Here is a 53,843-nt window from a genome sequence, read left to right as displayed (position 1 = left end):
TTTACGAATGTGTAGCTTGATTGATGACCGCCATCCTCCTAACGGCGGCGGCTCATCAATTCAAGTTACACATTTTTGCTTTCTCTATGTATAGGCCGATTGCCTCAGCACAAACTTAAAGGGTCGCGCCGGAATCAGTCCTTTCACCGGCAACGAATTAACTTGCTGCACGAGATTAAGTCTTCGTCCTCTACGCCTTTGCCAGCGTAATCCCGAAGGTACTGCCCAGCCCCGGCGAACTGCGCACGTTGATCGTCTGTTGGTGCGCCTCCATGATGTGCTTTACGATAGCGAGGCCCAGCCCCGAGCCACCTTTCTGACGGCTGCGGCTTTTATCGACCCGGTAAAAGCGGTCGAAAACGTGCGGCAGGTGCTTTTCGGGGATACCGATGCCGTTGTCTGCAACCTCGCAGAGGATGTACGATTCCATGTCGTAGAAGCCAATGCGGGTGGAGCCACCCACATCACCGTACTTAAGACTGTTGGTAACCAGATTAACCAGTACCTGCCGGATACTCTCCCGGTCGGCCATAACCATGAAGCCCGTATCTGCTCCGGATTTGTAGCCAAGTTCTATCTTGGCCTCCTTGCTCTTCATCTCGAGTTCCTCGAAAACTTCGGTCGCGAGCGCTTTGATGTCGAAAGGTTCGGTGTCAAGAATTAGTTCTCCACTTTCCAGGCGGCTGATTGCACTGAGATCTTCCACGATCGTTTGCAGCCGTTCAACATTTTTAGCCGCCTTTTTGAGGAAGCTCATCGAGATCTTCTCGTCGTGGTACCCACCCTCCAGCAGGGTGTGCAGGTAGCCCTGAATATTGAAGATGGGCGTTTTGAGTTCGTGACTAATATCGCCTACGTACCGCCGGCGGTATTCAGCAAAGCGTTCGTACTGATCGATCTGCTGCTGCTGCTTCTTAGCCCACTCTTCCACCTCCTGCTCAACATCGTCGATGATGGGCTGGTCGAGGTCTACCCCTTCCCGCTTGAGGTCTGAGGAGACCTTTTGCTGGTGAATGGTTTTGTAGATCAGCTTAATCTTTCGGTAAATGTAACGGTCGATATAAGTAAGCACCACGAAGTGGGCAATGGCCACACTGCACGGCGGCACCAATACAATGACCAACCAGGGTACTTCCGGCACAAAAGCCTTAAGTACAAGTAATATCCCCAAAAGGGCACCGCCGATGGTTGCAGCGGCGCGGAGAGCAATTTGACGTGGAGTACTGTTTTTCAGCAATTAAAAGACGAATTTGTAACCAATCCCCTTGATTGTTTTGATGTAATGGTCCCCGAGCTTTTCACGCAATTTGCGGATGTGAACGTCAATCGTTCGGTTACCTACGATAACATCAGCACCCCAGACACGGTTGAATATCTCATCACGGCTGAAGACTTTGCCCGGCTTAGACGCCAGCAGAGTAAGAAGATCGAATTCTTTCTTAGCGAGTTCGATACGCTCGCTGCCGCGGCGCACAACTATCTGTTCCAGATCAATCTCAATGTCTCCGATCGTGATCAGGGTTGGCGCTTCCTCTACCTTACGGACACCGCGGCGAAGCAGTGCCTTGACCCGACTCAGGAATACACGGGGGCGTATGGGCTTGGTGATGTAGTCGTCCCCTCCGGTATCCAAAGCTGCGATCTGACTGTAGTCCTCCTCTCTCGCGGTAAGGAAAGTAATGATGGTACTATCGAAGTCGTTTTCAGCCCGGAGTTGGCGGCAAACCTCCACACCATCCATGATCGGCATCATGATGTCGAGGATGATAAGGTCTGGTTTAAACTCTTTGGCCCGCTTAAGTCCTTGTTCGCCGTTGTCGGCAGTAGCTACTTCGTAGCCTTCTTTCTTCAGATTGTACTCGAGAATTTCAAGGATATCAGGTTCGTCGTCAACAAGGAGTATCTTAGCCTGGTTCATACAATGCAGGTTTTGAGAACAGACCGGTACTTTTTTGTATTCGGCGTGTTTGATTTTTAACAGCAGCCGCAAAATTAAGTTAACTGACCCTCTCGACTGTTAACTCAAGATTAAAACAACGTGAAGCAGAATTAATGAGAACCCTATACTTTATCCGCCACGCGAAATCCAGTTGGGATGACCCCACACTTGACGATCACAGCCGGCCACTCAATAAACGCGGCCGACGCGACGGCCCCGTAATGGCCCGACGCCTGCTTGGCATTGATGTTGCCCCGGATGGACTCTTGTCTTCCACGGCAAAACGCACCCGCCAGACAGCGGCCTATTTTAAGGATATATTGTCTGTGGAAAACACCATTTACCTCCGGGAACTCTACCACGCATCGCCTCAAACTATCGAAGCACAAATTAAAAAACTTCCCGATGAATGGGAAACTGTTCTGATTTTCGGCCATAATCCCGGGTATACCGACCTGGCCAACCGGCTTAAAAACGACGTATACCTCGAAAACGTGCCTACCTGTGGCATCGTTGGCGCCCGTTCAGACGTTGATGAATGGAAAGACTTTACCCTAGAAGGTGCTAAACGCATCGCCTACCTTTACCCCAAACAAACGGAATGATCCGCCCTACTCTTCTCTTTGTCCTGACGCTTATTCTTACTGCATGCACCAGCCCCGATGTAGGAGATTGCCCGGTTGACCTCGACGTCATTACCCCCGTAATGACCGATCTTCACCTCGCCGAAGCCCTTTCAACGGAAATCCCGGTACTTGTTCGTGATTCCATGCAGGAGGTATACTATAATAAGGTACTCGAGGATCACGGGTTCTCCCGCACCAGCTTCGACAGCCTGATGTGGATCGTCCGGAAGGAGCCCGCATGGGTAGATTCCTTATATACAAGGATAGGAGTTTCACTCGCCAGAATGGAGACTGAGCCGGAAGAATAATAGTTAGGCCAGAATCATAAACAAGGGGCACAAACCAGATTGTCGCGGTTGCTCCTCCCCAGTGTAGCGATGTGGGGAGGCTGGGAAGGGGGTAAGCGACAATATGGTTTGTGCCCTAAGCAAGAGTTCAACTATTTCTCGTCAGGCATGGACCCCGACACGCCTACCCAAAGATCGGCCCGGTACTCCGAAGGAGTACGCCCAACGAACTTACGAAAAGCCCGGTTGAACTGGCTCTGAGAATTGAAGCCACTGTCGTAAGCCACTTCGGTAATAGCAGAGTGATCATCACCCAGCAACTTACATGCGTAAACGATGCGGAAGTTGGTGAGGTAGTTAATGAAGGTATTGCCCGTTACTTTTTTGAAGTAACGACAAAAAGAGGGTACCGTCATCCCAGCAACCTGGGCAACCTCGGTAAGAGGAATGTCCCTGCGGAAATTCTCACTGAGAAACTGCTGGATATCGTTGAAGCGATCGTAGCCGTGCGTAGCGATCTGAAGGTGAAAACCATCGGCGTTCAAAGATTCAAACTCCTCGCTTACCGCCAGCTTTTGCAGAATATCGACCAGGGTCAGAATCCTCTGAAGCGGCGGCTGATCGATGAGCCCTTCCATTCGTGCTCCCATTACCCGGCGGGTATAACCATTAAAGGACAGACCATTCCTCGCCCGATCAAAGAGATAGCTCACGTTGCGCATCTCAGGAAGGTTCAGAAAATCTGCCGAAGGAAACTCCGGAGAGAACTGAACAACCGTCTCAGCCTTATTTCCCGTAAACCGATCCGTGAAACCCCAATGCGGAAGATTGGAACCAATGAGAATCAGTTCTCCATCAGTATAGTGAGATACATGACTACCGACATGCCGGCGGCCGTGCCCCCCGTGGACGTACACCAATTCCAGTTCCGGATGGTAGTGCCAGTTCGGAGTCTTGTTTACGCGCGCCTTGGGATCAGCGTAATGCTTAACCAAAAACGAGTTACCAGGAATTGGGGTGACCTGCTCACGTATGGGATGTTGTGTAATTTCCATATTGTCTTAACTGGAAGGAAAAAAGGAGTTTGCTTTATTCTAAGACGAAGGTAGATGTTTAAGTAACGTTTCGAAGTCAGAATTGATGTTAACGTTCGCGAAAATTCGCGAAAATTGACACTCAAATGTGCATGAATTAACCGACTGTCCGCATGAATTAACCCGATGTTAAAAATTGCTTGCAATCTGACAATATGTGCAAGGGATGATTTCAAAAGCCGCTCCATATTTGCATTATCAAAGGGAGTCGGACATGCAATACTGACCAACGAAATACCCTGCAACATGAAAGTATTCACCACATTTCTCATCCTGATTTTAGCAACGGCTTCTGCTTTTGCTTCTATCGATCCGCAAGACCTCACGGTCCAGCGTGACGTGACAAGTGGTACAATCGTAATGCGCAGTACCGTAGCCCTTTCTCAGGCAGCATCCTTCGAAATTACGGATGCATTCGGCAACGTCGTTTACGTAGACTCTGTCGCCAAAGGCGATTTTGTAAATAAGCGTTTCAAAGAAGTTCTCTTCTCTGGTAACACTTACAACATCATCGTTACCGATAAAATGGGCAAAACCACCCTTCCGCTTAAGATGAACGCTAAGTACTCTATTGCGAAGGTAGATAAAGCCACCCACTTGGTCTACCCGACCATGAACTTCAAGTCTGACCGCACAATGGTTGTTGCTTACACCAACAAAACAGGAAAGCGGGTAGACATTAAGATTGCCAACGATAAAGGTGAAACTGTATTCACCGATCAGGTTTCCGGCCCCGAGGACATTCGTCGTGCCTACCAGCTCGACCAACTCCAATCCGGAGCCTACCAACTCATCGTCTCCTCCGGAGACGTAAAGAACCATACCACAGCCTTCGCGCTACAGTAACAAGATTTTTGCATGATCGACTTTAAGTTTGTTCGCCCCTTCCGATATGTTCGGAAGGGGCTTTTTTTTGACCTGTCACAGGCACAAGGCCCGGCTTAGAACCCCGAAGCGGCAGCGCATCCACCTCTTCTGCGGGCCTGAGCATACAAGTACGCCTTTGCGCCCCCCCCCCCCCAGGGCTGACGCATAGGCTAGTTAAGCCGTATTCCCCCCCCCCCCCAACCCGTGAGCTTCGCTGCTGCCTTCGGCGGTCCCATGGGGGATGGGCTAGTAAAAACGCTACGCGTTTTGGGTTGCAAGCTCTTAGGCTGTGACTATGATCTCGAGCCAAAAGCTTAAAATCGAATCCTATGCGTCAGCCCTGCGCGCGCGCCCTGAAAGTACAACCAATGCAGTAGTTGCTGTTTCCCTATTTAAGGATTACTGGAATTTCGACCGCCCGCAACCCGCCAGCTTCCTTATCCACGGCGCTGTTGGGGGCGAGGATAATTTTGGCTTTGGTGCCCGGCCCCGCAATCCAGGCTAATTTAGACTGGTAGGGAACCCAGCCGCCCGGCGTGGAATTCCCCGTAGCCATACCTGGCGACGAAGCGATCATCAGCCCGTCTTCTCCTACGATGGAGACCGAAAAACGCCCGTTGTGAAACCAATTTCTTACGGCTTGGCCCTTCAACGTATAGGGTGAGACCAGGTGTGCGCCCGGACCAATTCCGTTAAAAGTTACCAATTCCGACAGGGGAGCAGGGTCATTAAGAGGATTTACGTCAGTAATACCGGCCATGGCCGGCTCAGCCGCTGAGCTTCCTGCCGTAGCGGCCTGCTCTCCGCATGCGGACAGGAATACAACCAGAACAAATATCGAAAGGTAACGCATGGGTAGATTCGGTTTAGACCGCGCCAATATACCACGATCCTTTTGCTGTAACTATCTTTGTACTATATGCCAACGATCATTAACGATACAATTCGTCATCTCCTCATGGAGGAAGAGCAGGTCTGCCTTCCTGGTCTCGGTACGCTGCGGCTGCTGCCGCAGCCGGCTCTGATCAGTCCTTTAGAGGGCAAGGCCGCTCCGCCCTCGGAGCAAGTAAGCTTTAACGCCAACCTGGTACTGGACGACGGCCGTATCCTCCGGGCTCTGGAGGAACGGGAAGGCCTCTCGCACGAAGAAGCCCTGCTGCAACTCGGAGAATTCCTGCGCAATATGCAGGAGAGCCTCGACGCCGGACGCTCCGTCACCGTAGATGGCCTTGGGCGCTTTTTCAAGCACTTCGATGGTCAGATCAGTTTCACTTCCGGAGGAGACAATTACAGCAAAGAAAATTTCGGCCTGCCTTCCATCGAACTGAGACCTATCGTCAGAACCGAAAAACAACGGCGATTAGCTGCAGATCCTATGCTCGCTAACCCTGCCACTGCACCTGCGGCCGCGCCCGTAAAAAAACGCCTGAAGTGGACCAAACGCTTGGGGGCTTCCACTACTACCGACGAGGAAAAATCCGGACTGCTTTACAACCCGGAACTCCGCAAAATACTGTGGTGGGTTGCTGCCGGGATCGGGATGCTGCTGGCGATTTTCATCATCCTGAAATTAGGTCAGCTCATCCTCAGCCGCACGGCTGATCCTACCCCGGTAGTGCGTACCGAGAGCAACCGCATCGAAGTCCCCTCCGATCGTGTGAACGTCGCTCCTGGCCCGAAACCGGTCGATGCCGATCAGGTAGCCCCCGAGGAGCCCCCCCGCCTCAGCGATCCTGTGGTTGAAAGCCAGCCTTATGAACAACCCGCCGATTCGCCGATTCGCGAACGGGAAGGGAATACGACCATCAATATTCCGCCTCCGGCGGATGCAACAACTCCGGAACCGACAACCTCACCCGCAACGGCCGGTAAAACCGCCTACATCGCCACCGGTATGTACGGTTCACAACGCAACGTCGAGAAAAACATCGATCGAATCCGGCGCGCTGGTTTCGAGACCTTCGCCCGGCCGGAAGGAAGACTCACACGCATAGGCGCGCAGGTGGAGTATACCACCGAAGACGAACTCAACACCATTTTAGAGCGGCTGCGGAGGATTTACTCAGACGCTTTCGTAATGGACAACTAAAATGAAACAACCCGATTAAAGATCGCGGACAGAATTGCGGTCGGTAACCACATCGCGAAGTTCGCGGAGGAATTCAACCTGTCCGGCTGAAAGGCGCTGCTTAAGCGCGTCTTTGATGGAGACAAAAGCGCCCTGTTCGATTTCCTTGAGTCGGTCTTTCAGTTCGCCAGACTCTTCGTAAAGCATTTGCTTCAGCGAAGGAATTTCGTGCCAGTCGCCCTCAACGGCAACTGCTTCTTCGCGGTCTTCGCTCGGTTCCAGTTCAATATATTCCTGGTCGGCGTCCATGTTGACTTCACCTCCCGGCAGGCCCCAATCGTCAGATTGTTGGGTCATAAAAACCTCGAGACCGCGCTCGCGGAATCGGTAGATGATGAGGGAAGCAGTTTTGCGTAGGCCCATATGTGGGGTATTCTTTGATGACGTCGGCCCGCAAAAAATGCTGCCGGCTGGTCGTTCTAACGACTTTATTGCTAAATCGTTCAGGCAAATATACGGATTGCTGGTATAGTTTGGTTTCCCCCGCTCCGATTCACCGGCAAAGGCCCCAACATTATTAACTGAAATTCCGGGCGAGGACGCAGGTACAAACCCCGTTTCTCAGCAAGCTTTTTCCCGGCAGGCGCGTTATGTGTCCGAAACAACTTCTCTATGCGTTTATTCTTACTATCCCTCAGCTTCGCCTTCGGCGCAGCGCTTTTTGCTCAATCTCCCGCTACTAAGCTCCTTGGTGCATGGGAATCGACCTTCACCGACGCCCAGGGGCGCTCCTCGGCGCTCACCATGACCATCGCCGACGGTTTCATGGTGATGACCGCCTACAACAAAGAATCAGGCGAATTCATCGCCACCCTCGGCGGCCGCTGGCGCGCCGACTGGGACAACTTCAGCATCACCTACGAATTCGACTCGTCTGATTCTACCCAGGTGGGTGGCGTTTCCACCATGCCGTATTCCCTCGTGGGCAGTGTCCTTGTTTTTAACGGAGACAAAGTCTGGACGCGTACCGACGACATGAGCCCCGGTGCACTTCCGGGCGCATGGGAAATCATCGGCCGTAAGCGCAACGGTAAGATGCAGGACCTGAGTGAAAGACGGACATCGCCCCGGAAAACCATGAAAATTCTCTCCGGCTCCCGCTTCCAGTGGATTGCCTTCGACATCGCCAAGAAGAAGTTCACCGCCACCGGCGGTGGATCGTACACGACCGACGAGAACGGGATGTACATCGAGAAAATCGAGTTCTTCAGCCGTGACCCGGAGCGTGCCGGTTCGCAGCTCAGCTTCGACTTCAAACTCCAAAACGGCGATTGGGTACACCGGGGAGTGAGCTCAAAAGGAGAACCCCTGCACGAAGTGTGGAGCCTGAGGCAGTAAGCGCGGCTGAGCCTCAGTTGCTGAGCACAAAGTCTATGTGATAATGGTCGTCGTGGAGTTCATCCACAACTTTGGGTAGCGCGCGGGCAAAGTAAATGCCCCGCTGCTTCACTTCTCTTCCGCTTTGTGTTTTGAAAAAATCGTCTTTAAGGTCGATTTTGAGGATCACCTTTTCGATGCGCAATCCGTTCTTCCGGGCCGCATCGTCGAGGGCCAGCAAATGGCGGCCCATGGTTTCGAAGTCTACGGCGACGCGACTGGTATAGTTGCCCGCCTGGTCGGTTTGCAGGGTGTAATGCCAGACGCCAAGGTGATCCAGCCAGCGGTGCGGCTTTCCGTTGAGTGTCTTGGGTAGCATGAAGTCGGCAGAAAGGCCGGACTGATGCGTCCGGTGCGGCCACATTTTTCCGCCGTGTTTGTTGCCGCACTCCATCAGTCTGAACTGCACCCCAGGGCAGGTGGTCTCGCAGGTTTCGTACGCCTCCACAATGGCATTGTGCACCCGGTGGTGGGCGTAGCCCCGGTTGAAGACGTAATAGCTCAGCGGGCTGAAGTAACGGTAGTTTTCACCAAAATAAGGGATGAGCCAGGCGTTTTCAATTGTCCCGTTACCGGGAGACCCGGTGGCGCGGGATTTGCCTTCGTTTTGGTGCAGGAGTTCCGGTGCGGCCACCCCCGCTAAGACAACGGAAAGCAGAACGATCAGGATTTTGGTGCGGTGTTTCATTGGCTACCGAACGTGGTTTTCGCCTCCTGAAGTGTGCAAATGGCGCGGCCGCGGGTGCAATGAAGGTTGCAGGAAGCCAGCTCCACGGAACTTACCCAAACCTGAGCCCCTCGGAGCGCGCTCCCCTTAACTATCACGGCACCTGCGGCCGCGCAAAAAAACAATCCTGGTCTACAAAACCTTTACTCAACAGCACTTCGTTATCTTTGCGCCCGCTTTTGAATCTCCACAGTTATGTTAAACCAACTCGAAGCCATCTTCCACCGCTTCAAAAACCTTGAAGAACAGCTCTCCGATCCGGAGATCATCACCGACCCGTCGAAATTCACGAAGGTGAATAAGGAGTACGGCAAGTTGAAGCCAATTGCGGATACTTACCTGACGTATTCCGAGCTGCTCGATAACATCAAGAGCTCCGACGCGATGCGCAAGGACCCCGATCCCGAGATGCGCGAAATGGCGCAGATGGAGTACGACGAGTTGCGGGAAACGAAGGAGACGATGGACGAGGAAATCAAGGTGATGCTCATCCCCAAAGACCCGGAAGACGAGCGCGACATCATCATGGAAATCCGCTCCGGTGCGGGCGGCGATGAAGCGGCCATCTTCGCCGGCGACCTCTACGATATGTACCGCCGCTACTGCGAAGGTAAAGGCTGGAAGATTGAAGTGATCGACGAAAACGAAGGCACCGCCGGAGGATATTCCAAGCTGGTCATCGAAGTTCACGGAGATGATGTGTACAGTCACCTCAAGTTCGAGTCTGGTGCCCACCGGGTACAGCGCGTTCCGAAAACGGAGAGCCAGGGCCGCGTCCACACCTCAGCAGCCACCGTCGCCGTGCTGCCGAAGATGGAAGAGGAAGACATCAACATCAACAAAGCAGACCTGAAGATCGACACCTTCCGCGCCTCCGGCGCCGGTGGACAGCACGTAAACAAAACCGAATCGGCCATCCGGATCACCCACCTCCCCACCGGGATCGTGAGCGAAAGCCAGGACGGGCGCTCGCAGCACAAGAACAAGGAGATAGCGATGGCGCAATTGTACCAACGCATCAAATCGGCACAGGACAAGGCCGCGCAGAGCGAGCTCGCCGCTAACCGTAAATCGCTCGTTGGCAGCGGAGACCGCTCCGAAAAGATCCGTACTTACAACTACCCGCAGAACCGGGTTACCGATCACCGCATCAACCTTACGCTGCATAACCTCGATAAGATTATTTCTGGTGGGTTGGAGCCGGTTATTGAGGGTTTGCAGGTAGCGGAGAATGCTACTAAGTTGAAAGAGGGCTCACAGGAAGGCTAACCCCCACCTGTTCGGCAACTACCCCCGGGCTAACGCGTGTACATCAAATTGAAGGAATAATCTATTCTTGGTTGAGACGCTACGCGTCGAATGTGTTTTGTTTGAGACACAACATCTCAACCATTATCCGAACCTGCAATTTGATATATACTGAACTATAGTTGCCTCAGCCACCCCAGGTGATTTTTGACGGCCGCTTTTGCCCCCTGACTTAAACGACAAGTTAGATCACGGTACTTTCACCCCTTCCTGTAAGAAACACTCTCAAAGATATACGCACATGTGCTCAAGAACAATCTTCCGTTTCCTCACTACCGTTTTTTTGCCTTTGGTCCTTTTTTCCTGCACCTTCGTGCAGGACCGCTACCCCACCCTGCCACCCGGCCCCTACCGGGCCGTACTCGAGTTGGAGTACAACCCGATTGTACCGAACCCCAAAGGGGCTCCGATCCCCGAAAAGACCAACCTCGAGTTCGATGAGGTAACCAACGGTGCCCTGCCCTTCAATATGGATGTGGTTTACGTAAACGATACCACCTTCCGCATCGACGTACACAACGGAGAGGAGGTAATCACCATTCCGCCGCAGAACATCCAAACCGGGCGCGACCGCGCGCAAGGCCGCGATACCATCCGGATCGAGTTCCCCGTCTACGACGCTTACATCAGTGCTTACTTCGAAGAAAAAGTGATTGAGGGCGTCTACGTCGTGAATTACCGCGACAACTACCGGATTCCCTTCAAGGCTTTTCACGGGCAGGACCATCGCTTCACGGTATTACGCAAGGAGCCGGCAGCTGACATCAGTGGCACGTGGGCGGTCATGTTCGGCAAGGAAGACGAAACCCCGTACCCCGGCATTGCGGAATTCAAACAAAACGGCAATTACCTCAGCGGGACGTTCCGCACGGAAACCGGCGATTACCGCTTTCTGGAAGGTACCGTACAGGCAAACAAAGCCTACCTGAGTGTATTTGACGGAGCCCATCTCTTCCTCTTCGAAGCACTCATCAAAGAAGACGGAACCCTTAGCGGCACCTTCCGTTCCGGTCGGCATTACCTGACCAACTGGACGGCTAAGCGCGATCCCGATTTTGTCCTTAAAAGCCCCGATGAGCTCACGCTGATGAACGAAGACATCCCTCTCAGTTTCAGTTTCCCTAAAGCGGATGGTACAACTGTATCTCTGAACGATCCAGCGTACAACGGCAAGCCCAAGCTCATCAAAATCATGGGAACCTGGTGCCCGAACTGCCGCGAAGAGGCAGATTTCCTGAAAGAGTATCTCGCCAACAACGACACCAGGGACCTGGAAGTAATCGCGCTGGCGTTTGAGCAGTACGGCGCCGACGACGAACGTTCGTGGGCTGCTGTTCGCCGTTACGAAGAAAATATGCAAGTGCCCTGGCCCGTTTTGCTTGCCGGCCCCAGCGACAAAGAAGCCGCCCTCAACGCCCTGCCGATGTTGAACAAAATCATCAGCTACCCCACCCTCCTGTTCGTTGACCGGAACAATAAGGTAAAGCGGATCTATACCGGTTTTAACGGCAAAGCCACCAGCAAATTCGAAGCATTTGAGCAGAGCTTCAAAGCTTCAGTGGCGGAGCTCATCGTGTCAGACAATGCAGAGTAAAGCTCCTCAGCCGTTATGGACGTAGAAAAAGCGATAGAGCAGGCCCGCCACGAGCGTAAGGCCAACAAAAAAATCTTCAGCAAACTGAAGGCTCGTCCACCCAAAGACCTGGACGAGCGCTTCCACAATCTCCACGAAGAGGTATTTCAGGAAATCGACTGTCTCGACTGCGCCAACTGTTGCAAAACAACCAGCCCTATTTTTCGTGACATCGACATTGACCGGCTTTCCAGGCACCTGGGCATTAAACCCGGCCAGCTCATCGATCAACACCTGCACATGGACAACGAAGGCGATTATGTCCTCAACGTTGCGCCCTGCCCTTTTTTGGGGCCGGACAACTACTGCTCCGTGTACGAAGCAAGACCGCGCGCCTGCCGGGAATACCCGCATACAGACCGGAAAAACATGTTACAGATTCTGCCGCTCACGCTACGAAATACCCTGGTGTGCCCTGCCGTAGGGGAAATACTGCGGCGGTTGCGTTAGCCCGGTCGATGCACACTCCGTGTGCGAGTGGTCCGAGCACCCTCCGGGTGTGTAGTAAGGTCCGGAAGCCCAGTGCCCGGCGAACCCTGAGGGTTCACCAGCCGCTCGCAGCCGGAGGCTGCATCGACCAGGTTACAGCTGCAAGCGGCCCCCATCATACCGGTTCTGGTTGGATGGAATATTTATGAAATCGAGCGTACCCGGCTTAACGGCGATGGAAAACTGGTAGGTGTTCCGTTGCGGAGCCCAGCTGAAGCGCATCTCCCAACAGTGGAGATCGCGGACAAAACTGAGGTAAGGGTACGTAATGCTCTTGTCGGTGAAGGAGTATCCGATCTGGCCGATGTTGACGCTCCAGTTGTTGGTAAGCTGCAGTGCACCGCGCAGTTCGATGGAGTTGGCTACCTGATTGAAACGAACCTTACCCCGGTCATCTACGTCGGGAACTTCCTCGTCAAACTCCCGTTCAAAGTTGAAGTTGAAAGTATGACGGATGCTGAATTTCTCGAAAAGGCTCAACAGGTCTGTTTCTTCAAAGAGTGTTTTCTCTTCTTCTCTCCGCTTACGGCGTTCCTCCTGCACGTCCGTCACGAATTCTTCTTCCGCCCCCTGAAAGAGCTCCCGGATCTTAGCGACCGTGATATTGGTGGAGACGGTACTCGTCAGCCGTGTCAGTGAAACAGGGAAGCGGCCTTCGGAAGCATTGAAGGTATTGGCGCGGCTAAACTGCCCCGTCTCTTCGTTGTACTGTGTAATGTAAGGATCAAAGGTTCCCCGGACGTTGAGGCTGGTAACGCCCTTGAAGAAGCGGGTAGAACCACCTACCGAAATCTCACTCCACTTCAGGGTTTCTTTGGTAAAATCATAGCTACCGCTGACGGAGATATTCTGCAGCAGGTCAACGTTCTCGGAGATGCTGTCCTTTTTGTTCCAGACCTTCGCCTGGAAAAGATTGGATATACTGTAGTTGATGCCCAATCGTTGTTCCGACTCTGTGGGCTGACCAAAAATCTGATCAGCAAACGGGGAGAGAAGGTTTTCCGGATCATTGCTGAGCCGATCGATGCTTCCTTCTTCAATGAAATAGGGGGTATCGGAAATATAATCTGAGCCCGTGGTATAATCCGGCGCATAACCAAAGGTTATGCTTGGCTTCATCACGTGCCTGAGCCCCTGCAAACCGAAAAGGCCCTTCCCTTTGAATTTGACCTTACCGAACACCTGAGTCCCCAGGGTTACACCGGCTGTAAACGTCCGGTAACTGGCCAGGCCGGGCGATAGCTCGGAGGTAATACTTCCCAGACTGGTGGTATCTATGAGAACTTCTCCGGTAAGCGGGTCCACGATGGTATCCAGGGTAATATCTCCGTCCAGAAAGTACTCCCTTGTTTTACCGTAGTAGACTTCGGATACGCCGACGTTGGGGCTGATATTAAAGTACTTGAGCACGTTAAAACTCAGTCCGCTGGATGCTTCGTGCCGGAAGCCGTATTCGCCGTTCTCCAAAGTAGGTTGTTGGAAGAAGGAAGAATCCGGAGCTTCGAATTCGGAACGCAGCGCACTTTTATAGCGCAGGCTTAGCTTTTTATACCAGGCCGTTGTTTTACCCGGCAGGTTCCGTAACGGGTAAATCGTTTGCGTTGTAAAGGCTGCGTCGGGGAAGTTGACCGTAATGATCCGGCTCTGGTTGTTCTGGCTGTGGTTCAGGCCGGCGGTAAGCGTAGACTTGAGCTTCGGGAACGTCTTATTGATGTTCATACTCGACCGGATCGTATTCTGGCTCGCCGTCTGGTAATCATTCTGGAAGCGCTGATCCACCAGGTTGGTCTGGAAGTTGATGTTTCCGCCAAAGGTAAAGGTGGGGTGCGCGCGCTGATCCTGACGGTGACTCCAGTTCAGGGTAATACCCTTCTCGCGGGTCACTTCCAGGTTCGACTCCCGGCGGAGGTTCTTATAGCTCATGTTGAAACTACCGGAATACTTATAGCGGCGCACATAGCGTACATTGGTCTGCAGGCTGAAAGTACCCTTCAGGTAGTAGTCTGCGGTCAGTTCAAGGTTAACGTGCTCGCCCAGCGGGAAGAACCACCCCACCCCCTGCAGGCCGTAACCGCCCAGGTCTTCGGAGTACTGATAATCCGAAGGAAAAAGCAAGCCGGTACTCCGTCCTGATTTGAGGGGGAAGAAACCAAAGGGCAACCACAGCGGCGTTGGGACACCCATTATCTCCAAATTACTGGGCCCGATGACCGCCAGGCGGTTGGGGACTATCTTGGCCTTCCGGGTCCGGATACCGAAGTGAGGGTGCTCCGCAGAACAAGTCGTAAAAATGGCACCTTCGGTATAAATTACATCAGCCTTGGTCGTGTCGTTTACGGTGATTGCGCCGGATACAAACTTCGACTTGTCTCCTCGTACGTAAATATCGTCCTGGGTGGTGGTGGTTCCGTAAACGATACCCTTACGCGTTTTGAAGTTGTAGCGCATGCTTTTGGCGTCGAAACTCTGCCCGCCGTCGGAAAACTCTGGAAATCCCGCAGGGCGACCAAGGCTGTCGGGTAGCGGCCCGGCGTCGACAATATTCGTGCCGTAGTTGAGCACGATATGGTTGGCGTTCAGGCTGATGGTCTGGTAGTTCACCGAGGCATTTCCGTACAGGTGAATCTCCTCCGTGTCGAAATCCACCCACATACTGTCGTTGGCGGCGTAGTCCACCGGGGCGGTCAGTGAGTCGGGCGACATCAGGTACTGAGCGGTAGAGCCGGAAAATTTGGGTGCAGGTGATAAAGAGTCCGGAGCGATTATAGAATCGCCCGTTACCTGAAGTACTTCAGGGGGAAGCAGCGGGGTAACCGGCGGAACAGTATCTGGCGCGGTCGCAGGTGCAGGCAAAGGTTGCTGAAAGCTCGTTGGAGCGCCGGCGGTTGTTATCGTACTGCTGAATTCAGGACAGATTCCTGTGGTTTCAAACCCCATACCCTGCACCTGCGCCCCCGCCAAAAAGAGCCCCAACACCATTAAAGTGCTCCGGCTAAGGCAATTAAAAATATCATATATTTGCGTACCCCTCTGATTCCCGGAGTTGACCGAGGACTGAACTGACACCAATGATACCAAGAGCTTACTACGCACTATTGCTGCTACTGTTTTTTTGTACCCCAATGACGACAGCCCGCGCTGCTACGTCGTCTGGGAGCGACACCTTTAACTTATCCTTAAGGGATGCGGCGGGCAAAAGTACAACGGAAGAAGCATTTGGCATCCGGCAATTGGCGGTAAACTGTGTTGCCGGCCACATTGCGGGAACAAATCCTTCCTGCCCTGCCCCTTCTGAGTCATTACCTTCAAGCAGCTCCCGGTCCGCAGACACCTTCGTCGTAATTCTGGATGCAGGTCACGGAGGCAAGGATCCCGGAGGAATGGGGGGCAACAGCTACGAAAAAGCGATCGCGCTTTCCATCAGTCAGCTCCTGGCCATCGGTATCCGTACGAATTTCCCCCGCGTAGAGGTGATCATGACCCGCTCAGACGATACATTCATCCCACTCTACGAACGCGCCCGGATCGCCAACGAAGCGGGAGCAGACCTTTTCATCAGCATCCACGCCAACATCATGCCCGGAAGTTCGGCCACCTACGGCACCGAGACTTTTGTGATGGGCCAGCACGTAGCCAAGCACAACCTCGCCGTCGCGAAGCGCGAGAACGCATCGATCCTGCTCGAAGACAATGTCCAGAAAAACTATGGCTACGACCCCAACAGCGACGAGGGCCACATCATGATGAGTACCTTCCAGCACGCCTTTCTGGAGCGCAGCATCCATTTTGCGGACCTGGTCGAATCCGAATTCAAAAATGCCGGGCGCAAAAGCCGGGGGGTAAAACAAGCCGGATTCGTAGTCCTGAAAGAAACCACCATGCCTGCCGTACTGGTCGAAACCGGATTTATGAGTAACCCCGACGAAGAAGCTTACCTCCTCAGCGGAACCGGCCAGCAACAGTTGGCCAATGCCATTCTTAAAGCTTTTGCCAGCTACTACAAAGCGATGAGCGGCGAACCGGACAGCCCGGTACTGGCGCCTCCCACCCTTGCAGCGACCCCGGCAGTCTTGCCACCGGTAGCCTCTTCACCGGCGTCCCGCCCCGCAGATGTACTCGATCGCGAAGTCCCGACTTCGCCCCCTCCTACCACCAGCCGCCGCAGGCAGTGGACTGCCAGGGGTGTTTCTCCTACCCCCCTCACCTACCGTTCACCGGAACCCGTTGAAAATATAAACCCTCCCGTGCCAGTCAGTCAACCGGTCAACCAGCGGGCCCCGGAAAGCTACGGCACCCCCGTCTCGGCGGCGACAGCAACTACATACCAGCAGCCTGTAACTTTCAACAGAGACCAGCAGATGACCGATCTCCTGGCCCGTGAAGTCACCAACAGCCTGCGCACCCAGCCAGGCGTGTACGAACAGGCGCGCCGGATTCCGGCGTCGGTAGCGTCTCAGCCAAAGGCAGACTCGACACCTTATCAGTTCAACCGGGCGGAGATCAAAACTTCACCGGCACCTAAAAACGGGATAGACCTGGCTAAAGTGGCTGACCACGAACTGATTTATGCCGTGCAACTGATTGCCACCGAAAGAAATCTGGACCTCACCACCCCGCAGTGGAAGCGCGTCCCTTACCCCATCCGAAAAGTAAAAGAGGGTAAGTGGAATAAATACCAAATACGGGATCTTGCCACGGCACAGGAGGCAGGTACTGCACGGCAGAAAGCAAGAGAGGCCGGAATCAAGGAAGCAATGGTAGTGGTATACTATCAGGGTAAGCGCTTACAGCCTTCGGCTGTCCGTTATCTCCTGAGCCGGTAAGTACCGGCCGGCGCAGATCGTATTCAAAGAGGCCGCAGGGGTTGATCCCCTCCAGGCGGGCATTCTATTTACCGCCGATCATCCGTCAACTTCAGGTGAGGCCCGTGCGGCAGACAAAGAGGCTCCTCTGCGGATAGATCCCTTAGCCTAATAGCCCGTGAACCTCACTAAAATGACTATCTTGGCCGTTACAACCATCCATTACCAATGGCCAATATAATAACATTATGTCAGGAAATTTCACGTTCGAGCTGCTGTGCATCGACCCAGCGGACATCAATTCCCAAAAATCTTTCATCCATGCCCTCAGTTATTCTAAAGAAGTATGGAATGGCAAATCGCCAATTATTACTCAGGATAAAAACGGACTACCCTTTATTAAAGGTGAAGATGGTATGCAACTTACCGTTATTCCTGTTGATACCAGTAAAATTATCACTGACCTCGTAGAAGCAGCTTTTGTTCTGCGCATTGAAAGCAAGTATTTTGAAACCCTCGAACCTTACCGCCAACGACTCCTGAAGCATCTCCGTGAAAGTCTCAAATTCGCCCATTTACGTATCCTCAAGGACGACATTTCAGCAGAGATTGCCAATCAGCTTTACCCTAAGATCAATTCAGTAGAAAACCTCCTGCGCCGTTACCTTATCAAATTTTTCTTTCAGCGAGTAGGGATGAACTGGTGGGACGTTACGGCTACGCCGAAGATGATCGACAAGGTCAAAAACCGCCAGCGCAACCGCTCCAATCAGTTCAGTTATTTTATCAACTCCGATATCGAATTTGCCGACTTCGACGATCTTGGCCTGCTGATCTACAAACAGTCTACTGGTTTCAACGACCCCGAACGTGTCCTGGAAATGCTCGATCAGGTATCTACCGTTGAAGACCTCAACGAACTGAAGGGCAACCTTCAGGGCAACTACACGAAGTATTTCAAGACGTTCTTCCGCGATAAAAACTTCGAGAAGTTGTGGAAAGACATGTCGAAAATCCGCAATAAGGTGGCGCACCAGGCCACCTTCTTCCACAGTGAGTTGAAAAAGGGCAAAGACCTCTCCGCCGAACTCACACGCATTATCACAGAAGCCGAGAAGCACATCGACGAAATTGTACTCAGCCTTAAGGAAAAGCAAGCTATCCACAAAGCGAACATCGAGATCGTTCGTGAGGAGGAAGAGGAAGCGCTGGAACAAGAAGCTCAGGAAGTGATGGCGGGCAGCCGTGCCCCTACCGATCTGCCGCGTGGTGAAACCCAGGACGAGATCGCTCATTCCGACTACGACAACCGCGTGAAGCTGACCGGTCCTAAAGTACTGGGTAAGATCAAGCTGGAGCATAAAGTAAAAACCTACCATAAAACCGCTGCTCCCGGCTACATCGTCATTACAGAAGAAGAGATAATAACTCACTTGGAAGAGGCACTGAGCCTCAACTATACCGATTACGTAGGCCTGAAGTGGTTCGTCACCCAGTTTCTGGCCAATAAGGGCTATGCTATCGGAACAACCTATTCGCTGGTAAATATTCTGATCGAGCAGGAATCAATCATCCTGTACGATAAGGAAAGCCCAGACGGTCACATGATCAAGGCAGTTCGATTGCCCGGTTAATGCCTGCCTCTTCTCACGGACAAATTTCATTACGAAGCTGATTCGTTCGTTATTATCTTTATATACCCAATTCAACAATCGTGTCAGAAAACTCCGAGAAACATCCGCCTGACGGTAGCCTGAAGGACAATGCTTCCCACTCTGAAGAGCCCATTGAAGTTTCCATCGTGGAGGCTAGTGAAGACCTGGTGGAAGATCGCATCTTCAAGGTCGTCAGGGCGAACCTGTTTTTCATCCTTGTCGGTGTTACAACTATAGCCTTCCTGGGGATGATCGGCCAGTTTCTGATCACCGTCTTATGGGCGATTGTGCTTACAATGATTTTCTACGGTCTGTTTAAATGGATCCGTGTACGTGTCGGTGAAAACCGGCGGGGGCTGGCTGCTGCTATTACCTCTGTCCTGATTTTCTTCTTTGTCATTATTCCCTTTATCCTCCTCACCATCGCCTTGGTGAATCAGGGGCTTGAGGTGTACCAAAGTATAGAAACGGGCGAGGTTGACCCCAACTTTGTGGTAGATTACGTGGAACGGCAGTTGCCCGGAATTTACGACATGCTCGGAGAGGCAGGCATCAGCCCGAATAGTGTTCGGGAGAAAATAACGAACCTGGTTGGGACCGTAAGCCAGTTTGTAGCGACCAAAGTGCTTAGCTTCGGCGGTAATCTCATCAACATTTTCGTCCAGTTTACCCTGATGCTTTACTTGCTCTTCTTTTTCCTGAAAGACGGTAAACAGGTGATGCAACGAATTATCGACACCATACCGATGGGGAACGTGAGGGAGCGGCAGCTGTTCGAACGTTTTGCCCAGGTAAGTAAGGCCACGCTGAAGGGCACCCTGGTAGTGGCTTTGGTGCAAGGCACCATCGGTGGCCTCATATTCATGATTCTGGGAATACCCGCAGCGCTGCTTTGGGGCGTGGCAATGACCCTGCTGGCCCTGCTGCCGGTTGGTGGCAGTGCTATAGTCTGGTTGCCAGCAGTAGTCATTCTATTCGCTCAGGGGCACCCGGTAAAGGCCATCATCCTGCTCGTTGTCGGGTCACTCATAATTGGTTTGGTCGACAACTTGCTGCGCCCCCTGCTGGTTGGGCGCGATACAGAAATGCCCGATTACCTGGTACTGATATCGACCCTCGGCGGCATCACGTATTTCGGGCTGAGCGGTTTCGTGATCGGACCAACCATTGCAGCGCTCTTCATTACCGTATGGGAGATGATGGGCCGTGATTACGGCGGAAAGAGTGCTTAAAACGTCTTATCATTTCAGGCGCGGCCGCAGGTGCACAGAGAGTTTAAACGCCTCTGCTCCTGCGGTATCAGAGATACCGGGCACCAGATCTCAGAGGTTGTCGTATTCCGGAGCCCTCATTAACCCTTCATTGCACCTGCGGCCGCGCCGAGGTAATCTACTTAGCTCCGTTTGCTTTCAGCAGCTCGATTACGTCGGTATGCTTGCCCATATTCGCAAACGTGAGGGCCGTGCCCATTCTCTCGATGGAGATATTCACATCAGCCCCTGCTTCGATGAGGTAACGGGCAATATCAGGATAGCCCTTGAAGCATACACCCATGAGCGCCGTGCCGGTACCGCTGACAGTGTTGACGTCAGCCCCTGCCTCCACCAAAGCCTTAACCGACTCCGGATGATTAAGGTAACCGGCAAGCACGAGTGGAGTAGAGCCACGCTCGTCGCGGGCATCTAAAACGGAAGAGTCAGCACTAACAGCAGCGGTGATCGCTGCGGGGTCATTGTTACGGACAGCCGTGAAAATTGTTTGCTGGGGAGACATAACAGAAATTTGAAGTATTGCAGATGAATGCAATAACCCGTTGAAGTCGAAAAGGGTTGATGAAAAGAGGAAGGTTGCTTCCGCCCTGAACCGTTCAGGTCAGTGCAGCAAATGAAAAAACGGCTTCCGGTGATTAACCGGAAGCCGTTTCAGCATCTCATAATGGTTGCCGTTAACCGGATTCTTAGCCTGCTTCAAGCGCAGCAGCACCAGAAACGATCTCAAGGATTTCGGTTGTAATCGCCTCCTGACGCGCTTTATTGTAGCTGATCTTCAGCTCTTTCAGCAATTCAGATGCGTTTTCAGTCGCTTTGTCCATTGCGGTCATACGTGCACCGTGCTCCGAAGCATTGGTGTCGAGCAGGTAAGAGTGGAACTTCGTCTGAAGAATCGTAGGAACGAGTCGCTCCAATAATTCTTCTTTGCTGGGTTCGAAAATGTAGTCAGCCTTAGCGTTGCTTTCGCCTTCTTCCTCCTTGTTTTCAACCGGGAGAAATTGTTCGGAGATCGCGAACTGAACCGCTGCGTTACGGAAGCGGGCGTAGGCTACAAATACTTTATCGTACTCACCGGCAGCGAAGCGGTTCATGATCAGTTCAGGAACTTCCTTGGTTACCTCAAAGGAGAGGTCAGAGAGTAGTTCCTGAAAGTCACGGTTTATCGTTACGTTGGCCTTCTGCGCGTAGTTGCGCTCGAAGAACTCAGCTCCTTTCTTACCGATGGTAATGATTTCGAGTTCTTTGTAACCCTGAAGTTCATTCTCGATACTGGAAACAGCCGCCTTGATAACGTTCGTGTTGAACGCACCAGCCAAACCACGGCTGGAGGTTACAACCACCACACAAGCTTTCTGTAAAGGGCGGACATTGTTGAATGCTGTCGACGCGTCCCCTTCCAGATTGCTCAGGATATTGGTCAGCATTTCACTCAGCTTCAACGCGTAGGGGCGCATCTGAATGATTCGCTGTGAGGCGCGGGACATCTTAGCCGCCGAAACCATTTTCATGGCACTGGTGATCTGCTGGGTGTTTTTCACCGATCCGATCCGTTCCCGTACTTCCTTTAAGTTAGCCATTTGTTAGTATTTTAGTTCGTTGGTAATTTGGTGTTTTGGTTCGTTGGTGCAAAGAGACCAACGAATCAAAGAACCAACATACTAAGAAAACTGTGGTACAAGTCCTGCAGCAACTTCGTCCAACTTAGCCAGGTCGGCTTTGTCGAACTTCTTAGCGCGGAAGTTCTCGAGTACTTCGGGAATCTGGCGCTCTACCTCGCTGAGGTAGAGAGTTTCGAATTCCTTGATTTTGTTTACGGGCACTTCAGCCATACGGTTGTTGGTACCGAGGTGAATGATGGCAACCTGCTTCTCAACCGAAACGGGAGAGTATTGCGGCTGCTTAAGCATTTCCACGTTACGCTTACCTTTCTCGAGGATGTTCTGGGTAGAAGCGTCGAGATCGGAACCGAACTTAGCGAAGGCTTCGAGTTCGCGGTAAGAAGCCTGATCGAGCTTCAGCGTACCGGAAACTTTCTTCATCGGCTTGATCTGAGCCGATCCACCTACGCGGGATACAGAGATACCTACATCGATCGCTGGGCGAATACCGTTGTTGAACAAGGTAGAAGTAAGGAAGATCTGACCGTCGGTAATGGAGATTACGTTGGTCGGGATGTATGCGGATACGTCACCAGCCTGGGTTTCGATGATCGGCAGAGCCGTCAGGGAACCACCACCTTTCACGATACCTGCTTTGCTGAGGCTGACGGGAAGGTCGTTCATGCTTTGAGCGATCGCATCATCGTTGATGATTTTTGCGGCGCGCTCCAGCAGGCGGCTGTGAAGGTAGAATACGTCACCTGGGTAGGCCTCACGTCCCGGAGGACGACGAAGCAGGAGGGATACTTCACGGTAAGCAACGGCCTGCTTAGATAGATCATCGTAAATGATCAGTGCAGGACGGCCTGTATCGCGGAAGAACTCACCGATGGCGGCTCCGGCGAAGGGTGCGTAGAACTGAAGCGGAGCGGGATCAGCTGCAGATGAGGAAACGATGGTAGAGTAAGCCATTGCTCCGTTTTCTTCCAGCGTTTTAGCGATCTGAGCTACCGTTGAAGCCTTCTGGCCACAGGCAACGTAGATACAGTAAACGGGCTCACCGCGCTCGTAGAATTCTTTTTGGTTGAGGATGGTATCGATGGCGATGGCCGACTTACCAGTCTGGCGGTCACCAATGATAAGCTCACGCTGACCACGACCAATCGGAATCATGGCGTCGATGGCCTTGATACCGGTCTGCAGCGGCTCAGTTACCGGCTGGCGGTAGATTACACCGGGAGCTTTACGCTCCAGTGGCATTTCGTAAGTGGTACCGGTGATTTCGCCTTTACCGTCGATCGGAACACCGAGGGCATTTACAACACGGCCAACCATGCCTTCGCCCACCTGAATGCTGGCGATACGGCTGGTACGGGAAACGCGGCTGCCTTCCTTGATACCAATCGAAGACCCCATGAGTACAACACCAACGTTGTCTTCTTCAAGGTTAAGTACGATGGCCTCAGTACCGTTTTCGAACGATACGAGTTCACCTGCTTGTGCGTTCTCGAGACCGTAAACACGGGCGATACCGTCACCAACCTGAAGTACGGTACCGTACTCTTCCAGTTCGGTGGCGCTGGTAACGCCAGCAAGCTGCTGCTTAATGATTCCGCTGATTTCGTCGGGCTTGATTCCAGCCATGGTTGCTATGCTTTAAAAGATGCTTAGTTGTTGTTGAGGGGGCGCGCACGCGGGTGCGGTGCCTAGTTAACGAGCTCTTTTCTGATCTCGTTGAGTTTGTGTGCAACGCTGGCGTCGTACACTTTACCGTCGAATTCAAGGATGAACCCACCGAGAATGGAAGGATCTACCTTGGTTACGATCTCGATATTGGCCTCCGTCTTACCGGCGGCGGCGAGTTGAGACTTGATCGTCTGAAGACTGCTGTCGTCAAGCGCGGTAGCACTGGTGACGTTAACAGTAGTTATCTTGTTGAGACTTTTGTACTGCTCGTCGAATGCATTCAGAATGCCCACCAGGTCAGCTTCCCGTCCTTTACCGATAAGCGTGCTTACGAAGGTTTTGGTCAGTTCCTGTGCTCCTGCTTTATCCAGCAGCTCAGCAAAGATGGCCTTCTTCTTCGTGGTATTGATCACGGGGCTCTGCAGTACCAGCGCCAGGTCACGGTTGGCACCCATTTCCACGAGGCTGTCTACGTCACCTTTGATGGCGTTAAGTTCGTTGCGCTCCAGCGCCAGGTCCAGCAATGATTTAGCGTAGCGTGTAGCTACTTGTTGATTGGTCATGCCAGGAATTAGTTGAGGTTATTCACCAGTTCGGATACGAGGGCTTTCTGAGTAGCGTCGCTCTTCAGGTCCTTACGGATCACCTTCTCGGCGATATCGAGGGCCATTGCACCTACTTCTTTTTTGAGGTCGGCCATGGCAGAGTCGCGCATGTTGGCGATTTCGCGCTGTGCGTTCTCAGAAACCTTCTGCGCAGCTTCTTTAGCTTCGTTGACTGCATCGTCACGACGTTTCTTAGCAAATGCTTCAGCCTCGGCAACGATGCGGGTGCTCTCTTCACGGGCTTCAGCCAGCAGGCGCTGGTTATCTTCCTTGAGTTGGGCCATCTGGGCCTGTACAAGCTTAGCCTCGTCTATAGAGTCCTGGATGTCGTTTTCACGCTTGGTCAGCGCCTTGGAGATAGGCTTGAAGGCCACTTTACCCAGGATAATCCAAACGAGGAGGAAGAAAATCGTTGTCCAGAAAAGCAGACCGGGATCAGGCTTGATTACGCTGAAGTCGACAAGAAAAAGATTGAACATAGTTTCTTAGTTAAAAGACAGTAAGCTGATTTTTTCAATTGTTGCAAAGGTTGAACCGGCACCGCCGCCAAGCGCGGTTCGGTAGCCGGTTCGTTCTTTGCGTATTGCAGTTCTTATCTATTATCCGTTGGACAGAAGGCCAACAACAATAGCGAAGAGTGCGGCACCCTCGATGAGGGCGGCGGTGATGATCATGGCTGTACGAATGTCGCCAGATGCTTCTGGCTGACGCGCGATGGATTCAGTAGCTTTGCTACCGATCATACCTACACCAATGCCAGCACCGAGTGCTGCAATACCTGCTCCTAAAGCTCCCATTTGTATGGAATTTAAAAGATTGAAAAAATGAGTTATTCTTAATCACGACCAGCCATCGCCGGAAGCTTATTGATTTTATCTTAGTGGTGTGCTACTGCTTCAGCATGAGCACCTCCGTGGTGATGATCCACCGCATGGCTCTCATCGTGGTGATCGTGCTCCTCCACAGCTGCTCCGATGTAGCTCGCAGCCAGCATCGAAAAGATGAACGCCTGCAGGAATGCTACCAGCAGCTCGATCAGGTTCATGAAGGCGGTGAACAGGCCTCCGACAAATGCGCCGGTTGCTGCTCCTCCTACGTTTGTTCCGTTTTCTCCGAAGACGAACACCAGACCGATGAGGCTCAGAATGATGATGTGCCCCGCAGAGATATTGGCAAACAGACGAATCATCAGTGAGAAAGGCTTGATGAAGAGTCCGAGAATTTCCACTACCGCAAGTACCGGCTTAACGAAAACAGGTACACCCGGCATCCAGAAGATGTGTTCCCAGTAGTCTTTCTTACCGTTCAGGTTAGTGACAATGAAAACGATTACAGCCAGTGCCATCGTTACACCGAGGTTACCAGTAACATTGGAGCTGCCCGGGAAGAAAGGAATCAAACCAAGCAGGTTACAGAACAGGATGAAGAAAAAGAGTGCCATTACGAAAGGCTGGAAGCGCTCGTAGTGCTTTTCGCCAATCATTGGGCGGGACACCTCATCGCGGATGAAGACGAAAATCGGCTCCATGAAGCTTTGCAGCCCGGAAGGAGCTTTGCCTTCGTTTTTCTTGTAGCCACGGGCTACAATAGAGAAGATGATGAAGAGCAGGATCGTAGCCAGCAACATCGTGAATACATTCTTCGTGATGCTAAAGTCATAGAAACTGGTAATACCTCCACCGAGGACGCCACCGTCCAGAGTGGATGGTTTGTCGAGCATGTACTTTTTACCGTCGTGCATCAGGTAAGCAACATCCTTCTTTTTGCCGTCAACCGTAACTACATCTTCGTGAATAGGGTGCTCACCGGAGAGGTGAACGTGGCCCGAGGGGAAAGAAGGGTCAGCTACCCGGTTTACGCGACCGTGGTTGAGTACGTAACCATCTACGGCTTCGTGGCCGTGATCGAACATGCTGCTCAAACCGAACTTGAAGCCGTGCTCGGGTGCGTAAAGAATGACGGGAAGAGGGATGGAGTAATGCCCCAGAATATGGAACTCGTTGGCATCAGCAATGTGGTGCATTACGGTACCAACGGGATCGTAAGCGGCCTCACTTCCATGAGCGCCACTATCCTGTTCCGTTAGTTCGGAGGCATGTCCGTGATCATCAGTGTCGTGCTGAGCATTGAGGGTTGTTAATCCAAAACACAGAACCAGCAAAAACAGAGCGCGCAGGGCCAATTTCATAAGTAGAAATTTTCGGGGCTTCCCCAATTGAGCCGCAAAGGTACATAGGGTTTACATATTATGCTAGCTATACAAAGGGTTTTTTAGTCTGCTTCTCCATCTGCCGGTAGCAGCGCCTCTTTTGTGCTGCTGTCGGGGCTGATTTGAGCGTAACGATTATGAGGCGTTTTCATTCAGGCTCCGACCTCATCGGCCTCCATTGCACCTGCGCCCGCGCCCCTGCATGAGCCGTCCGGCGGGCTGTACGTTGAAGCTCCGTTGCCGCAATACACTAATCAAGGAGTCGCCAACTGAACCCAAACCGGAGCGCTTCGTCCGGGTAAGGATGATCCGCCGTCAGGTACAGCAAATTATCCGGTTGCACCAGATTATTAGCCTGAACGTATTTCACGAAGAACCGGAAACGCGTCACCCGCATACTGAAGAAGGGATCTACCTGGTACTGAAAACTGCGTGACTGCCGGTCTTGCAACTGAAATTGCTGAATGACTGGATTGTAATAGTACGGGCTAAAGGCAGAGGCGTAACGGAGGTCGAGACCGAAGTTGACATCCAGCACCTTGAACCACTTTCCGGAGAAATAAAAACTGTGCTCTCCATAAATGCGCGGCAGCCGGAAGACATCCTGATCTGCTTCCTGCAGCAGCAGGCGGTTGGTCAGGTTCCAGCGTCCAAAGTGCAGGTCGCGCTCCAGGGTAAGCTGCAGCAACGAGTTCACATCACTGGCTTGTTCCGGCCGGCCTTCTGCATTGAAGAAAACGTAATCATTCAACAACGAGTACGCCAGTCCGGCCCGAATTTTCACTACGGGAAGCGTGTAGGCGCCTTCCAGCCGCAGCTCAAGGGTTTTACCGAAGTCGTTGTCCCAAACCGTAGTGCCGTTAAGGCGGTAAACCTGCTGCACCAAATCGGGCGCATAAAGCTGGTTGAGGGCCTTGAGCTCTAATTTCCCGGCCTTGCCCAGGTCCAGGGTTCCTTCACCTTCTACCCGGTAGTCCCCTGTTTGCCCGACAAGGTTAAGCTGCCCCGAGACCAGTAAGTTGAGGTTGTCGTTCGGCCGCAGTCCGATCCGGGCGTGCGCCAGGAGGTTGTTTACCGTAGAGTCTCCGTCTTGTTCAATGTTATGGTACATATGGGTAAGGCCCGCTTCCAGCACATCCTTCTGCACCGTAGCCTTATCGGCTGATGTACCCCGCCGGAAAGTTGAAATCGTAAAGTCGTTTTCGATGACTTTATGGCTGATCTGGTTTCTGACGCCACGTGTATCGAGCAGCAGGTCGGGAAAGTCCACGTAGAAACTCAGGGTGTCGGCATTATCGGGGTTAAGTACTTCGCTTGAGACACGGTAGCGGCGGCTATCGTATCTAAACCGGTGGCGCAGCGTGAAAGCACGTCTTTCCCGTCCCGAAATGGAATCCACCTTGCCACCGAACTGCAGGTACTGGGTTGCCATCAGTTCCCGGTAACTGTACCGCAGGCGGGTTTCGTCCAGATAGGGTTCCAGGTTAGCGATGTTACTGATTTCTCCTCCGACTTCATTTCGCTGAAAGGAAGAATCGACAATGCCGCCATTTTGAAGTTGCTCGTAGGTATTAGCAGCAAAACTGAAGAACCCGCTGTACTTGCTTCCGGGTGGCCGGATACTGAATCCGGTTGCTACGTGGGTGTTTCTCAGGGCCTGCCCCGGGTATTGATCCAGCTCGCCCTGCTGGTTGATGCGGCGGTAATCTATGACCATATTTACACCATCAGCGAAGTTGCGGCTAAACTGTGCGATGGTCTCGCTGTCTTCCTGCTCGCTCTCACGTACGTGAGAGAGGTAAGTGAAGGGATGCTCCAAACGGTAGTATTCCAGGTCGCTGCCGGTGGTCTGGTAAAGATCGAACTGGCGGAAACCAACCGTTGTGCCCGATCTTCGCAGCGCCTGGTAACGAAGAGGGTAAGCTGCCCCACCCCGCTGGCCAATGGTTGCGTAGTCAAAGTCGACCTTACGATCCGGTTCGTACCGTTGGAAACCGTCAAGCAGGCTGTCCCGCCAGTTCGTTTCCGAGTTGGGGTTATCTACGGTATAGTTGAAGATGCCGAAAGTGTCTACAATAGCTTCGCGTTGCTCCTGAGGTTCGCCCCGCCGGTCTTCAGAAGCATCGTAGTCGGGATCACCCTCCACAGGACGTGTAGAAGCGGAAGGGTCGATAATCTGTCCTGTAAGCAAACCGGAGGCCACCATCAGCAGGAAGACGACAGTAGCGTAGCGGGCAATGACAAATGCGGGCGCATGCACGCAGGATGCAATGAGAGGTACAGTAGAATGTTGGGGAGATTGTTGCTCCAAGGTCAATTCAGAAACTCTTTTGTGAGATTCCTTGCCGCAAAGAAACGACGAATGAGAAGAACGTTGCCCGGCACTTCTGCCGTTAGGACTTTCTTAAGGTGAAAAAACGAAAATACAGTACCCTTCCGGCAGGAAAAGCTACCACTAAGCAGGTTCAATCGGTCCTGATGCATCCTGCAATCCGCCGGTCTTAATCTGCAACTCGTAGGGCAATTCGTGGAATGCCGTGCGGGCCAGGGCTTCTAGCTGAGAAGGATGCAACGGATTCGGAGAAGGAACCTCCTGATGGATACTGAGCGGCAGCACCTGACCTTTCAGCTTACCAAAACGGATAGCAATGCCCAACCGGCTGTTGCGGACGATGTTAGACAAAACCTTTGCCCGAAAACGTTCTGGAAACTGACTTAAATCCATGGCTACTTTTATGAGGTGACGATAACTTAATATTTAATTGCGGTTAAATTTACCACAAATTAATTTTACGGCGCTTATAATCTATGCCGACTACATAATCGGTAAGAAACACGGATCCTAATATTCCGGAAATAGCTCTTTCGCCGGGAGACTGTAAATGACTAAGGTCCATAGCGACGAAAGTGGTCTCGGGTTGCGCCTCTCCTGCCAACTGCAGGTCAGAGATAGTAACGATCTGATGGTTTTTATTATCTCCGTCTAAGCCCTGAACGTTCATCTCTGAACCGGTAGGCGTAAAAATTTTGCTGAGCCGTTTATCGATCAGGTTCGTGCCTGCGCCGGTGTCTATAGCAAAGCGTAATTTTTTCTTACCCACCCGGAGTAAGATCACCGGAAGATGATCGATGTATTCGAATTTCACGGCAGTAACCGGTGCCCGGCCTTCATGCCGGGGCTTACGGGAAGACTCCACCAACTGAAACTTACGGTCGGGGAAGTCGATTCTTACCTCGCCATCCCTGAGAATTTTGTGCCCCACGAAACCGTCGATGGTTTTACCCATTCGTTGTTCCATCCCGCGGAGATCCATCGCAATGGCCCAGTGTTTGCCTGTGTTTCGCCCTCCCATTTCGAACGATTCGATACGTTGGTTGCTGAGATCGACAATCCCTCCGGCGGCAACACCAGTCGGTGCAGGATTACCCACCGCGGCCCCGCGGTTATTAAGCAGCAAAGTCGGCGCACCGGTATCGAGAATAAAACTACCTTGTTTGCCGTTCACCCGTGCTTCGAAGAAAATCATGTTACGGGTAAAATCGAAAGCAAGTTCGTTGCCAGCAGCTGGCATTGCTTTTTCAGAGGTTGCCTCAACGGTATTTGCCTTCAGGAATGACACTGCACCCTGCGTCCGCGCCGCAGTTGAAAACAGCATCAGTACCGCACAGAGGGCAAAAGTTTGAACCGACTTGAGGAAACATTTTATTAACATGATTGCAAGTTAATACACACCAATGTAACAATTAGTTCACATTGAGTTAACATTGCGATCCATTTTAACATATCGAAGAGTCGTCGGTCGAATCTTTTACTACCCTAATTATCAGGCTGATGCTCCATTTATACCTCCGTCTAATACACGAAAAGCTTCACGGGAGGGTCAAGTGCGGTGAATGTTGCGCTTGCTGTAAAGTCGGCCGGCAAAAGTTTCCTGAAAGGAAACCCGCAAGTGAAGAGCTCTGCCGCTGAAATCAAAAGATTTCCTGCCGGTACAAACCCCGGCCGAGTTTCAGTCTAAAGCTTTATGAGAGGGATAAGACTGATATCAATCATTCTATTAATCTGTTATTCTGCCGGAATATCCCCCGCGATAGTCTACCTTTGTGTCCCGTAATTTCTGATACATGAGCAAGTATATATTCGTTACGGGCGGGGTCACTTCTTCCCTTGGTAAAGGCATCATTGCCGCTTCTTTGGCTAAGTTACTGCAAGCCCGCGGTTTAACGGTCACCATCCAAAAATTCGATCCCTATCTCAACGTCGATCCGGGTACTCTGAACCCCTACGAACACGGTGAATGCTACGTTACCGACGATGGAGCCGAGACCGATCTCGACCTCGGGCATTACGAGCGGTTCCTGAACACCCCAACCAGCCAGGCTAACAATGTCACTACCGGGCGGATTTACCAGACGGTGATCAACAACGAGCGTGAAGGCAAGTACCTCGGCAAAACCGTGCAGGTAATTCCCCACGTCACCGACGAGATCAACCGCAGGGTCCAGCTGCTCGGCCAGAGCACGGAATACGACATTGTGATCACCGAACTCGGTGGTACGGTCGGAGACATCGAATCATTGCCCTACGTGGAAAGCCTTCGTCAGCTGCGCTGGGAACTGGGCCGCGACAACTGTGTAGCTATTCACCTCACTCTCCTGCCCTACCTGGCTGCGGCAAAAGAGCTAAAAACCAAACCGACCCAGCACTCCGTAAAAGAATTACTGAAAGCAGGTATTCAGCCAGATATTCTGGTGGTAAGAACGGAGCACCCCATCGACGACAGCATTCGCCGGAAACTGGCTCTTTTCTGTAACGTCGAGAAAGCCTGCATCATCGAAGCAATCGATGCAGAAACCATCTACGATGTACCGCTGCACATGCTCAAAGAAGGCCTTGATGCTCAGGTGATGAGTAAGCTCCGCCTTCCGGACCGGAAAGCCCCGGACCTGCGCCGGTGGAAAAACTTCCTGGGTAAGCTGAAGAATTCTACGGGAGAGGTCAAGATCGGCCTCGTCGGGAAGTACAACGAGTTGCAGGATGCCTACAAATCGATCTATGAAGCATTCATTCATGCCGGTGCCATCAACGAGTGCAAGGTAAACGTTATCCCTGTCCACTCTGAGCAGCTGGAAGGCAACGAAGAATCTATCGCTAAGACCCTCAGTCAGTTCGACGGGGTACTCGTAGCACCAGGTTTCGGTGAAAGAGGTATAGAAGGTAAGATCCGCGCCATTAAGTACATCCGCGAAAACGAAATTCCTTTCTTCGGCATTTGCCTCGGGATGCAGTGTGCCGTTGTGGAGTACAGCCGCAACGTTGCCGGAATTGAAGGTGCAAGCTCAACGGAAGTAAGCGATACAACCGAAGCCCCGGTGATTTCCATCATGGAGGAACAAAAGAAAGTTCAGAACATGGGCGGAACGATGCGCCTGGGCGCTTACGCTTGTACCCTGAAACCGAAATCCATCGCAGCGAAGGCATACGGCAGCACCAAAATAAGCGAACGCCACCGGCACCGCTATGAGTTCAACAACGATTACCTGGAACAACTGAAAACGGCAGGCCTCCGGATTACCGGTATCAACCCCGACACCGGCCTCGTTGAAATCATTGAACTCAAAGATCACCCTTACTTCATCGGAGTCCAATTCCATCCGGAACTGAAAAGTACGGTAGAAGCACCTCATCCCCTGTTTGTTTCTTTCGTAGCAGCGGCAATGAAGCAGCGCAGCAAGTAAACAAGCGAGAGGAACGGCTTACAAAGTTCTATCATGAAAAAGATACAATTCGACGAACACCGTCAGGCTCACTTTGCTCATTTTAACAGCATGGCCAATCCTCACTTCGGGATCACGGCAGAAGTGGACATAACGGTGTTTCTCGATTGTGTCCGGCGTTCCCCTACCCTGCGCTTTACGCCTGCGATGGTTTACCTCATCAGCAGAGCTGCTTTGGAGATCGTACCGTTCAGGTGGCGCATACGCAGGTGCAATAATGGGGATAAAGAAGCAGTGGAGATCGTTGAGCATTCCAACCTCCGGCCGAGTTTTGCTGTCCCGACGGCAACATCCTCTGCGTTCAGTTTCTGCACCGTGGATTATAACGAAGACCCCCTCGCCTTCCATACCGCTGCAGAAGCCGTGATGGAGCGGATGAAGCACGAGCCAAGCTTTGAGGATGAACCGGGAGCAGATGACTATCTCTTCCTGAGTACCTTCCCCTGGGCAAGCTTCACCAGTGTCACCCACGCGATGCCCGCGGCGGATCAGGGAGACAGCGTTCCCCGCATTGTGTGGGGTAAGTACCACAAAAAAGACAATAAAGTGATGATGCCACTGGCGGTACAGGCGCACCATGCTGTAGTTGACGGAAGCGATCTTGGGCGGTACTATCAGGAAATACAGCGGCTTTTTGATAAAAGTGAAGAAATTTTAAACTTTTTTCAAAGTAATCACCCACCTCTCTCCCGAAGATAAATTTGGCTGTAACAAGCTCTTTACCAGACTTCTTTGCTCATAGTCAAAAAAACAAAATTTATAAGTGGAAAACAGGAACAAGCCTGTTTTACACCGGAATAAGCCTTCCCAGCGGGTACGTTAAAACTCTTTGAGAGTCAGATACTTCGACCTAACTTTGCTTTCATATTGGTGTTAGTATAAAAACGACACTAAGCCCAATAACCTATACCATCACCAAAATTTCAATCACATTATTATGATTAAGAAGTCATTCGTAAAATCCAAGAAGCAATACAAGGTTACTTTCGAGGTGCCTTTCGAGCAGGTTGGCGCCAACCGCGACGTACGGGTTCTTGGAACTTTCAACGGCTGGAGCTGGGACAAAGGCCTGCCGATGTCTAAAGGAAAAAGTGCTTATAAAGCAGACATCAGCCTCGTCCCCGGCGAATACCAGTTCCGTTACCTGGTAGACAACCAGGAGTGGAAGAATGACTGGGATGCCCCTGGCTACACTTCCAGCGGCTATGCTTCCGACAACTGCGTTCTTACGCTTGAGGAAGTTGCTGAGGTAAAGAAACCAGCCGCAAAAAAAGCCGCCCCGAAAAAAGCGGCTCCCAAAAAGGCCGCTCCCGCAAAGAAAGCTGCCCCGGCTAAAAAGGCTACCGCCAAAAAAGCTGCTCCCGCAAAGAAAAAAGCAACCAGCAAAAAAGCTGCTGCTGACGACCTGAAGCGTATCGAAGGTATCGGTCCCAAAATCTCCGGCCTGCTCAACGACGCCGGCATCGTAACTTTTGCCGACCTCGGTGCTGCAACGCCCAAGAAACTGGCCGATGTACTTACTGCTGCCGGTGCCCGCTTCCGCCTCGCTAACCCCAGCTCGTGGCAGCAACAGGCCAAACTGGCCGCTGCTGGCAAGACCGAAGAGCTCAAAAAGCTTCAGGACGAACTGAAAGGTGGCGTAAAGAAGTAAGCTTCTTCCCGGACGCTCAGTTGCCGGAAATCACCAAAAACGAAAGAAAGCCGTCGTTGCAGATCACTGTAGCGATGGCTTTTTTTATAAGGTTGCGTATGTTTGGGTGCCAGGTTTACCGCCCGAAAGCTCAATCTCCCACGAAAGGTCCCAGATCAGCTAACATCCCGCCCTTTTAACGGTTACTACTACTTTAAGGCCCCGTGGCTAACCAGACTTTTTCAAAATCCACCCTACCATAATGAGTACTCCTTCTACCGTTACTGCACACAGCTTATTTTCAGATTTCGACATCAGCCTGTGGAAGGCTGGGAAAAACTTCCGTGCCTATGATAAATTAGGCAGTCACGTTATTGAGGTTAATGGAGTTTCTGGTACATATTTTGCCGTCTGGGCTCCCAATGCCAAGTACGTGGCGGTGGTTGGCGACTTCAACAGCTGGAACAGAGGGACCCACCAACTCAACCCCCGGTGGGATTCGAGCGGAATCTGGGAAGGCTTTATCCCTGATATAGGAAACGGAACCATCTACAAATACGCCATTGACGGCCCCAATGGCCGCTGGCTCGAAAAAGGAGACCCTTTTGCCCGCCTGTGGGAAACACCGCCGAAGACTGCCAGTATCGTTTGGGATACTTATTTTGAGTGGGACGATGCCGAATGGATGGAAAACCGCACAGAGCATAATGGTATCGACAAACCATACTCTGTCTACGAAGTCCACCTCGGATCGTGGAAAAAGCCAAAGGGCCACGAAAGCCTCAGTTACCGCGAGCTGGCCGTCGAACTTGTCGACTATGTCAAAGAGATGAATTTCACCCACGTGGAATTCCTCCCGGTGATGGAGCACCCCTACTTCCCAAGCTGGGGATATCAGATTACCGGTTACTTTGCACCCTCGAGCCGATTTGGCGGCCCGCAGGACTTCATGTACCTCGTGCAGGAACTGCACAAAGCCGGCATCGGTGTTATCCTTGACTGGGTGCCGAGCCACTTCCCTACCGATGCACACGGTCTCGCCGATTTCGACGGCACGCACTTATTCGATCACGAGGATCCACGCCTGGGATTTCACCCCGACTGGAAGAGTGCCATTTTCAATTACGGGCGTAACGAAGTCAGGTCCTTCCTCATTAGCAACGCCCTCTTCTGGCTAGACCGCTACCACGTGGATGGGTTACGGGTCGATGCGGTAGCCTCGATGCTTTATCTGGACTACAGCCGTAACGCCGGCGAATGGATCCCCAACGTATACGGCGGCAACGAAAACCTAGAAGCCATTGCCTTCCTGCGCGAATTCAACGAAGCAGTTTACCGGGAATACCCCGATACTATGACAATCGCCGAGGAGTCTACCAGCTTCTCCGGAGTATCACGCCCCATCTATGTCGGAGGCCTCGGCTTCGGGCAAAAATGGATGATGGGCTGGATGCACGACACCCTGGCCTACTTCAAGAACGACCCCGTTCACAGAAGCTACCACCACGGCGAGCTGACCTTCAGCCTTGTCTATGCCTTTACGGAAAACTTCATGCTTCCGCTCAGCCACGACGAAGTCGTGCATGGCAAGGGGCCGCTGATTGACCGGATGCCGGGAGATGAATGGCAGCGTTTCGCCAACCTTCGGACGATGTACGGCTACATGTACACCCACCCGGGCAGCAAGCTGATGTTTATGGGAGGTGAGTTCGGCCAGACGACCGAATGGAGCATCGAACGAGGACTCGACTGGAGCCTGACCAAGTACACCCCGCACAAAACGCTGAGCAAATACTTCTCCGACCTCAACAAGATTTACAAGACCACCACCGCCCTGTACGAACAAGCCTACGACCCCAAAGGGTTTGAATGGATCGACTTGGGCGATCACCAGAACAGCATCCTGACTTACCTCCGGCGCGGGAAAAAGGACGACGACACGGTTGTTGTGATCAACAACCTCACCCCTACTGTCCGCAACAAATACCGGGTAGGCGTACCGGCCAAAGGCAAATACTCCGTGCTCCTCAACAGCGACGACGCGCAGTACGGCGGAACGGGCAACTACGAGATCAAAACGCTCAAAGCCGTACCGTCGGAGTGGAACGGACGGCCTTACCACATCGAACTGACCGTGCCGCCATTGTGTACGGTAATTCTTAAGCAGGGATAACGGAAGGTGGACAAAGAAGAGACCGCCATCTAAAAGACCGCCCCCGAAGAAATGATATATCCCGGAAGCGGCCCTACGAATACCCCTAAGGTATTGCTCTCGGAACTTTATGCAAAGTGTTACCCAAACGTTACGGTAGCTGTTGTTTTTCCTTAGACCATGTTCGTTATCTTTGCCGACCCATCTAAAAATTAAGATCTGATATGGCTAAGGCAAAACCCGTCCCACGAAAAGCAAGTAAGGCTCAAATCGGCTCAGGCCTCGACGCCCTCTTTGGTGGTAAGCGGTTAGACAGCAAAGAAGAGAAAAACCTTGACAAGGCAATCGCAGATGCTCCTAAGGAGACCATCGCTGCCCTCAGCAAAGATTTCGCCTATCTGTCTGTCGATAAAATTCACGCCAACCCGGACCAGCCCCGAAAGGAATTCGAGGAACAGCCCCTGCAGGAACTCTCCGAGTCGATCAAGGTGCATGGCATCATTCAACCGATGACGGTTCGCCATATGGGCGATGGAACCTACCAGATCATCAGCGGTGAACGGCGCTTCCGTGCAAGTCAGTTGGCGGGCCTTACCGAGGTACCTGCTTTTATCCGGACACCCAACGACCAGGAGCTGTTGGAAATGGCGCTGATTGAGAACATCCAGCGCGAAGACCTCAACCCCATGGAGGTGGCCTATTCTTATTACCGCCTGTCAGAAGATTACGATATGACCCAGGAGCAACTCGCCCAGCGGGTTGGGAAGGGCCGGCCGACCGTTGCCAACTATCTTGGTATTCTGAAGACCTCGCCTAAAGTACAGAAAGCCATCCGGGAGAAAAAGATCAGCATCGGGGTCGCAAAGACTTTCTTCGGCATAAAGGACATTGCGCTTCAGGAAATGTTCCTCAACGAGATCCTCACGAAAGGTGAAAGCTGGAACGTCCGCAAAATTGAAGAAGAGGCCAAGAACTACAAAAAGAAGAAAACCTCCCGCCCGGTTCGCCAGCCCGAGAACGAAGACCTGAAGACCGTGAAGGTTGCTTTTCAGGACTTCTTCGGCACGAAGCAGGTACAGGTAAAGTTGGACGGCAAAACGGCCAAATCCGGTAGTATTACCATCAAATTCACCAACCAGGAAGAACTGGAAAGCTTCTATAAATACGTGGAGTAATGGTGTTAGCAGGTAGTTAAACCTCTTTGCCCAACCCACGTAACCAGACGAAAGCGTGTCTTTCCCTTACATGACTAATCTCAACCGCTACGGTACTTGCACATTTTCTGCTATCCTGAGGATAGCGATATTACCCTCATTGCTCTTCGTCCTTATTTTTGCACCTGCGGCCGCGCCGGCACAGACCACTGGCCCCGTAGAAATCGATACCGCGGCGGTCGTGGCCATTGATACGCTGCCAACCCTGAAAGAGCTGAAAAGGAACCCACGCAATGCTTTACTCTGGGCGGCCATCCCCGGCGGAGGCCAGGTCTACAACAAGCGCTGGTGGAAGGTCCCGTTGGTTTATAGTGGCCTGCTCGGCCTGGTGGCATACGCCGATTTCAACCAAACGAGTTACCGCAGGTACACCACTGCCCTCGAAAACCGTTGCCTCGGACAGGCCGATGATTGTGTGGTTACCGAAGACGAGTTCCCCGCCGACCTGGTCTCTGACAGTGCACTGCTCCAGGCGCGCGCAACGGCCGACAGAGCCCGCCAAACCGCCTATATCGGTATTTTTGTGGGCTATTTGCTTCAGGCCGTAGAAGCTTATACCGATGCACACCTCCAGGAATTCGATATATCGGATGACCTGAGTGTACGCCTCGGCCCGGTCGTACAACCCGACGGAATGATGGCCGCCGGGCTTACCATTCCACTCGGAAGCGGGCGAAAACTAAACAGAGAAGTCGGTGAAGTAGAGCGCCTGAAAAGTATGGCACGTTAATTCCCCCTTAATACGCCCGACTTAACCAACGAATAAAAATCTCTGCCGTTTAATCATCATCCCCCATCAACGGAGGAACCCCAACCGACTGCCCGACAAAGCCTGCCGGGAATTTCTCTACCCCCTCAAACCCGAGCTCGAGCTCGGCATCATCGTAGGGTTGGTAATTTGTGCCGAAGATGTAGTCCCAGATCGCGAGGGTAAGGCCAAAATTAACACCATACCGCCGCTCTTCAGGGAGTGACTTTGCGTGGTGCCAAAGGTGCATTTCCGGGCTATTGAAGATAATTCTCATAACCGGCCCCAGCAGGACTGCTCCCGCTCCGAAACCGATCAGGCCTCCGGCAAGGGTAGTCAACCAGTTAGGGTCAGCAACGACGGCAAAATCAAAGCTTCCACTCCCCATCGCCAGGCCCACTAGTCCGGCCACAATACCGCCCGTAATCCACGAGGGCGGCCGGATGTTAGCATGGTTGTAGTGCCCCCACGCTAAACTGAACAGATGAATGATGAAGAAATCGTAGAGCCCGATCCCCAAAAGGGCCAACGGCAGGTATTCAATGGTCCGGTAAACGACTGTCTCCATCCAGTGGTAGCGCAAGTGAGCGGCAAACCCCATTTCCTGCACCGAGTGATGCACCTGGTGAAAGCGCCATAAAAAATCGGAACGGTGCAGCAACCGATGTACCCACCACTGAATAAAATCCCTGACAAAGAAGCCTAGCAGCAGCACTGCCCACAGCGGCCAGAACCGCATCGGGTTGCTGGCCTGCAAATCAAAACCTCCCGTGAGCCAGCTGATTCCGTTGTTGATTATGTCCACCACGACACTCGAAGCCGCATTGTAAACCACCAGTGAAAAGAGAAAGAAGTTGAAAAACATGTAGAACAGGTCAAGAAAAAAGTCCTTCCGCAAAACGGCCTGATTTCTTCTCCAGGGAACTACAACTTCAAGAACGAAGAACACCAACGACACCAGAATCAGCGCGTAGAAATACGATGACCACTGCGGCTGGGTGATGTCATGCCACAGGTAGTTCGCGTAATCCCGGTAAGCGTTCACGATTATTTCCCAGAAATGATACATAGCTATGCTCTTGATTTATGTGCAGATCAGGTTCTCCCCGGCCAATGTTCCGCCATTGAACATTTTGCAGCCACGGTAGTTTTGCCCACTGTTCCTAGGGGCCACTACAAAAGCTAAATATTACAGCCAGATTATACCACTCCCCCCGCACCGGCGGGTATTTCTTCCCCCGCATCTCTGGAGTATCCGGGTAGCATTCAGCTCCTCTGGCCCTCGTTATACTGACTTCAACTGAAACCGGACGCAATACATCGTGCGTAACTAGTCTGCACGTCCCGGTCTGTTCACCTCCATAGTCGTCCGAGTTCCTTAAATCGTCTGACTGTCTCTATGCGACATCATTTTTCCGGTTAGCACAAATCAAATATTTTAAATGAAACTCCTGACAATCCTACTCTGGCTTCCCCTCTTTATCTTCGCCTGTAACGATGACGATGATTTTATGCCCATAGAGATTACCCCCCCAACCGATACTACCGATACCATCAGCTTTCTGGCCCTGGGCGACAGCTACACCATCGGTACCGCCGTTGCCGATAACGAACGCTGGCCAGCACTGCTTACTGCCAACCTGTTGCAAACCGGTGCTGATGGTAAATCGTACTCTTCCGCTACCGACATCGTAGCGACCAACGGCTGGACTACCCGTGACCTCATTAACGGCATCGGTGCCCGTTCCGATCTGCGCGCGACGTACGACCTTGTATCTCTCCTCATCGGGGTAAACAATCAGTTTCAGGGCAGGTCCCTGACCGAATACCGGACCGAATTCGAAGACTTGCTCAACCAGGCCATCGTATTTGCCGGCAACAACCGCGACCGTGTGTTCGTCGTATCTATTCCGGATTATGCCTTCACCGGTTTTGGCGGTGGCAACCCCGACATTTCCGAAGGGGTAAGACAATTCAATGCGGCCTGCCGGGAAATTACGGAGAGCTATGGCATTCCGTTTATCAACATAACGCCGATATCGCAGGAAGGCATCGATGATCCATCACTTGTCGCCACCGACAACCTCCACCCCAGCGGCAAACAGTACCAGCGCTGGGTAGATGAATTGATCGAAGATCAGGTACGGGAAATACTGAGCAACTAACACAGTTTCGGGGCGCGGTCGCAGGTGCACGCGAGGTTTTCCGAAGCACGTAGCTGCGCCTCAGAGAATGGCCTTTCAGGAGAAATGCTTATGTTAAACCGGCGGCACCTTACAGCCGCCTCCCCATATTGGCTTTCCGCTACAAAACGCCGACTTTTTCTACCAGTCGCCCCGGGTACACCCGCAAGGCGGCAGCGAGGCAATCCATCGCTTTTTCCAGGTCGTCCACGTTCAGTACGTAGGCGATCCGGCATTCACTTTTACCTAAGCCGGGCGTAGCGTAAAACCCGGGACCGGGAGCCAGCATTACAGTGGCCCCGTCGTGTTCGAAATCTTCGAGCAGCCAACGGCAAAAATCTTCGCTGTCAGCGATCGGGAACCGGGCGAAGCAGTAAAAAGCGCCTCCTGGCCGGTAGCTGAATACGCCCGGCATTTCCTGTAACCGCCGGTAGACAGTATCCCGCCGCGCGCGGTAATCATCTTTCACGCCGGCGAGGTAGGCCGCATCGTCCTGAAGCATACACTCCGACAGCATTTGCCCCAAACCGGGAGGGCTCAGCCGAAGCTTGGCAAAACGATCTACGCCGGCGAGAATGTCCGGGTTGCGGCACACCAGCGCGCCCACCCGCGCTCCTGTGGCACTGTAACGCTTCGACACAGAGTCGATAACGATAGCATGCTCTTCGAGGCCAGGAATCTGCAGAACGGAGCGCAGCTCCGTTTCGTAGGCAAACTCCCGGTACACTTCATCTGCGCACAGAAAAAGGTCATTCTCCTTTACGATTGCTGCCAGGCTGTCCATCTCTTCGTCCGAGTAGCAGGCTCCCGTTGGGTTATTGGGGCTGGTAATGATGATGGCTCTGGTACGTCGGGTTATTTTGTTGGCAAAAGCTTCCGGGCTGGGCAAACTGAAGCCATCTTCGATATGACTGGTGATCGCCACCACCCTCACGTCGGCGATGTGGGCGTAGCCATTGTAGTTAGCATAGAAGGGTTCCGGAACGATAATCTCATCTCCGGGATCAAGACAAGCCAACATGAAGAACAGGATGGCCTCGGAGCCTCCCGTAGTCACCATTATATTGTCTTCAGATAGTGTTACTCCAAAACGGGCGTAGTAGCCGGTAAGGGCCTTGCGGTAACTGGCAATGCCGTTGCTGGGGCTGTACTCGAGTACATCCCAGTCCAACTCCCGGAAGCGGGATACTGCCCGGGGGTGCGTCTTAATGTCTGGCTGGCCAATATTGAGGTGGTACACATGCCGGCCTGCAGCCTTTGCCTTATCGGCGTAGGGAATAAGCTTTCGGAAGGGCGACAACGGGACCGTTTCTGAACGGTGGGATACGCTTGGCATACGGAATATTCTGTAATCTTAAATGTTCAGCAACCCTGCCGGATTATTTGCGGGCAATCGGGGCATCATCCAACGTACTTCAGCACAATAGAGGAAACCGACGGCCAGTCGGATTGCTGAGTTCGACAGCAAAGATACGGTGTTCTGCAAGCCCTCTCTGCACCTGCGGCCGCGCCGTATTCTACTTCAGTCCGTTAATTACGATCCGGAAGCATCCTTTTTCACCGCAGCGTCTACGGCATCGTTCACCGCTTCGTTTACGGCTTTGCTCACCTTTCCGTCTACAACGGCATCGATGGCATTTCCTTCCATTTCCGAAAGGTCAAGCCCCATGCTTTCTGCACGTTTCCGCCAGCGGTTGCGGGCCAGGTCCTGCATATCTTTGCTGGTATCCATTTCATCCATGATCTCGAGGCCCAACAGAGTCTCCATGGCATCTTCCATAGTTACCAAACCTTCCAGACCGCCAAACTCGTCGACGACCATTGCGATCGGCTCGCGGCGCTCCAGCATCAGGTCGATGAGTTTGTGCAGCGTCGTGGTTTGTGGTACCGGTACAAGGTCGCGCATCAGTGTAGTGAGCGGCTCGCTCCCGGCTTCTTCGATGATAGCCTTATAGACCATATCCTTGAGGACGTAACCTTCTACCTGATCGCGGGTTTCCCCAAAAACCGGGTAGCGGCTGAACGGGCTGCCATCAAATTTCTCGTAGAACTCGTTAATCGTCATCGTGGTACGCGCACCAACCACTACGGTTCGGGGTGTCATTACGTCGTGAACGGTGAGCGATTCGAAAGCGAGCAGGTTTTTCAGAATCCGCCCTTCTTCGATTTTGAGTTCACCGGATTCGGTACCGGCTTCGGCCATCGCAATGAACTCGGTCCGGCTCAGTGCAGTTCCGTGGGGGTCATCACCGCGCAGCAACAGCTTTTTGATTTTATCGGATACCCAGATAAAGCCCGTCCAGGTAAAAATCGTAACCAGAACGTTGAGTGCCTTCACCGTAAACGGGGCCAACTGTTTCCAGTAAGTTGCGCCAAGGTTTTTGGGTATAATTTCCGAAAGGATCAGGATTGCAAGCGTCATTACAACACTCACAAGCACCTCGTAGCTTACGACATACTCGATTCCGGGGATGGTAAAACCACCCTCACCGAAGGCGGCGCCGGTGCTGGCTCCTACCAGAATTGCCCCTACGGTATGGGCAACCGTGTTGAGAGAAAGAATAGCCGTCAGGGGTGCATTCACGTCCTTTTTGAACTTCTGCAGCAGCTCGCCGGTCCTGCCACCTTCCGCGACTTTGATTTGTACGTAAGAGGGTGAAATGGACAGCAATACCGCCTCCCAGATGGAACACATGAAGGAGAAGGCAATGGAGAAAAACGCAAATAAGAGGAGGGTGGTCATATTTTAAGGAGGAGCAGCGCTCCGGGATTAGTCTGGTGCAAAGGTAAATCAAAGACGGCGAAGCCCGGGTAAAGGATTTCGCCGTCTATAAAGCCATATGTAAGGCTGTATGTTCGCTCCGGAACGTAACAAAACGAGGGTACAGAAGCTATTTTCCCGGGTACCGGGCATTCTTCCCCGTAATCATTACGGCTCCGGCAACAACATTAGTTCACGTACAATTTCTGGAAAGGAACGATCACGCTGCCGTTGTCCAGGTTATTGAGTGCCCGCAACTGATTGGTAGTAATCCCGTAACGGCGCGCAATCGAGTACAGGCTTTCGCCCTCCTGTACGAGGTGAAACGCGCGGTTGGTCGGTTGCGCCGCCGGCTGGGTATTTACCCCTACCGGAGTTCCGTATGCATTGGGAACAGGGTTGGGCGACTGGTACTGCGTGGGCGCGGGCGCAGGTGCAGGGTACGCATTGTAAGTAGCAGGGTTGGCGTTGGTTGGCTGCGCCGCAGGCGCAGTACTGCCACGCGCCTCCAGTTGGCCCATAGTTGAGCTCGGAGGTGCAGACGCATTGGGTACTACCTGGCCAAAATTAGGATTGTTCGTGATTGTAGTCGGGGCGGCGACCTTTGGAGTGGTCGTTGCCGGAACCGGAGCCGACTGAGGTGCCTGGTAGCCCTGCGGTGTACGGTAAGCCGGTGTTGCTGGCTGCGCAGTTCCGCTCTCGTTACCGTAAGCCTGCGGGCTGGCCGTAGCGGGCTGACCGTAAGCCTGAGGTGTAGCGGCGGGTTGGCTGTACGACTGGGGCGTTGCGGCGGGCTGGCCGTACGCTGCCGGTGCTGCTTCGGCGGGCGCAGCCTCCTGCACCGGACAATTACAGTCTGTTGTTTTCAGTTGCTGACCAATCCGTACGACCTCATTGGCGCCGATGTCGTTCATCTCGCGGAATTTGGCCGAAGTATATCCGTAACGCAGTGCAATGCTCGCCACCGTCTCTCCGGGTTGTACTATGTGGAGGTTCTCTCCGTAGACTGCTGCCTGACCACTACGTGCCGTCTGCTGAGCGCCGTAAGCCTGAGGGGTTGCCGGGGTTGTACTGTAAGGAGTTGGCTGGGCCGCTCCCGGATTTGAATAAGCAACATTACCGGCATTATAAGGAGTGGTAGGAACGGTAGGGGCAGGAGCCATAGCTACTTCATTGGCCGGGACCGACATTGTAGTAGTGATTGCCAGTTGCTGGCCGGGAAACAAAGTATTGCTGGTTAGCCCGTTGGCAGTTTTCACCGCATCTACCGTTGTGTTGTACTTACGGGATACAGCGTAAAGGGTTTCGCCTTTTGCCACGGTGTGGTTTACAGTTGTGACGGTCGTGGAGGGTTGTTGGGAAGCTGTGCCGTAAGCAACCGACTCGGGTTGTACTTGCTGCTCCTGAGGCTGAGTGTAGTACGGCTGGGGCGGAGCGGGCTGTTGGGTACCATAAGCCTGTGGTTGCGGGGTGCCACCGTAAGCCGGGGGTGTTATGGCCGGGGTGTTTGCGGTGTTCTGGGCTATGGTGGTTGCAGAAGCACAAACCGAACTCAGGTAGTTGGCAACGGGCATGCCGTTTACCTCGCGGGCAACGATCGTTCCACCAGTAGTACTGATCCCGTCGCTGCCGAGGCTACGTTCGAAAACTCCGATTTCCGGAGAAATCTTATAATCGATAACCGGGTAAGAGGCTCCTACCTTCAACTGGCGGAACAAAAAGTAGCCAGCGCAGGGGCTTGTTTCCCGGCCTTCGAAGTAGACCTTTGCCCCTTCGTTGTCTACCGCGAGGTTTTCACCGATAATACCGTTTTCGGTATCGAACTGAAAGCCGGTAAGTGGGCTGAAGTAGGAAAAAGATGCTCCGTTACGCTGCAACACCGACGCCATGATTACCGGTTGAATGATGTACTGATTATTAGCCGTTGGCAGCAAAATGAATACCCGGTCAACGCCGCCGTTCACGCGGTTAGCAAGTTCGAGGCTGAGGCGCGGGTCGCCACAGTAAATGTAGCCCTGGGGCAGGAAGTTCTGAACCGTAGTTCCCTCTGCACCAGTTTCTAACAAGAGCCGGTCTCCACCCTGAAAGGAGAAGTGATATGCATAATAATCGAGCCGTGGCTGCTGCGCAACCGACTGTTCGTACTTCACGCGGTCCCCACAGGTACCGTCGAAGAGGACAAAGATTTGCTCGGCTTGCAACGAGCCTGCCGTGAGCAACATGGCCACGATCAGGGTGAAGAAATTTCTCATTTTGGGATACGTTTTGGTAGAGTAAGTTGGTTGATATTTGATATCTAACGTTGTTACAAATATAGATGTTTTGTATTTATGTCTGCTGATTGCAGCATGAGCAAATTACCCCGGCGCGCGCCTGACGGAGTTATATCCGAGCAGGGAAAGCCCCACAGCAGGTGTTGCCCGAACTGATCTTGTTGTTCATAGCGGCATAAATCGCGATGGCTAGCCCTGCTCCGTCGCTTAAAACGTCAATTTCAGAAACTCTTGCAACAATTGCTATATTTGCGCCAGAACTACACAAGGTTCGAAAAAAGAGCTATTGGTTTTCCGGCTTTTCCGGAGCGACCAGGATTAAAACAAAAAACGTGAATTTACCGCATCGAAAGCGGAAACTGCGCCTCCCCCGGGTAGCACTTGTTTCCGCACTTTGCCTCTTTGTCTGTGCAGCCATCGTCTACTCTCTGGTAGGTTTGGCGCCGCCGCCGCCCCACCCGGAGCTTACGACAAACGCTTTCCCCATCGTCACCCCCACCCTGCGCTTTGGGCTGGCTACCGATACTGTATCTCTCCGTACGGATACCATTCTTGAAGGGCAGACGCTTTCCGACATCCTGCTTCAGCAGGGACTGGATAATCAGCAAACCTTCGATGCCGCCAACGCATTCAACGAACTGCTTGATGTCCGTGACCTCCGGGCCGGACGTGTTTACACCATCATCGATGATGAGGATACCGAAGGGCCCGACTTCCTGGCCTACCAGCCTTCCATTTACGAATATGTACGGCTCGACCTTAAAGGAGGCGACCTCAGCGAACGCACCAGGCTGCCGGTAAAAACGGAAATCGCCCTTGCTGCAGGCAAAATTGAGTCTAACCTTTGGAACGCGATGACGGGTGCCGGCCTTAGCCACGCCCTCACAGACCGGATGGAAGACGCGCTCCAGTGGTCGGTGGACTTCTACCACGTTCAGCCCAACGATGCCTTCCAGCTTATCTATGAGAAGAAATTCGTTGAGGGCGAAGATGCTGCGCCTGGCATGGTTAAAGCAGCCCGCTACTCTACCGGTGGCGATGACATCTACGCTTTCTGGTACTGCTCCCCGGATTCTACGTATCAGGGCTACTTCGGTCTCAACGGTGAACCGATGAAGAGTACCTTCCTGAAATCTCCCGTTCGGTTCAGCCGGATGAGTTCCGCTTTCAACTTACGTCGCTTTCATCCCGTACAGAAACGCATCAAGCCGCACCTGGGAACCGATTACGCCGCGGCACGCGGCACGCCTATCCTGGCAACCGCCGATGGCGTCATCGTGGAGCGCGGCCGGCGTGGAGGCAACGGTAACTTCGTAAAAGTCCGCCACAGCAAGCAGTACACCACCCAGTACCTGCACATGCAGAAGTTCGAGGAAGGCCAGAGCGTCGGTACCCGCGTCCGCCAGGGAGAAACCATTGGTTACGTTGGTTCAACCGGACTGGCTACCGGGCCGCACGTTTGCTACCGTTTCTGGAAAGATGGCCGCCAGATCGATCATACCAAACTCCGTTTCCCGCCCGCTAAAAATATGCCCGACAGCCTCCTTCCTGAATTCGAAGCCCTGAGGGATACTTACCTCTTCGAATTAAACAAGGTTGGCCAGCCGCTCCGCGATACGAAAGAGCAAATTGCGGAGGGGAAGAAACTGCAGGCCGAGATGGCAGCAAAGTAGCCACGACTGGCTAAACAACTGACGCGCAAGCGATAGCTTTCGGCAGAGCGGGCTCCTATCGCCCTGCCCACAGTGTCTTCTGGGTCGTAAGAATATGTTTCTGGTTGGCTGGTGGAATAACTCACCTGTACGAAAGCCTCATCCGCGTGCGCTTAGATCATTCCCCTTCCGCTTCGGTTTACCCAGGCACAAGACTATACCACGCTTGCCCGAGGGAGTTATCTGCTTTGACTGCACAGTCGCAACGCCGGTGTTTCTCTCCTCAGGTAACGCAGGCGAAAAAAGATGCTCATTTTATGCAAGCCAGACCTTTTGTAAGCTCTGAATGTCCCTGATGTGAGAGGGATGTCTAAATTTTAACATCCTAATTACACCTAAGGCTAATCTAAAAGCATTTATCTTTAAGTAACAATCGTTTCCGGCCATCTATGCATATTCCTTCCACTTTGCTTTTCAAAACCTTTCCCGGTACCTGCGGCCGCGCCCGTATACTCCCGCTTCTGTCGCTGCTGCCTCTTTTGTTGGTGGCCTTTGCACCTGTGCTCACCGCACAGACCGGCTACACTAAAGTGGACGGAAAGTACTACCCATACATGGTTGACGACTGTGGGGACACCCTCATTGTGGCCCAACTTGGCGATGTTTCAGTAAGCAGCCCCGAGGTATTCGAGACCGAAGATGAATACAAGCAGTACCGTCGGTACCGGATTTACGCACAGCGTGCCTACCCGTACGCAGTGGATGCCATCCGCATTTACCGGGAGACCGAGTACATGACGCAGAACATGAAAAAGAGCGAGCGTAAACGCTACAATAAGAAACTGCAAAAAGAGCTGGAAGAAAAGTTCGAAGCCCCTCTGAAAAAGATGTCGAAGACCCAGGGGAAAGTCTTGATGGCAATGATTGAGCGCGAGCTCGACATCCCAACCTACGATCTCATCAAAGACCTCCGGGGAGGCCTTACGGCCCGTTACTGGGCTACTCTGGCGGGGCTTTACGGCCACCGTCTTAAGCAAAAATATACTATTGGAGACGACCGTATTCTGGACGCAGTTCTGGATGATTTCAACGTCAGCTATCAGGTGAACGAGATCCAACTCGATAGCACTGCCGTTAAGCGCAAGTAGTATTTTCTAAGATTTTCGGGCTGCTCCGTTAGCATCTGTCCCAAGGTTTCTTACCTTCGGGGTGCGAATGCTGTCTGGCCCGTTGCGCTCGGCTGGATTTATTTTGCTTCAGACTACATTACCTTTCAGAACATCCTACATTATGACCAAGCTTTACCTGGCCGGCCTGCTTGCCTGCGCCACTTCATTCCTTGTTGCACAAAACACACTGCCGTTGCCCTCCGGCACCCCACCCGAAGTAGCCGGGAAATGCTACGCAGTGTGCCACATCCCCGCTCAATTCCAGTCTGTAACAGAAAGCATCAACACCTCCGGCGCCTCGGAGCATATGATCGTTGTTGAGCCACAGTATGAAACCTACACCGAAGAGGTAATGGTAAAAGCTGCCGGTTACCGCCTGGTGGATGTACCCGCAGAATACACTACCGTAGAGGAGCGCGTCATGGTTGCTCCCGCTTACGAAGAGATGGTTGTTGAGGCAGCTAAATTCGAAACCGTTACCGAACGGGTACTGGTTGAAGAAGGCGCTACTGAGTACCGCGTTGGCCAGCCTACCTACGAAACCGTGACCAACGCCAACCTGTACTACGGTATGAGCGACGACACCCGCCCCGGCATCTACTCTACCAACTACGGCAATGTACTTGATCCCAACAGCCGTAAGGGCATCGATTCCAGCACTGACCCTTTTAACCCCAACAACCCCAATGGCTTCCTCAACGCGCCCAACAGCCCGATGAACGCCAACACTCCTTCGCTGTACACCAACAACGATATAGCTAAGCTATTCAACCCTGACAATGCAGACAGCCCGTTCAGCAGTGCTTACATCAAAGCCAACGGTATTGATGCCGCCCGCGCCGAAGGCACCCGCCTGTTGCAGCAAATGCAGGTTGGTACCATTGCACCTTACATCACCACCGAAAGCCGGGTAAAACTCGACCGCATTCCACGCTCCTTCCGGACCGAAACCGAAACGGTTGAAGTAAGCCCTGCTTACATGACCTTCCAGCAGGTTCCCGTTGAGTGTGAAACCGGAGACTGTGTTTCTTTCTGTCAGGTGGAAGTACCCGCGCAAACTCAGACCGTGGATAAAGTGATCGCTGAAGCCTGTCCTGCAGGTTACACCGTTGCTGCCGTCGAGCAGGGAGGAGACGACTACTGTGTCCGCCTGAGCTACGAGCCCGCTGTGTACGGCGCCCGTCAGATTCTCGTTGGTGGCCCCACCATCACGGAGAAATCCTCTGAAGCTAAATACCGCGATGTTCAGGTACAACGCCTTGTCAGCCCAGCTAAAGTGGTTACCCGCCAGGTAGAAGCGAAGTACGAAACGGTTACCAAACGTGTGGTTGCCCGCGAAGCCTACACCCGTTACGAACTTGTTCCCGCAGAATTCAAGACGATCACCCGCCGCGTTCGCCGCGGCCTGGCAGGAGCAGAATACATCGTTCCTGGCGGTGTATTCATGGCACCAACCACATACGGTAACCGCAGTACCGACCCCAATGCGGTCAGCTCACTGCCCACCATCGTGAACCCGGGTGCTGGAGGCCAACTGCCCGGCTCCGTCCTTCCCTACACCCTCGGCTCCGGCCCGGACCGCGCAGGAAACATTGAAGCCAGCGGCTACGCCCCCGTAAACCCGAACCCAGGTACCGCAGCGGGTGCTGAAGGAATGCCCGCTAACTACTATACCGCAGGTTGCCCCACCGGCTACCGCTATGATCCAACCGACGGCCTGTGCAAGAGCAAAGAGGACGTTGCCGCCAAAACAACAAGCTACACCCGCCAGGAAATGACCGGCAAGGGTAACTTCAGCGAGTGGGTAGAAGTAGTTTGCCCGGGTAAAGGCTCCGCAGCGACCATCGAGCAGGTACAGCGCGCCCTCAACCGTGCCGGCTACAATGCAGGTACAGCTGATGGCATTATGGGTGCGAAAACAAAAACCGCACTCGCTAAATACCAGCGTGACAACGGACTCCCCATCGGGGGAATGAACGCACCGACCCTGCGTAAACTCGGCCTCCGCTAGTAACCGCATTGCGGTTTCATTTAAGTAAATAGCCGCTGCTGTACGTACCCTTTGTACCGCTCTCCCCCATTCCATCAAACCGAATGGCGACAGCAAAACAGGGGGTATGTACGGCAGCGGCTATTTCAATTTTATCTAAATGCTTTCCTAAAATTGCACTACTCACGCTCTATGCGCGAAACTTTTATTACCTTAAGGTCATCTTATAAATAAACCTCTCCCCGTTTGTAAAGGATTACGCCCATGCGCCAACTAAAGATCAGTAATAAAATCACTTCGCGCGAGAGCATCGCACTTGAGAAGTATTTATCCGACATCGGAAAGATCGACCTGTTGACGCCGGAGGACGAGGCCAGCCTTGCTGCCCGTATCCGGGAGGGTGATCAAATTGCTCTTGAGCGACTGACGAAGGCTAACCTTCGCTTTGTCGTCTCCGTGGCCAAACAATATCAGAACCAGGGATTAAGCCTTGCCGACCTGATCAACGAAGGCAACGTAGGGCTCATCAAAGCCGCCAAGCGCTTCGACGAAACGCGGGGCTTCAAGTTCATCTCCTACGCCGTGTGGTGGATTCGCCAAAGCATTATGCAGGCAATTGTGGAGTACAGCCGCCTGGTACGGATGCCCAACAATAAAGCAGCGGGCTACACCAAGGTAACCCAGGCCATCGCCAGCTTCCAGCAGGAGTTCGAGCGGGACCCTGAGCCCGAAGAACTCGCCGACCTGCTCCAGGTATCCTTGAGCGATGTGGAGCGGGCGCTCAGCGGCCGCATGCGGCATCTCTCTTTCGACGCGCCGGTGGCCGGCGAGGACTCCGACATCACCATGCTGGACACCCTCGACTCCAACAACGAAACGAACCCGGACATGAAGATCATGTCGGAGTCTCTATCCAAAGAAATCACCGCCAACCTGAATATGCTGGCTCCCAGAGAGCGCATGGTGCTGGCGTCTTATTTTGGTCTCGATGGCGAAAAGCAGCTCAATCTGGAAGAAATCGGCGAACGCTTCGACCTGACCCGAGAGCGGGTACGCCAAATAAAAGAGCGCGCCATCCGGCGGCTACGCCGTAGCCGCAACAAGCATTTGCTGCAAAGCTACCTTGGGTAGCTGACCGGCCTAAGCTGGGTGGATGAGTTGACCACCGGGCAATTCGGGCTTAGTCAATGGTTTCCCTGACTGCTAACCCAACCGATCCGATAGCCCCCAGTACCGGCTCCCGGGAAAATTGTTCCAGAGTGAGGTAATACGCTCCGGCTTCCGCAAACTTAGCGTTGCGCAGAATGGTGATTTCCTGTTCACAAACTTCGCTGTTGCAATCTCCTAACCATGCGCCAAAATCTCCTGCCAACTGAAGAGAGACCTCCTCTGTAGTCCGTTTTCCCGAGGGGAAGCCGGTATGAAGTTTCACGTAGAAATTCTGGTAGGGAAATGCCGTGCCGTGCTCCAGCTTCAACACCAGGTCGTAAGCCTGTTCGGTGGCAGGGATGGCAAAATCGAAGCGGGCCGAGTCCTGATAGGCCCAACCAGCTTCCGGCAGGGGTTTATCCTGTTCGTAAATGGTGGTTGGCCCGCAGGAACTCAGCAGGGTTGTCAGGGCGAGGAAGTAAAATAATCTGTGCATAGTAATGTTATGGGGCTGAGTGCATCCTGACCTCAGGAATTGTGCTTTGTCTGGCCTGATCACCGCATCGGTGCCTCTGCCGTGGTCGTTCGGTTTATCACACACGATAACGCCTCAGCTTCGTCGTGAATTACAATGTATATAACATAGCTGAAGATTTCGCGCAAAAACAACAGACCCCGGCTGGGCAAGGCTCAGTCGGGGTCCGTTAATTCAAAGAGGCTTCGTTAGCTGAAGTACTCTTTCATGCGCTCGAAAAAGCCTTTATCGCCTTTCTCCAGCTTCGGTTTGAAGTTGTCCATTTCACGCATCTGCTCCAGGAGAGATGTTTCCTCCTTGGTGAGCTTTTTGGGCGTCCATAGGTTGACGTGAATCAGTTGGTCTCCGGTGCCGTAGGCCTGCAGGGCTGGCAGCCCTTTGCCCCGGAGCCGGAAAATCTTGCCCGACTGCGTTCCCGCCGGGATTTTAATTTTCACCTTACCGGTAATAGTAGGTACTTCGACGGAGGTACCGAGGGCTGCATCGGCAAAATTGAGGTGAAGATCGTAGATGAGCTTCTGGCCATCGCGCTGGAGGAACTCGTGCGGCTTCTCCTCAATATTGATGAGAAGGTCTCCGGCAGGACCACCACGGCGACCGGCATTACCCTTGCCGCGCATGCTGAGCTGCTGCCCTTCTTCTACTCCGGCAGGGATGTTTACCTCGATGGTGTCTTCGTCGTACACCCGGCCTTCTCCTTTACATGTGCCACAATTGGCCTTGATCATTTTACCAGACCCGGTACACGTTGGGCAGGTAGTAGTCGTTGCCATTTGCCCCAGAAAGGTTGAGCGTACCTGACGCACCACACCGGCTCCGCCACAGGTGGTACAGGTTGAGACACTGGAGGCATCCTTAGCTCCTGATCCGTCACATGTTCCACATTCTTTTTGGCGCTTGACTTTGATGCGCTTGGTTACACCAGCGGCGATTTCCTCGAGGGTAAGTGACACCTTGATGCGCAGGTTTGAGCCACGCTCTCCGCGGGGTTGCCGGCGGGCTCCGCCGCCGCCGCCGAAGAAACTTCCTCCGGCTCCGCCGCCGAACATTCCTCCGAACTGCTCCATGATATCTTCCATGGTCATACCCCCGGCTCCGCCGCCGAAACCACCTCCCTGCTCGAAAGCACGGTGGCCCATCTGGTCGTAGCGGGCACGTTTGTTTGCATCGGAAAGTACGTCGTACGCCTCGGCGGCTTCTTTGAATTTTTCTTCCGCCTCTTTATTATCCGGATTCTGATCAGGATGATATTTCATCGCTTTCTTGCGGTAAGCCTTCTTAATCTTGTTTTCGTCGGCACCTTTTTCAACGCCGAGTACTTCGTAATAATCTCTTTTTGCCATGTTGGTCTTTACTTGTGGGTAAGTCGCTATGAATCAGGTTCTAACGAAACCCTATTTACCAACCACCACCTTGGCGTGGCGAATGATTTTCTCGTTGAGGAAGTAACCGTTTTCGACGGTATCGACCACCTTACCGGCCATATCCGGAGCAGGAATTTCTGTAATTGCTTCGTGGAAGTCGGCGTTAAACGTTTCGCCGGTACTAACCATTGGCTTCAGGCCCTGGCCTTCGAGGGTCTTCATCATCTTCTTGACAATAAGACCAACGCCGCTGTCCCAAACCTTCTTGGTATCGGGATCACTTTCGGCCTGCTTCGCAGCCCGGTCGAAGTCGTCGATGACGGGCAGCAGCGCCATCATCGTCTTGCGACCGGCCGTATCCATCAGTTCGAGTTTCTCTTTGCGGCTCCGCTTCTTAAAGTTTTCGAACTCAGCATAGAGGCGCAGGTGGCGCTCGTCTTTCTCTGTAATCTGAGCTTCCAGGGTGGCGACCATATTGTCGACATCGGCAACCGCACCTTCTTCAAGGTGATCTTCCAGGTCGGCCTCCACTTCGTCAGACAGGGTATGCTCTTCGGGTTCAGCACCTGCGGTTTTCAGCAGTTCGTCGTCGACGATCGGATCGTTGTTCTTCTTAGACATTTTGAAAAAATTTTTCATTGCGGTTTAAGGGTGCAAAAGTAGGGCCATTTTTGGTGGGGTGGCAAGTTGTCAGGTCAACTCATCAAAAACTGACAATGATTCCTCAACCCGGGCGCAGATAATGCCTCTTTCTGGCTTCAGAGTGACAAGAGGCCAGCCTTCTCGGGCGCTGCCGCAGGTGCTGGGCCAGTTTTTCGAAAGCGGTACGCCCCTACCGGAGGGGCCAGGGCCAACCCTCCCCTGCTCCTATTCACCTCGCCCCTGCACCTGCGGCCGCGCCCGGAAAGCTGGGTGCCATAATTTTATACCTTTATGAATACCCG

General features: G+C 52.8%; 46 protein-coding genes. 22 read left to right on the top strand and 24 right to left on the bottom strand.

Annotation, left to right across the window (positions count from 1 at the left end; all coding sequences use genetic code 11):
• Positions 1 to 190: 190 nt before the first annotated feature.
• Together FUA23_RS03450 and FUA23_RS03445 are read right to left on the bottom strand one after the other, a co-directional pair.
• Positions 191 to 1,237, bottom strand: a complete 1,047-nt coding sequence (locus FUA23_RS03450) for a sensor histidine kinase (protein WP_147929311.1) — start codon at positions 1,235 to 1,237, stop codon at positions 191 to 193.
• Positions 1,238 to 1,918, bottom strand: coding sequence for a response regulator transcription factor (locus tag FUA23_RS03445; RefSeq protein WP_147929310.1), 681 nt, complete (start codon positions 1,916 to 1,918; stop codon positions 1,238 to 1,240).
• Positions 1,919 to 2,052: 134 nt separating this feature from the next.
• Here FUA23_RS03445 and FUA23_RS03440 point away from each other — a divergent pair, with 134 nt between their 5' ends.
• Together FUA23_RS03440 and FUA23_RS03435 are read left to right on the top strand one after the other, a co-directional pair.
• Positions 2,053 to 2,544: a SixA phosphatase family protein gene (locus FUA23_RS03440; RefSeq protein WP_147929309.1), complete on the top strand. Its 492-nt coding sequence runs from the start codon at positions 2,053 to 2,055 to the stop codon at positions 2,542 to 2,544.
• Positions 2,541 to 2,873: a DUF4296 domain-containing protein gene (locus FUA23_RS03435; RefSeq protein WP_147929308.1), complete on the top strand. Its 333-nt coding sequence runs from the start codon at positions 2,541 to 2,543 to the stop codon at positions 2,871 to 2,873. Before FUA23_RS03440 ends, FUA23_RS03435 begins: the two co-directional genes overlap by 4 nt.
• A gap of 131 nt (positions 2,874 to 3,004) precedes the next feature.
• Here the strand turns inward: FUA23_RS03435 and FUA23_RS03430 are convergent, their stop codons facing one another.
• Positions 3,005 to 3,907 carry a helix-turn-helix domain-containing protein gene (locus tag FUA23_RS03430; RefSeq protein WP_147929307.1) on the bottom strand — a complete coding sequence of 301 codons (903 nt, stop codon included), beginning with the start codon at positions 3,905 to 3,907 and terminating at the stop codon, positions 3,005 to 3,007.
• Positions 3,908 to 4,192: 285 nt separating this feature from the next.
• Between FUA23_RS03430 and FUA23_RS03425 the strand changes: the two genes are divergently transcribed.
• The gene (locus tag FUA23_RS03425) at positions 4,193 to 4,792 is read left to right on the top strand and encodes a hypothetical protein (protein ID WP_147929306.1); all 600 of its coding nucleotides are present in this window, start codon (positions 4,193 to 4,195) and stop codon (positions 4,790 to 4,792) included.
• A gap of 409 nt (positions 4,793 to 5,201) precedes the next feature.
• On the opposite strand, the gene FUA23_RS03420 is transcribed toward FUA23_RS03425, so the two are convergent.
• Positions 5,202 to 5,666, bottom strand: coding sequence for a hypothetical protein (locus tag FUA23_RS03420; RefSeq protein ID WP_147929305.1), 465 nt, complete (start codon positions 5,664 to 5,666; stop codon positions 5,202 to 5,204).
• A gap of 66 nt (positions 5,667 to 5,732) precedes the next feature.
• Here FUA23_RS03420 and FUA23_RS03415 point away from each other — a divergent pair, with 66 nt between their 5' ends.
• Positions 5,733 to 6,902: an HU domain-containing protein gene (locus FUA23_RS03415; protein WP_147929304.1), complete on the top strand. Its 1,170-nt coding sequence runs from the start codon at positions 5,733 to 5,735 to the stop codon at positions 6,900 to 6,902.
• A 15-nt stretch (positions 6,903 to 6,917) separates the two neighbouring features.
• On the opposite strand, the gene FUA23_RS03410 is transcribed toward FUA23_RS03415, so the two are convergent.
• Entirely contained in the window at positions 6,918 to 7,304 is a 387-nt protein-coding gene (locus tag FUA23_RS03410; RefSeq protein ID WP_147929303.1) for a hypothetical protein, read from the bottom strand.
• 249 nt (positions 7,305 to 7,553) lie between these two features.
• Here FUA23_RS03410 and FUA23_RS03405 point away from each other — a divergent pair, with 249 nt between their 5' ends.
• Positions 7,554 to 8,279: a membrane or secreted protein gene (locus FUA23_RS03405; RefSeq protein ID WP_147929302.1), complete on the top strand. Its 726-nt coding sequence runs from the start codon at positions 7,554 to 7,556 to the stop codon at positions 8,277 to 8,279.
• Between the two features lie 13 nt (positions 8,280 to 8,292).
• On the opposite strand, the gene FUA23_RS03400 is transcribed toward FUA23_RS03405, so the two are convergent.
• Positions 8,293 to 9,006 carry a hypothetical protein gene (locus FUA23_RS03400; RefSeq protein ID WP_147929301.1) on the bottom strand — a complete coding sequence of 238 codons (714 nt, stop codon included), beginning with the start codon at positions 9,004 to 9,006 and terminating at the stop codon, positions 8,293 to 8,295.
• A 234-nt stretch (positions 9,007 to 9,240) separates the two neighbouring features.
• On the opposite strand from FUA23_RS03400, the gene prfA reads away from it, so the two are divergent.
• The 3 genes from prfA (at position 9,241) to FUA23_RS03385 (ending at position 12,436) form a co-directional block, all read left to right on the top strand.
• Positions 9,241 to 10,314 (top strand): peptide chain release factor 1, encoded by a 1,074-nt coding sequence (prfA, locus tag FUA23_RS03395; RefSeq protein ID WP_147929300.1) that lies wholly within the window; start codon positions 9,241 to 9,243, stop codon positions 10,312 to 10,314.
• Between the two features lie 280 nt (positions 10,315 to 10,594).
• A complete protein-coding gene (locus tag FUA23_RS03390; protein ID WP_147929299.1) occupies positions 10,595 to 11,947 on the top strand; it encodes a TlpA disulfide reductase family protein in 1,353 nt (450 codons plus the stop codon).
• 15 nt (positions 11,948 to 11,962) lie between these two features.
• The gene (locus FUA23_RS03385; RefSeq protein WP_147929298.1) at positions 11,963 to 12,436 is read left to right on the top strand and encodes a YkgJ family cysteine cluster protein; all 474 of its coding nucleotides are present in this window, start codon (positions 11,963 to 11,965) and stop codon (positions 12,434 to 12,436) included.
• A gap of 132 nt (positions 12,437 to 12,568) precedes the next feature.
• Here FUA23_RS03385 and FUA23_RS03380 read toward each other — a convergent pair whose 3' ends face one another.
• Complete coding sequence (locus FUA23_RS03380) at positions 12,569 to 15,448, bottom strand: putative LPS assembly protein LptD (protein WP_147929297.1); 2,880 nt, start codon at positions 15,446 to 15,448, stop codon at positions 12,569 to 12,571.
• Positions 15,449 to 15,543: 95 nt separating this feature from the next.
• Here FUA23_RS03380 and FUA23_RS03375 point away from each other — a divergent pair, with 95 nt between their 5' ends.
• The 3 genes from FUA23_RS03375 to FUA23_RS03365 all read left to right on the top strand — a co-directional run bounded on the left by FUA23_RS03375 (position 15,544) and on the right by FUA23_RS03365 (position 20,164).
• Positions 15,544 to 17,298, top strand: a complete 1,755-nt coding sequence (locus FUA23_RS03375) for an N-acetylmuramoyl-L-alanine amidase family protein (RefSeq protein ID WP_147929296.1) — start codon at positions 15,544 to 15,546, stop codon at positions 17,296 to 17,298.
• Positions 17,299 to 17,525: 227 nt separating this feature from the next.
• On the top strand, positions 17,526 to 18,911 hold the full coding sequence (locus FUA23_RS03370) for a HEPN domain-containing protein (protein WP_147929295.1): 1,386 nt from the start codon (positions 17,526 to 17,528) through the stop codon (positions 18,909 to 18,911).
• 80 nt (positions 18,912 to 18,991) lie between these two features.
• Complete coding sequence (locus tag FUA23_RS03365; RefSeq protein ID WP_246144012.1) at positions 18,992 to 20,164, top strand: AI-2E family transporter; 1,173 nt, start codon at positions 18,992 to 18,994, stop codon at positions 20,162 to 20,164.
• Between the two features lie 157 nt (positions 20,165 to 20,321).
• Here the strand turns inward: FUA23_RS03365 and FUA23_RS03360 are convergent, their stop codons facing one another.
• From FUA23_RS03360 to FUA23_RS03315, 10 genes are all read right to left on the bottom strand, one after another.
• Positions 20,322 to 20,705, bottom strand: coding sequence for an ankyrin repeat domain-containing protein (locus tag FUA23_RS03360; RefSeq protein WP_147929294.1), 384 nt, complete (start codon positions 20,703 to 20,705; stop codon positions 20,322 to 20,324).
• A gap of 184 nt (positions 20,706 to 20,889) precedes the next feature.
• Positions 20,890 to 21,780: an ATP synthase F1 subunit gamma gene (gene atpG, locus FUA23_RS03355; RefSeq protein WP_147929293.1), complete on the bottom strand. Its 891-nt coding sequence runs from the start codon at positions 21,778 to 21,780 to the stop codon at positions 20,890 to 20,892.
• A gap of 81 nt (positions 21,781 to 21,861) precedes the next feature.
• Complete coding sequence (gene atpA / locus FUA23_RS03350) at positions 21,862 to 23,445, bottom strand: F0F1 ATP synthase subunit alpha (RefSeq protein WP_147929292.1); 1,584 nt, start codon at positions 23,443 to 23,445, stop codon at positions 21,862 to 21,864.
• A 62-nt stretch (positions 23,446 to 23,507) separates the two neighbouring features.
• On the bottom strand, positions 23,508 to 24,050 hold the full coding sequence (gene atpH, locus FUA23_RS03345) for an ATP synthase F1 subunit delta (RefSeq protein WP_147929291.1): 543 nt from the start codon (positions 24,048 to 24,050) through the stop codon (positions 23,508 to 23,510).
• 8 nt (positions 24,051 to 24,058) lie between these two features.
• Entirely contained in the window at positions 24,059 to 24,571 is a 513-nt protein-coding gene (gene atpF, locus FUA23_RS03340) for a F0F1 ATP synthase subunit B (protein ID WP_147929290.1), read from the bottom strand.
• A 120-nt stretch (positions 24,572 to 24,691) separates the two neighbouring features.
• Positions 24,692 to 24,889, bottom strand: a complete 198-nt coding sequence (gene atpE / locus FUA23_RS03335) for an ATP synthase F0 subunit C (RefSeq protein ID WP_147929289.1) — start codon at positions 24,887 to 24,889, stop codon at positions 24,692 to 24,694.
• A gap of 80 nt (positions 24,890 to 24,969) precedes the next feature.
• Positions 24,970 to 26,280, bottom strand: a complete 1,311-nt coding sequence (atpB, locus tag FUA23_RS03330; RefSeq protein WP_147929288.1) for a F0F1 ATP synthase subunit A — start codon at positions 26,278 to 26,280, stop codon at positions 24,970 to 24,972.
• 271 nt (positions 26,281 to 26,551) lie between these two features.
• The gene (locus FUA23_RS03325; protein WP_147929287.1) at positions 26,552 to 28,618 is read right to left on the bottom strand and encodes a putative porin; all 2,067 of its coding nucleotides are present in this window, start codon (positions 28,616 to 28,618) and stop codon (positions 26,552 to 26,554) included.
• A 138-nt stretch (positions 28,619 to 28,756) separates the two neighbouring features.
• Positions 28,757 to 29,026 carry a hypothetical protein gene (locus tag FUA23_RS03320; protein WP_147929286.1) on the bottom strand — a complete coding sequence of 90 codons (270 nt, stop codon included), beginning with the start codon at positions 29,024 to 29,026 and terminating at the stop codon, positions 28,757 to 28,759.
• A 49-nt stretch (positions 29,027 to 29,075) separates the two neighbouring features.
• Complete coding sequence (locus tag FUA23_RS03315; RefSeq protein WP_147929285.1) at positions 29,076 to 30,014, bottom strand: aspartyl protease family protein; 939 nt, start codon at positions 30,012 to 30,014, stop codon at positions 29,076 to 29,078.
• A 412-nt stretch (positions 30,015 to 30,426) separates the two neighbouring features.
• On the opposite strand from FUA23_RS03315, the gene FUA23_RS03310 reads away from it, so the two are divergent.
• The 6 genes from FUA23_RS03310 (at position 30,427) to FUA23_RS03285 (ending at position 37,805) form a co-directional block, all read left to right on the top strand.
• Complete coding sequence (locus FUA23_RS03310; RefSeq protein ID WP_147929284.1) at positions 30,427 to 32,040, top strand: CTP synthase; 1,614 nt, start codon at positions 30,427 to 30,429, stop codon at positions 32,038 to 32,040.
• A 33-nt stretch (positions 32,041 to 32,073) separates the two neighbouring features.
• A complete protein-coding gene (locus FUA23_RS03305; RefSeq protein ID WP_147929283.1) occupies positions 32,074 to 32,778 on the top strand; it encodes a CatA-like O-acetyltransferase in 705 nt (234 codons plus the stop codon).
• 238 nt (positions 32,779 to 33,016) lie between these two features.
• On the top strand, positions 33,017 to 33,730 hold the full coding sequence (locus tag FUA23_RS03300) for a DUF4332 domain-containing protein (RefSeq protein ID WP_147929282.1): 714 nt from the start codon (positions 33,017 to 33,019) through the stop codon (positions 33,728 to 33,730).
• 241 nt (positions 33,731 to 33,971) lie between these two features.
• Positions 33,972 to 35,882: a 1,4-alpha-glucan branching protein GlgB gene (glgB, locus tag FUA23_RS03295; protein ID WP_147929281.1), complete on the top strand. Its 1,911-nt coding sequence runs from the start codon at positions 33,972 to 33,974 to the stop codon at positions 35,880 to 35,882.
• A gap of 203 nt (positions 35,883 to 36,085) precedes the next feature.
• Positions 36,086 to 37,036 (top strand): ParB/RepB/Spo0J family partition protein, encoded by a 951-nt coding sequence (locus tag FUA23_RS03290; RefSeq protein ID WP_147929280.1) that lies wholly within the window; start codon positions 36,086 to 36,088, stop codon positions 37,034 to 37,036.
• Positions 37,037 to 37,091: 55 nt separating this feature from the next.
• Positions 37,092 to 37,805, top strand: a complete 714-nt coding sequence (locus tag FUA23_RS03285; protein WP_147929279.1) for a DUF5683 domain-containing protein — start codon at positions 37,092 to 37,094, stop codon at positions 37,803 to 37,805.
• Positions 37,806 to 37,854: 49 nt separating this feature from the next.
• Here the strand turns inward: FUA23_RS03285 and FUA23_RS03280 are convergent, their stop codons facing one another.
• Positions 37,855 to 38,892, bottom strand: a complete 1,038-nt coding sequence (locus tag FUA23_RS03280; protein ID WP_147929278.1) for a sterol desaturase family protein — start codon at positions 38,890 to 38,892, stop codon at positions 37,855 to 37,857.
• Positions 38,893 to 39,265: 373 nt separating this feature from the next.
• On the opposite strand from FUA23_RS03280, the gene FUA23_RS03275 reads away from it, so the two are divergent.
• Positions 39,266 to 39,988: an SGNH/GDSL hydrolase family protein gene (locus FUA23_RS03275; RefSeq protein ID WP_147929277.1), complete on the top strand. Its 723-nt coding sequence runs from the start codon at positions 39,266 to 39,268 to the stop codon at positions 39,986 to 39,988.
• A 139-nt stretch (positions 39,989 to 40,127) separates the two neighbouring features.
• Here the strand turns inward: FUA23_RS03275 and FUA23_RS03270 are convergent, their stop codons facing one another.
• From FUA23_RS03270 to FUA23_RS03260, 3 genes are all read right to left on the bottom strand, one after another.
• Positions 40,128 to 41,342 carry a pyridoxal phosphate-dependent aminotransferase gene (locus FUA23_RS03270; protein WP_147929276.1) on the bottom strand — a complete coding sequence of 405 codons (1,215 nt, stop codon included), beginning with the start codon at positions 41,340 to 41,342 and terminating at the stop codon, positions 40,128 to 40,130.
• 198 nt (positions 41,343 to 41,540) lie between these two features.
• Complete coding sequence (locus FUA23_RS03265) at positions 41,541 to 42,749, bottom strand: CNNM domain-containing protein (RefSeq protein WP_147929275.1); 1,209 nt, start codon at positions 42,747 to 42,749, stop codon at positions 41,541 to 41,543.
• Positions 42,750 to 42,955: 206 nt separating this feature from the next.
• A complete protein-coding gene (locus FUA23_RS03260; RefSeq protein ID WP_147929274.1) occupies positions 42,956 to 45,019 on the bottom strand; it encodes a LysM peptidoglycan-binding domain-containing protein in 2,064 nt (687 codons plus the stop codon).
• Between the two features lie 353 nt (positions 45,020 to 45,372).
• On the opposite strand from FUA23_RS03260, the gene FUA23_RS03255 reads away from it, so the two are divergent.
• The 4 genes from FUA23_RS03255 (at position 45,373) to FUA23_RS03240 (ending at position 50,982) form a co-directional block, all read left to right on the top strand.
• On the top strand, positions 45,373 to 46,713 hold the full coding sequence (locus tag FUA23_RS03255) for a M23 family metallopeptidase (protein ID WP_187270870.1): 1,341 nt from the start codon (positions 45,373 to 45,375) through the stop codon (positions 46,711 to 46,713).
• Positions 46,714 to 47,141: 428 nt separating this feature from the next.
• Positions 47,142 to 47,840 (top strand): DUF4294 domain-containing protein, encoded by a 699-nt coding sequence (locus FUA23_RS03250; protein WP_147929272.1) that lies wholly within the window; start codon positions 47,142 to 47,144, stop codon positions 47,838 to 47,840.
• A gap of 142 nt (positions 47,841 to 47,982) precedes the next feature.
• Positions 47,983 to 49,872 (top strand): peptidoglycan-binding domain-containing protein, encoded by a 1,890-nt coding sequence (locus tag FUA23_RS03245; RefSeq protein ID WP_187270869.1) that lies wholly within the window; start codon positions 47,983 to 47,985, stop codon positions 49,870 to 49,872.
• Between the two features lie 243 nt (positions 49,873 to 50,115).
• On the top strand, positions 50,116 to 50,982 hold the full coding sequence (locus tag FUA23_RS03240; protein ID WP_147929270.1) for a sigma-70 family RNA polymerase sigma factor: 867 nt from the start codon (positions 50,116 to 50,118) through the stop codon (positions 50,980 to 50,982).
• 49 nt (positions 50,983 to 51,031) lie between these two features.
• On the opposite strand, the gene FUA23_RS03235 is transcribed toward FUA23_RS03240, so the two are convergent.
• From FUA23_RS03235 to FUA23_RS03225, 3 genes are all read right to left on the bottom strand, one after another.
• The gene (locus FUA23_RS03235) at positions 51,032 to 51,496 is read right to left on the bottom strand and encodes a gliding motility lipoprotein GldH (RefSeq protein WP_147929269.1); all 465 of its coding nucleotides are present in this window, start codon (positions 51,494 to 51,496) and stop codon (positions 51,032 to 51,034) included.
• A gap of 227 nt (positions 51,497 to 51,723) precedes the next feature.
• A complete protein-coding gene (dnaJ, locus tag FUA23_RS03230) occupies positions 51,724 to 52,878 on the bottom strand; it encodes a molecular chaperone DnaJ (protein ID WP_147929268.1) in 1,155 nt (384 codons plus the stop codon).
• A gap of 51 nt (positions 52,879 to 52,929) precedes the next feature.
• Positions 52,930 to 53,520 (bottom strand): nucleotide exchange factor GrpE, encoded by a 591-nt coding sequence (locus tag FUA23_RS03225; protein WP_147929267.1) that lies wholly within the window; start codon positions 53,518 to 53,520, stop codon positions 52,930 to 52,932.
• Positions 53,521 to 53,843: the final 323 nt, after the last annotated feature.

This window comes from Neolewinella aurantiaca (assembly GCF_008014675.1).
GTDB classification, from domain to species: Bacteria; Bacteroidota; Bacteroidia; order Chitinophagales; family Saprospiraceae; genus Neolewinella; species Neolewinella aurantiaca.
The sequence above is the reverse complement of the archived record's forward strand: the minus strand, read 5'-3'. Positions and strand labels throughout refer to the sequence as shown.

Coding starts and splice junctions, on each gene's coding strand:
- prfA (WP_147929300.1), top strand. CDS start 9,241: ATGTTAAACCAACTCGAAGCCATCTTCCACCGCTTCAAAAACCTTGAA.
- FUA23_RS03370 (WP_147929295.1), top strand. CDS start 17,526: ATGTCAGGAAATTTCACGTTCGAGCTGCTGTGCATCGACCCAGCGGAC.
- atpH (WP_147929291.1), bottom strand. CDS start 24,050: ATGACCAATCAACAAGTAGCTACACGCTACGCTAAATCATTGCTGGAC.
- atpF (WP_147929290.1), bottom strand. CDS start 24,571: ATGTTCAATCTTTTTCTTGTCGACTTCAGCGTAATCAAGCCTGATCCC.
- FUA23_RS03400 (WP_147929301.1), bottom strand. CDS start 9,006: ATGAAACACCGCACCAAAATCCTGATCGTTCTGCTTTCCGTTGTCTTA.
- FUA23_RS03310 (WP_147929284.1), top strand. CDS start 30,427: ATGAGCAAGTATATATTCGTTACGGGCGGGGTCACTTCTTCCCTTGGT.
- FUA23_RS03240 (WP_147929270.1), top strand. CDS start 50,116: ATGCGCCAACTAAAGATCAGTAATAAAATCACTTCGCGCGAGAGCATC.
- FUA23_RS03270 (WP_147929276.1), bottom strand. CDS start 41,342: ATGCCAAGCGTATCCCACCGTTCAGAAACGGTCCCGTTGTCGCCCTTC.
- FUA23_RS03415 (WP_147929304.1), top strand. CDS start 5,733: ATGCCAACGATCATTAACGATACAATTCGTCATCTCCTCATGGAGGAA.
- FUA23_RS03440 (WP_147929309.1), top strand. CDS start 2,053: ATGAGAACCCTATACTTTATCCGCCACGCGAAATCCAGTTGGGATGAC.
- FUA23_RS03265 (WP_147929275.1), bottom strand. CDS start 42,749: ATGACCACCCTCCTCTTATTTGCGTTTTTCTCCATTGCCTTCTCCTTC.
- FUA23_RS03430 (WP_147929307.1), bottom strand. CDS start 3,907: ATGGAAATTACACAACATCCCATACGTGAGCAGGTCACCCCAATTCCT.
- dnaJ (WP_147929268.1), bottom strand. CDS start 52,878: ATGGCAAAAAGAGATTATTACGAAGTACTCGGCGTTGAAAAAGGTGCC.
- FUA23_RS03300 (WP_147929282.1), top strand. CDS start 33,017: ATGATTAAGAAGTCATTCGTAAAATCCAAGAAGCAATACAAGGTTACT.
- FUA23_RS03235 (WP_147929269.1), bottom strand. CDS start 51,496: ATGCACAGATTATTTTACTTCCTCGCCCTGACAACCCTGCTGAGTTCC.
- FUA23_RS03375 (WP_147929296.1), top strand. CDS start 15,544: ATGATACCAAGAGCTTACTACGCACTATTGCTGCTACTGTTTTTTTGT.
- FUA23_RS03390 (WP_147929299.1), top strand. CDS start 10,595: ATGTGCTCAAGAACAATCTTCCGTTTCCTCACTACCGTTTTTTTGCCT.
- FUA23_RS03245 (WP_187270869.1), top strand. CDS start 47,983: ATGACCAAGCTTTACCTGGCCGGCCTGCTTGCCTGCGCCACTTCATTC.
- FUA23_RS03305 (WP_147929283.1), top strand. CDS start 32,074: ATGAAAAAGATACAATTCGACGAACACCGTCAGGCTCACTTTGCTCAT.
- FUA23_RS03290 (WP_147929280.1), top strand. CDS start 36,086: ATGGCTAAGGCAAAACCCGTCCCACGAAAAGCAAGTAAGGCTCAAATC.
- FUA23_RS03320 (WP_147929286.1), bottom strand. CDS start 29,026: ATGGATTTAAGTCAGTTTCCAGAACGTTTTCGGGCAAAGGTTTTGTCT.
- atpB (WP_147929288.1), bottom strand. CDS start 26,280: ATGAAATTGGCCCTGCGCGCTCTGTTTTTGCTGGTTCTGTGTTTTGGA.
- FUA23_RS03275 (WP_147929277.1), top strand. CDS start 39,266: ATGAAACTCCTGACAATCCTACTCTGGCTTCCCCTCTTTATCTTCGCC.
- FUA23_RS03405 (WP_147929302.1), top strand. CDS start 7,554: ATGCGTTTATTCTTACTATCCCTCAGCTTCGCCTTCGGCGCAGCGCTT.
- FUA23_RS03425 (WP_147929306.1), top strand. CDS start 4,193: ATGAAAGTATTCACCACATTTCTCATCCTGATTTTAGCAACGGCTTCT.
- FUA23_RS03420 (WP_147929305.1), bottom strand. CDS start 5,666: ATGCGTTACCTTTCGATATTTGTTCTGGTTGTATTCCTGTCCGCATGC.
- FUA23_RS03280 (WP_147929278.1), bottom strand. CDS start 38,892: ATGTATCATTTCTGGGAAATAATCGTGAACGCTTACCGGGATTACGCG.
- atpE (WP_147929289.1), bottom strand. CDS start 24,889: ATGGGAGCTTTAGGAGCAGGTATTGCAGCACTCGGTGCTGGCATTGGT.
- glgB (WP_147929281.1), top strand. CDS start 33,972: ATGAGTACTCCTTCTACCGTTACTGCACACAGCTTATTTTCAGATTTC.
- FUA23_RS03385 (WP_147929298.1), top strand. CDS start 11,963: ATGGACGTAGAAAAAGCGATAGAGCAGGCCCGCCACGAGCGTAAGGCC.
- FUA23_RS03315 (WP_147929285.1), bottom strand. CDS start 30,014: ATGTTAATAAAATGTTTCCTCAAGTCGGTTCAAACTTTTGCCCTCTGT.
- FUA23_RS03435 (WP_147929308.1), top strand. CDS start 2,541: ATGATCCGCCCTACTCTTCTCTTTGTCCTGACGCTTATTCTTACTGCA.
- FUA23_RS03360 (WP_147929294.1), bottom strand. CDS start 20,705: ATGTCTCCCCAGCAAACAATTTTCACGGCTGTCCGTAACAATGACCCC.
- FUA23_RS03410 (WP_147929303.1), bottom strand. CDS start 7,304: ATGGGCCTACGCAAAACTGCTTCCCTCATCATCTACCGATTCCGCGAG.
- FUA23_RS03260 (WP_147929274.1), bottom strand. CDS start 45,019: ATGAGAAATTTCTTCACCCTGATCGTGGCCATGTTGCTCACGGCAGGC.
- atpG (WP_147929293.1), bottom strand. CDS start 21,780: ATGGCTAACTTAAAGGAAGTACGGGAACGGATCGGATCGGTGAAAAAC.
- atpA (WP_147929292.1), bottom strand. CDS start 23,445: ATGGCTGGAATCAAGCCCGACGAAATCAGCGGAATCATTAAGCAGCAG.
- FUA23_RS03225 (WP_147929267.1), bottom strand. CDS start 53,520: ATGTCTAAGAAGAACAACGATCCGATCGTCGACGACGAACTGCTGAAA.
- FUA23_RS03445 (WP_147929310.1), bottom strand. CDS start 1,918: ATGAACCAGGCTAAGATACTCCTTGTTGACGACGAACCTGATATCCTT.
- FUA23_RS03250 (WP_147929272.1), top strand. CDS start 47,142: ATGCATATTCCTTCCACTTTGCTTTTCAAAACCTTTCCCGGTACCTGC.